The 57,671-nt window shown below is 73.3% G+C and carries 40 protein-coding genes, 1 tRNA gene, 1 other RNA gene and 1 riboswitch (2 of these 43 only partly in view); of the genes, 35 read left to right on the top strand and 7 right to left on the bottom strand.

The window, feature by feature from the left end; genetic code table 11:
• Both hpf and ACIOFR_RS20515 read left to right on the top strand, forming a co-directional pair.
• Window positions 1-206, top strand: partial view of a ribosome hibernation-promoting factor, HPF/YfiA family gene (hpf, locus tag ACIOFR_RS20520; protein WP_400999187.1) — the 3' end only. The gene continues 487 nt to the left of window position 1, outside the view; 206 of the gene's 693 nt are visible here — the last part of the coding sequence; its start codon lies off the left edge, out of view; the stop codon is at window positions 204-206.
• Window positions 207-411: 205 nt separating this feature from the next.
• Entirely contained in the window at window positions 412-1,164 is a 753-nt protein-coding gene (locus tag ACIOFR_RS20515) for a response regulator (protein WP_400999185.1), read from the top strand.
• Window positions 1,165-1,208: 44 nt separating this feature from the next.
• Here the strand turns inward: ACIOFR_RS20515 and ACIOFR_RS20510 are convergent, their stop codons facing one another.
• Window positions 1,209-2,363 (bottom strand): winged helix-turn-helix domain-containing protein, encoded by a 1,155-nt coding sequence (locus tag ACIOFR_RS20510; RefSeq protein WP_400999183.1) that lies wholly within the window; start codon window positions 2,361-2,363, stop codon window positions 1,209-1,211.
• A gap of 282 nt (window positions 2,364-2,645) precedes the next feature.
• On the opposite strand from ACIOFR_RS20510, the gene secA reads away from it, so the two are divergent.
• Entirely contained in the window at window positions 2,646-5,402 is a 2,757-nt protein-coding gene (gene secA / locus ACIOFR_RS20505; RefSeq protein WP_400999181.1) for a preprotein translocase subunit SecA, read from the top strand.
• Between the two features lie 109 nt (window positions 5,403-5,511).
• Here secA and ACIOFR_RS20500 read toward each other — a convergent pair whose 3' ends face one another.
• On the bottom strand, window positions 5,512-6,114 hold the full coding sequence (locus tag ACIOFR_RS20500; RefSeq protein WP_400999179.1) for an Rv3235 family protein: 603 nt from the start codon (window positions 6,112-6,114) through the stop codon (window positions 5,512-5,514).
• A gap of 300 nt (window positions 6,115-6,414) precedes the next feature.
• Here ACIOFR_RS20500 and ACIOFR_RS20495 point away from each other — a divergent pair, with 300 nt between their 5' ends.
• The 5 genes from ACIOFR_RS20495 to ACIOFR_RS20475 all read left to right on the top strand — a co-directional run bounded on the left by ACIOFR_RS20495 (window position 6,415) and on the right by ACIOFR_RS20475 (window position 15,948).
• A complete protein-coding gene (locus tag ACIOFR_RS20495) occupies window positions 6,415-7,500 on the top strand; it encodes a patatin-like phospholipase family protein (RefSeq protein WP_400999177.1) in 1,086 nt (361 codons plus the stop codon).
• Between the two features lie 105 nt (window positions 7,501-7,605).
• Window positions 7,606-8,115, top strand: a complete 510-nt coding sequence (locus ACIOFR_RS20490) for a DUF6912 family protein (RefSeq protein ID WP_400999175.1) — start codon at window positions 7,606-7,608, stop codon at window positions 8,113-8,115.
• A 50-nt stretch (window positions 8,116-8,165) separates the two neighbouring features.
• Window positions 8,166-8,822, top strand: a complete 657-nt coding sequence (locus ACIOFR_RS20485) for an HAD family hydrolase (protein ID WP_400999173.1) — start codon at window positions 8,166-8,168, stop codon at window positions 8,820-8,822.
• Window positions 8,823-8,957: 135 nt separating this feature from the next.
• Window positions 8,958-10,583, top strand: a complete 1,626-nt coding sequence (gene pruA, locus ACIOFR_RS20480) for an L-glutamate gamma-semialdehyde dehydrogenase (RefSeq protein WP_400999221.1) — start codon at window positions 8,958-8,960, stop codon at window positions 10,581-10,583.
• A 424-nt stretch (window positions 10,584-11,007) separates the two neighbouring features.
• Complete coding sequence (locus ACIOFR_RS20475; protein ID WP_400999171.1) at window positions 11,008-15,948, top strand: NAD-glutamate dehydrogenase; 4,941 nt, start codon at window positions 11,008-11,010, stop codon at window positions 15,946-15,948.
• A gap of 297 nt (window positions 15,949-16,245) precedes the next feature.
• Here the strand turns inward: ACIOFR_RS20475 and ACIOFR_RS20470 are convergent, their stop codons facing one another.
• Entirely contained in the window at window positions 16,246-19,008 is a 2,763-nt protein-coding gene (locus ACIOFR_RS20470) for an FtsK/SpoIIIE domain-containing protein (RefSeq protein ID WP_400999169.1), read from the bottom strand.
• A 343-nt stretch (window positions 19,009-19,351) separates the two neighbouring features.
• On the opposite strand from ACIOFR_RS20470, the gene ACIOFR_RS20465 reads away from it, so the two are divergent.
• From ACIOFR_RS20465 to prfB, 3 genes are all read left to right on the top strand, one after another.
• The gene (locus tag ACIOFR_RS20465) at window positions 19,352-21,145 is read left to right on the top strand and encodes a protein kinase (RefSeq protein ID WP_400999167.1); all 1,794 of its coding nucleotides are present in this window, start codon (window positions 19,352-19,354) and stop codon (window positions 21,143-21,145) included.
• A 155-nt stretch (window positions 21,146-21,300) separates the two neighbouring features.
• On the top strand, window positions 21,301-22,587 hold the full coding sequence (locus tag ACIOFR_RS20460) for a protein kinase (RefSeq protein WP_400999165.1): 1,287 nt from the start codon (window positions 21,301-21,303) through the stop codon (window positions 22,585-22,587).
• 35 nt (window positions 22,588-22,622) lie between these two features.
• Window positions 22,623-23,735: a peptide chain release factor 2 gene (prfB, locus tag ACIOFR_RS20455; RefSeq protein ID WP_400999163.1), complete on the top strand. Its 1,113-nt coding sequence runs from the start codon at window positions 22,623-22,625 to the stop codon at window positions 23,733-23,735.
• 86 nt (window positions 23,736-23,821) lie between these two features.
• On the opposite strand, the gene ACIOFR_RS20450 is transcribed toward prfB, so the two are convergent.
• Window positions 23,822-24,016, bottom strand: a complete 195-nt coding sequence (locus ACIOFR_RS20450) for a hypothetical protein (RefSeq protein WP_400999161.1) — start codon at window positions 24,014-24,016, stop codon at window positions 23,822-23,824.
• A gap of 385 nt (window positions 24,017-24,401) precedes the next feature.
• On the opposite strand from ACIOFR_RS20450, the gene ftsE reads away from it, so the two are divergent.
• The 10 genes from ftsE (at window position 24,402) to ACIOFR_RS20400 (ending at window position 36,408) form a co-directional block, all read left to right on the top strand.
• Window positions 24,402-25,091 (top strand): cell division ATP-binding protein FtsE, encoded by a 690-nt coding sequence (ftsE, locus tag ACIOFR_RS20445; protein WP_100889970.1) that lies wholly within the window; start codon window positions 24,402-24,404, stop codon window positions 25,089-25,091.
• Between the two features lie 71 nt (window positions 25,092-25,162).
• Window positions 25,163-26,071 (top strand): permease-like cell division protein FtsX, encoded by a 909-nt coding sequence (gene ftsX / locus ACIOFR_RS20440; protein ID WP_400999159.1) that lies wholly within the window; start codon window positions 25,163-25,165, stop codon window positions 26,069-26,071.
• Between the two features lie 120 nt (window positions 26,072-26,191).
• The gene (locus ACIOFR_RS20435) at window positions 26,192-27,283 is read left to right on the top strand and encodes a S41 family peptidase (protein ID WP_400999157.1); all 1,092 of its coding nucleotides are present in this window, start codon (window positions 26,192-26,194) and stop codon (window positions 27,281-27,283) included.
• A gap of 45 nt (window positions 27,284-27,328) precedes the next feature.
• Window positions 27,329-27,805 carry an SsrA-binding protein SmpB gene (gene smpB / locus ACIOFR_RS20430; protein ID WP_400999155.1) on the top strand — a complete coding sequence of 159 codons (477 nt, stop codon included), beginning with the start codon at window positions 27,329-27,331 and terminating at the stop codon, window positions 27,803-27,805.
• Window positions 27,806-27,894: 89 nt separating this feature from the next.
• Window positions 27,895-28,273: a transfer-messenger RNA gene (gene ssrA, locus ACIOFR_RS20425) on the top strand.
• A 184-nt stretch (window positions 28,274-28,457) separates the two neighbouring features.
• The gene (locus tag ACIOFR_RS20420; RefSeq protein ID WP_400999153.1) at window positions 28,458-29,831 is read left to right on the top strand and encodes a nitrate/nitrite transporter; all 1,374 of its coding nucleotides are present in this window, start codon (window positions 28,458-28,460) and stop codon (window positions 29,829-29,831) included.
• A 196-nt stretch (window positions 29,832-30,027) separates the two neighbouring features.
• A complete protein-coding gene (locus tag ACIOFR_RS20415; protein WP_400999151.1) occupies window positions 30,028-31,209 on the top strand; it encodes a uroporphyrinogen-III synthase in 1,182 nt (393 codons plus the stop codon).
• 232 nt (window positions 31,210-31,441) lie between these two features.
• The gene (locus ACIOFR_RS20410; RefSeq protein ID WP_400999149.1) at window positions 31,442-33,772 is read left to right on the top strand and encodes a HelD family protein; all 2,331 of its coding nucleotides are present in this window, start codon (window positions 31,442-31,444) and stop codon (window positions 33,770-33,772) included.
• Between the two features lie 400 nt (window positions 33,773-34,172).
• A complete protein-coding gene (locus ACIOFR_RS20405; protein ID WP_400999147.1) occupies window positions 34,173-35,648 on the top strand; it encodes an NAD-dependent malic enzyme in 1,476 nt (491 codons plus the stop codon).
• A 478-nt stretch (window positions 35,649-36,126) separates the two neighbouring features.
• Window positions 36,127-36,408, top strand: a complete 282-nt coding sequence (locus ACIOFR_RS20400) for an HU family DNA-binding protein (RefSeq protein ID WP_033823863.1) — start codon at window positions 36,127-36,129, stop codon at window positions 36,406-36,408.
• A gap of 160 nt (window positions 36,409-36,568) precedes the next feature.
• Here the strand turns inward: ACIOFR_RS20400 and murA are convergent, their stop codons facing one another.
• Window positions 36,569-37,912, bottom strand: a complete 1,344-nt coding sequence (gene murA, locus ACIOFR_RS20395) for a UDP-N-acetylglucosamine 1-carboxyvinyltransferase (protein ID WP_371497316.1) — start codon at window positions 37,910-37,912, stop codon at window positions 36,569-36,571.
• Window positions 37,913-38,168: 256 nt separating this feature from the next.
• Between murA and ACIOFR_RS20390 the strand changes: the two genes are divergently transcribed.
• The 10 genes from ACIOFR_RS20390 to ACIOFR_RS20345 all read left to right on the top strand — a co-directional run bounded on the left by ACIOFR_RS20390 (window position 38,169) and on the right by ACIOFR_RS20345 (window position 50,522).
• Entirely contained in the window at window positions 38,169-38,747 is a 579-nt protein-coding gene (locus ACIOFR_RS20390; protein ID WP_400999144.1) for a YqgE/AlgH family protein, read from the top strand.
• A 98-nt stretch (window positions 38,748-38,845) separates the two neighbouring features.
• Window positions 38,846-39,124, top strand: coding sequence for a DUF3039 domain-containing protein (locus ACIOFR_RS20385; protein ID WP_371497313.1), 279 nt, complete (start codon window positions 38,846-38,848; stop codon window positions 39,122-39,124).
• Window positions 39,125-39,175: 51 nt separating this feature from the next.
• The gene (locus tag ACIOFR_RS20380; RefSeq protein WP_400999142.1) at window positions 39,176-40,822 is read left to right on the top strand and encodes a beta-N-acetylhexosaminidase; all 1,647 of its coding nucleotides are present in this window, start codon (window positions 39,176-39,178) and stop codon (window positions 40,820-40,822) included.
• A gap of 489 nt (window positions 40,823-41,311) precedes the next feature.
• On the top strand, window positions 41,312-42,178 hold the full coding sequence (locus tag ACIOFR_RS20375; RefSeq protein ID WP_400999219.1) for an FAD binding domain-containing protein: 867 nt from the start codon (window positions 41,312-41,314) through the stop codon (window positions 42,176-42,178).
• Window positions 42,175-43,392 carry a 2Fe-2S iron-sulfur cluster-binding protein gene (locus tag ACIOFR_RS20370; protein ID WP_400999140.1) on the top strand — a complete coding sequence of 406 codons (1,218 nt, stop codon included), beginning with the start codon at window positions 42,175-42,177 and terminating at the stop codon, window positions 43,390-43,392. The genes ACIOFR_RS20375 and ACIOFR_RS20370 overlap by 4 nt, the downstream gene beginning before the upstream one ends.
• Window positions 43,389-45,725, top strand: coding sequence for a xanthine dehydrogenase family protein molybdopterin-binding subunit (locus ACIOFR_RS20365; RefSeq protein ID WP_400999138.1), 2,337 nt, complete (start codon window positions 43,389-43,391; stop codon window positions 45,723-45,725). Before ACIOFR_RS20370 ends, ACIOFR_RS20365 begins: the two co-directional genes overlap by 4 nt.
• A 98-nt stretch (window positions 45,726-45,823) precedes the next feature.
• Window positions 45,824-47,053: a S8 family serine peptidase gene (locus tag ACIOFR_RS20360; RefSeq protein WP_400999136.1), complete on the top strand. Its 1,230-nt coding sequence runs from the start codon at window positions 45,824-45,826 to the stop codon at window positions 47,051-47,053.
• Window positions 47,054-47,195: 142 nt separating this feature from the next.
• Window positions 47,196-48,581, top strand: coding sequence for a S8 family serine peptidase (locus ACIOFR_RS20355; RefSeq protein WP_400999134.1), 1,386 nt, complete (start codon window positions 47,196-47,198; stop codon window positions 48,579-48,581).
• Window positions 48,582-48,700: 119 nt separating this feature from the next.
• The gene (locus ACIOFR_RS20350) at window positions 48,701-49,021 is read left to right on the top strand and encodes a hypothetical protein (protein ID WP_400999132.1); all 321 of its coding nucleotides are present in this window, start codon (window positions 48,701-48,703) and stop codon (window positions 49,019-49,021) included.
• A 1-nt stretch (window position 49,022) separates the two neighbouring features.
• Window positions 49,023-50,522, top strand: coding sequence for a WXG100 family type VII secretion target (locus ACIOFR_RS20345; protein ID WP_400999130.1), 1,500 nt, complete (start codon window positions 49,023-49,025; stop codon window positions 50,520-50,522).
• 162 nt (window positions 50,523-50,684) lie between these two features.
• Here the strand turns inward: ACIOFR_RS20345 and ACIOFR_RS20340 are convergent.
• A tRNA-Cys gene (locus ACIOFR_RS20340) sits at window positions 50,685-50,759 on the bottom strand.
• A gap of 269 nt (window positions 50,760-51,028) precedes the next feature.
• Window positions 51,029-51,093: riboswitch (guanidine-III (ykkC-III) riboswitch) on the top strand.
• 54 nt (window positions 51,094-51,147) lie between these two features.
• On the opposite strand from ACIOFR_RS20340, the gene ACIOFR_RS20335 reads away from it, so the two are divergent.
• A complete protein-coding gene (locus tag ACIOFR_RS20335; protein ID WP_400999217.1) occupies window positions 51,148-51,462 on the top strand; it encodes a DMT family transporter in 315 nt (104 codons plus the stop codon).
• 112 nt (window positions 51,463-51,574) lie between these two features.
• Complete coding sequence (locus ACIOFR_RS20330; RefSeq protein WP_400999128.1) at window positions 51,575-53,068, top strand: MFS transporter; 1,494 nt, start codon at window positions 51,575-51,577, stop codon at window positions 53,066-53,068.
• Here ACIOFR_RS20330 and ACIOFR_RS20325 read toward each other — a convergent pair.
• A complete protein-coding gene (locus ACIOFR_RS20325; protein ID WP_400999126.1) occupies window positions 53,039-54,343 on the bottom strand; it encodes a hypothetical protein in 1,305 nt (434 codons plus the stop codon). The two genes, ACIOFR_RS20330 and ACIOFR_RS20325, sit on opposite strands and share 30 nt — an antisense overlap.
• A gap of 288 nt (window positions 54,344-54,631) precedes the next feature.
• Between ACIOFR_RS20325 and ACIOFR_RS20320 the strand changes: the two genes are divergently transcribed.
• Both ACIOFR_RS20320 and ACIOFR_RS20315 read left to right on the top strand, forming a co-directional pair.
• Window positions 54,632-57,169: a phosphatidylglycerol lysyltransferase domain-containing protein gene (locus tag ACIOFR_RS20320; protein ID WP_400999124.1), complete on the top strand. Its 2,538-nt coding sequence runs from the start codon at window positions 54,632-54,634 to the stop codon at window positions 57,167-57,169.
• 105 nt (window positions 57,170-57,274) lie between these two features.
• Window positions 57,275-57,671: the 5' portion of a class F sortase gene (locus tag ACIOFR_RS20315; RefSeq protein WP_400999122.1), read on the top strand. Its footprint extends 236 nt past the window's final position; the window shows 397 of its 633 coding nt (coding positions 1-397); the start codon lies at window positions 57,275-57,277; its stop codon lies off the right edge, out of view.

Below are 57,671 nucleotides of genomic sequence, written 5' to 3'. Positions count from 1 at the left end.
CGATGTCGCTGGACCAGGCGTTGTACGAGATGGAGCTCGTCGGCCACGACTTCTACCTGTTCGTGGAGAAGGACAGCGGCCTGCCGAGCGTGGTCTACCGCCGGCACGGCTACCACTACGGTGTGATCCACCTCAAGGAGGACCACAACGCCCGGGGTGACGCCGGCGGCGCAGGCGGCGCCATCGGTGGGCCGGACGAGGACTGACGGGCCGTCGACCGGCCCGGTGGACCCGGGGCCGCCACCCTGAGGCGCCCGGGACAACTCGCCAGACAGATCTGACCGGTGACCCCGGCGGCCGTGGCCGCCGGGGTAACCCAGCTGGGCCGTGCGACGGCGGAGGGTGATCGAGGGGTTCACCGCCGTGGAATGATTGAGCACGACATCGACCGGCGGCCGGGGGGAGGAGCGGATGGGCGAGCCATTCAGCCAGGGTGTGGGGGGCGGCCGGGGGGGCGGGCGCGGCGAGGGCGACGAGCCCGAGTACGCGCTGCGCCGTACCGAGCCGATCCGGGTCCTGGTGGTGGACGACCACGCACTGTTCCGCCGAGGCCTGGAGATCGTGCTGGCCGAGGAGGAGGACATCACGGTCATCGGGGAGGCCGGCGACGGCGCCGAGGCCGTGCTGAAGGCGGCCGACCTGCTGCCGGACATCATCCTCATGGACGTCAGGATGCCGCGTCGCAGCGGGATCGAGGCCTGTACCGCGATCAAGGACGTGGTCCCCAGCGCCAAGATCATCATGCTGACGATAAGCGACGAGGAGGCCGACCTCTACGAGGCGATCAAGGCGGGTGCCACCGGCTACCTGCTCAAGGAGATCTCCACCGACGAGGTCGCGACCGCGATCCGGGCCGTGGCGGACGGGCAGTCCCAGATCAGCCCCTCGATGGCCTCCAAGCTGCTCACCGAGTTCAAGTCGATGATCCAGCGCCGCTCGGACGACCGGGAGCTGGTCCCCGCGCCCCGGCTGACCGACCGGGAGCTGGAGGTGCTCAAGCTGGTGGCCACCGGGATGAACAACCGGGAGATCGCCAAGGAGCTGTTCATCAGCGAGAACACCGTGAAGAACCACGTCCGGAACATCCTGGAGAAGCTGCAGCTGCACTCCAGGATGGAGGCCGTGGTCTACGCGATGCGGGAGAAGATCCTCGAAATAGGCTGAGCCCGGCGGCCGTTGGGCCGCTCCCGCCCGACCGTCCCGTTCGCTCAGCCGTCCAGCAGGGCCCGCAGGGCGGGCCGCAGCCGCTCGTCGTCCAGCGCCTCCACCCGGACGGCGTCGCAGCCGACCCACTCGGCGGCCTCGCGCAGCGCGGCGGCCAGCGCGCCGAGGTGCTTGGGCGCGGCCAGCGAGACCTGACGGGCCACCAGGGTCCGTCCCTCGCGGGCCGGATCGACCCGGCCGACCAGTCGGCCCCCGGCCAGCAGCGGCATCGCGAAGTACCCGTGCACCCTCTTGTGTTTGGGGGTGTACGCCTCCAGGCGGTGCGTCATGCCGAAGATCCGCTCGGTGCGGGCGCGGTCCCAGACCAGGGAGTCGAACGGCGACAGCAGGGTGGTGCGGTGCCGGCCGCGCGGGGCGGACTCCAGCGCCGCCGGGTCGGCCCAGGCGGGCGCGGCCCAGCCGGCCACCTCGACCGGGACCAGGCCCGATTCGTCCACCACCCGGTCGAACTGCGCGGCCTTGAGCCGGTGGTAGTCCATCAGATCGGCCCGGGTGGCCACCCCGAGCGCGGCGCCGGCCTGGGCGACCAGCTGCCGCAGGCACTCCGCGTCGGTGGGCTCCTGCCCGAACAGCGCGTCCGGGACGGCCTGTTCGGCCAGCCGGTAGACCCGCTTCCAGCCGCGGCGCTCGGTGCAGACCACGTCGCCGAAGGAGAGCGCGCGCTCGACCGCGATCTTCGTGTCGGACCAGTCCCACCACTCGGCGGTCCGCTTGGCGCCGCCCAGCTCGGTCGAGGTCAGCGGGCCCTCGGCACGCAGTTGGTCGAGCACCTGCCGGTACGTCTCCGGCGAGACCTGGTGGCCCCAGAGGTTCCCCCGGGCGCGGTAGGCGCGGCGGCGGAACGCGAAGAGCGGCCACTCCTCCACCGGCAGGATGCAGGCGGCGTGCGACCAGTACTCGAACGTGGCGGCCGCCCCCCAGTAGGCGCTCTCCACGGCCGGGCGGCCGACCGCGCCCAGCCGCGCGTACGGGACCAGCTCGTGCGAGCGGGCCAGCACCGAGATGGTGTCCAACTGGACGGCGCCGAGGTGGCGCAGCACGCCGCGGACGCCCGCTCGGCGGTCCGGGGCGCCCAGCAGGCCCTGGGCGCGGAGGGCGATCAGTCGGGCCTGGTCGGCGGAGAGGCTCAGGGCGGTCATGCCGGGCAGGGTAGGGGCAGGCACTGACAGCCGGCGGCCGCGGGAGGAAGGAGGGGAACCCTTCGGGCCCGTCGACGGTTGAGCAGTGCACGGAGAACCGTGCGGCTGACCGTTTTGCCCCGGCGGTGACGCCAATAGGTGCTTTGCCCGCGTGGGTGACACGTGAATACCGTGCTGACGCACCTCCCGACGTCTTGTCGTCCTCGCATACGATGACCGTACGGTGGGGTAGGTCTCGCCGTGCTGTAGTCCAGAGCCGATCCAGGCAAGGAGCCCGCCCAAGTGTCCGTCTTCGACAAGATCCTGCGCGCCGGCGAGGGTAAGACCCTTCGCAAGCTGCAGCGGATTGCTGCCCAGGTCAATTCGATCGAAGAGGACTTCGTCAACCTCACCGACGACGAACTGCGGGCGCTGACCGACGAGTACAAGTCCCGACTGGCCGACGGCGAGACGCTGGACGACCTTCTTCCCGAGGCCTTCGCCACCGTCCGCGAGGCGTCCAAGCGCGTGCTCGGGCAGCGTCACTACGACGTCCAGCTGATGGGTGGCGCGGCCCTGCACTTCGGTCACGTCGCCGAGATGCGCACCGGTGAGGGCAAGACCCTGGTGGGCACCCTGCCGGCGTACCTGAACGCGCTGACCGGCGAGGGCGTGCACCTGATCACGGTCAACGACTACCTCGCCGAGCGCGACTCGGAGTGGATGGGCCGGGTGCACCGCTTCCTCGGCCTGGAGGTCGGCGTGATCCTCGCCAACATGTCGCCGGCCGAGCGCAAGCGCCAGTACGGCATGGACATCACCTACGGCACCAACAACGAGTTCGGCTTCGACTACCTCCGCGACAACATGGCGTGGTCGCAGGAGGAGCTGGTGCAGCGCGGCCACAACTTCGCGATCGTCGACGAGGTCGACTCGATCCTGATCGACGAGGCCCGTACCCCGCTGATCATCTCCGGTCCGGCGGACCAGGCCACCAAGTGGTACAGCGACTTCGCCAAGCTGGTGCAGCGCCTCAAGCGCGACCGCGACTACGAGGTCGACGAGAAGAAGCGCACCGTCGGCGTGCTGGAGGAGGGCGTCTCCCGGGTCGAGGACTACCTGGGCATCGACAACCTCTACGAGTCGGTGAACACCCCGCTCGTCGGGTTCCTGAACAACGCCATCAAGGCCAAGGAGCTCTACAAGAACGACAAGGACTACGTCGTCATGAACGGCGAAGTCATGATCGTCGACGAGCACACCGGGCGCATGCTGGCCGGCCGCCGGTACAACGAGGGCATGCACCAGGCGATCGAGGCCAAGGAGGGGGTGGAGGTCCAGAACGAGAACCAGACGCTGGCCACCATCACCCTGCAGAACTTCTTCCGCCTGTACTCCAAGCTGTCGGGCATGACCGGTACCGGCACCACCGAGGCCGCCGAGTTCCACCAGATCTACAAGCTCGGCGTGGTGCCGATCCCGACCAACAAGACCCCGCTGCGGATCGACCAGCCCGACCTGATCTACAAGTCGGAGCCGGCCAAGTTCGCCGCCGTGGTCGAGGACATCGCGGAGCGGCACCAGAAGGGCCAGCCGGTGCTGGTCGGCACGGTGTCGGTCGAGAAGTCCGAGTACCTGTCCCAGGAGCTGCGCAAGCGCGGCGTCCCGCACGAGGTGCTGAACGCCAAGCACCACGAGCGCGAGGCGCAGATCGTCGCGCAGGCCGGCCGCAAGGGCGCGGTCACCGTGGCCACCAACATGGCCGGCCGCGGTACCGACATCAAGCTCGGCGGCAACCCCGAGTACCTGGCCGCCGCGGACCTGGCCCAGCGCGGGCTCAACCCGGAGGACACCCCGGAGGACTACGAGGCCGCGTTCCCGAGCGCGCTGGAGAAGGCCAAGGAGGCCGTCAAGGTCGAGGAGGCCGAGGTCCAGGAGGCCGGCGGCCTGTACGTCCTCGGCACCGAGCGCCACGAGTCCCGCCGGATCGACAACCAGCTGCGCGGCCGCTCCGGCCGTCAGGGCGACCCGGGCGAGTCCCGCTTCTACCTCTCGCTCGGTGACGACCTGATGCGGCTGTTCAAGGCCGGCATGGTCGAGCGCGTGCTGTCGATGGCGAACGTCCCCGAGGACGTGCCGATCGAGTCGAAGATGGTGACCCGGGCGATCGCCTCCGCGCAGACCCAGGTCGAGCAGCAGAACTTCGAGATCCGCAAGAACGTCCTGAAGTACGACGAGGTGCTCAACCGCCAGCGCGAGGTCATCTACACCGAGCGCCGGCGCGTCCTGGAGGGCGAGGACCTCCAGGAGCAGATCGGCCACTTCATGGACGACACCGTCGCGGCCTACGTCGCCGCCGCGACCGGTGAGGGCTTCGAGGACGACTGGGACCTCGACAAGCTGTGGACCGCCCTCAAGCAGCTCTACCCGGTCACCCTCGACCTGGAGGAGCTGGAGGAGGAGGCCGGCGGCCCCGCCGCGCTCACCCCGGACTTCCTGACCAAGGTGCTCCAGGAGGACGTCCAGTCCCAGTACGGCGCCCGCGAGGACCAGCTCGGCGAGCAGATCATGCGCGAGCTGGAGCGCCGCGTGGTGCTGTCGGTGCTGGACCGCCGCTGGCGCGAGCACCTCTACGAGATGGACTACCTCCAGGAGGGCATCGCGCTGCGGGCCTACGCCCAGCGCGACCCGCTGGTCGAGTACCAGCGCGAGGGCTTCGACCTGTTCTCCGCGATGATGGAGGGCATCAAGGAGGAGTCGGTCGGCTACCTGTTCAACCTGGAGGTCCAGGTCGACCAGCAGGTCGAGGAGGTGCCGGTCTCCGACGCGGACGTGTCCCTGTCGCTGGAGAAGGAGGCCCGGCCGGAGATCAAGGCCAAGGGCCTGGAGGCGCCGCAGCGCAAGAAGCTGCACTACGTCGCCCCCTCCGACGAGATCGGCGGTGGCGTCGTCGAGGGCGACTTCGACGACCACGCGCCGGAGGACGGCGACGGGCTGACCCGCGCCGAGCGTCGCAAGGCGGCCAAGTCGGCCAAGGGCGGTCGGCGCCGCAAGGCCTGACCCGCCCCGCACAGGCGTCACCGGGGCGCCGCTCCCACCGTGGTGGGGGCGGCGCCCCGGCGTCGTTCCCGGCCCGGGTGTCCTGCGGGCCGTCCTCGTCGAGGGGCCGTCAGCGGGCCTCCACGGCCGCGCACTGCCACTGCCGGGTCTCGCGGTGCTGCTCCAGGCGGAACGCGACCATGTGGTGGCGCGGCCCGAACTCCACCCGTACGCAGACCTCCAGGGCGCCGGTGCCGGGCGCGGAGTCGTACACCCGGCCGAGCCTGGCCTGCGGGGCGCGGCCGCGCGGGCGCAGCGGGCCGCTGCGGACCAGCGCGACGATCTGCTGGTAGCCCCTGAGCGTGGTGTGCCGCTGCAACTGGCCGACCGGGCGGATCCCGGTCAGCACCTCGACCAGGCGGTGCGCGAAGCGGCTCGCGAGTTCGCCCTGGCCCGCCCCGCGCGCGGGGGCGCACGCTGTCCGGGGGTGGCGCGGGACGCGCACACCCTCCGCGCCGGTGCCCGGGGTGCCCGGGGTGCCCGGGGCGGGCATCGGATGCGGGTGCCGTACGGGACGGCGCGGGCGGTGCCGGCCGGTCGCGTGCACCAGCGGGTGGATGCTGGGTGCGGGCTGCGACCGCCCCGCCGTGCGTACGGGCCCGGGGTGCGGCGCGGTGGCGGTTGGTGCGGCGGTGTCCGGCGCGGCGGTGGTGACGGCGGTGGCTTCGAGCACTGCGGACCTCCCGTGGGTGTGGCGGGTGGGCCTCTTGGTACCGGGGGCGAGGAGAGCGCGGCAAGCCGTGCGCGCCCCGCCCCGGCGGGGGTCGCCGGTGTCACCTATCCGGGTGACGGGAGCGTGCTCCGCAGCCCGCGCCGGCGGGCCACGGCGGGCGCCGGTTGACGCCCGGAGCAGGGCCGGGTGGCCCGAAGGGGGACGGGCGAAGGGTGCGAACGGGGCGTTGCGCCGCCCGACCTACCTGCCGGTAGGGCGCAGTATCGGGGGAGCGGATTCCGAGGATGCGGAGGGCACGGCGTGACCCAGGTGTCGACGGGGGACGGCCGGCCGGCCGGTCAGCGCGCGTCCGCGGGCCGGGCCCACACCGGGGACGGGGTGCGGCGCGGCCTGGTGCTGGGCGGTGGCGGGATGCTCGGCGCGGCCTGGACGGTCGGTGCGCTGTGCGCGGTCGAGGAGGCCACCGGCTGGCGGCCGGGCAGTGCGGAGGTGCTGCTGGGCACCTCGGCCGGTGCCATCCTGGGCGCCCTGCTGACCGCGGGTGTCGAGCCCGGTCAGCTGCGCGATCACCAGCTGGGCCGACCGGTCACCGAAGGGCCGCTGGCCGCCGTCGACTTCGACTACGACACCGCCGTCGGCGGGGCGGCGCCGCCGCGTCCGCGGGCCGGCATCGGCTCACCGGGACTGTTGCGGGACGCCGTCCGGCACCCGCGGGACTACCCGTTCCTGACCATGGTCTCGGCCGCCGTGCCGCCCGGCCGGGGCTCGGTGGCACCGATCGGGGACCTGGTCCGCGGGCTGCTGGGGGACGGCGGCTGGCCGGCCGGCAGCGGTCTGCGGGTGGCGGCGGTGGACTACCGCACCGGCCGCCGGGTGGCGTTCGGCGACCCGGGCGCGCCGGCGGCCGAGGTGGCCGAGGCGGTGATGGCCTCCTGCGCGATCCCGGGGTGGTTCGCGCCGGTGGAGGTCGCGGGCGGCCGGTACGTGGACGGCGGCTGCTGGTCGGCGACCAACGCCGACCTGATGGCCGGCCGGGGGCTCGACGAGGTCTACGTGCTGGCCCCGATGGGCGTGCGGCTGCACCCGGCCGGGCGGGCCGAGCCGGCCAGGGGCACCGTCGCGGCCCTGCGCGAGTGGCGTGCCCGGGACCGGCCCCGCGGCGTACTGGCCCAGTTGCTCAGCCGCTACCGGCGGGCGGTCACCCGGCAGATGCTGCGCGAGGTGCGGGAGCTGCGGGCGGTGGGCACCCGGGTGCAGCTGCTGGCGCCGACCCAGGCGGACCTGGCGGTGATGGGCCCGAACATGATGGACCCGGCCCGGCGCGGCCCGGTGCTGGAGTCGGCGCTGCGCACCAGCCGGGCCGCCCTGGGCGCCGTCGCCGGCTGACGGCCGTGGCGGCGGCGGGCCGGATCGGCACCGGGGTGATCACGCGGGCCGTATTCTTGGGGGCGCGGTGAGCAGGCCGCGGACCGTTCGAGGAAGGTGCTCCCGATGCGCGTGTACGTGCCCACCACGTTGAAGGGTCTGGCGGCGGCGCACCCGGGGGGCGCGCTGGACGAGGCGGTCGCGTACGCGGTGACTCCCGCGCTGCGCGAGTGGTACGTCAGCGACGACCTGGAGGAGCTGGAGTACGCGGCGCTCAACCGGGCCGCCGAGTCCTCGCTGCGGCTGCTGGCCGGGGACGCCGAAGCGCCGCGCCGCCGGGTGGTGGTGGCCGTGGAGGTCGCCGACTCGGCGGTGTCGCCGTACCCGGGGGACGAGTACCAGGACCAGTCCTCGCTGGGACGGGTGGTGCTGAAGGGCCCGGTCCCGCTGGCGAAGGCGGCCGCGGTGCACGCCGACGTGGCCGACCAGGACGTGGCGGCGGACGTGGCGGCGGCCGCGCTGGCGATCGCCGCGGCGGACAAGGGCGACGCGGACGCGCAGTTCACGGTGGGCGGCGCCGAGGACCACGAGCTGCTGTGGTTCGCGACCCAGGAGATCCCCGGCCTGCTGGCCTGAGCAGGGCTCCTGCCCGCCGCACCGTCGGCGGTGGCCGGTACCGTTCCAGGGTGCGCACTCACATCGTCTGGGACTGGAACGGCACCCTCTTTCACGACATGGAAGCGGTGCTCGGCGCGAGCAACGCGGCCTTCGCGACGCTCGGCGTCGCGCCGCTGACCCTGGAGCGGTACCGGGAGATGTACGAGATCCCGATCCCGCGCTTCTACCGGCGCATCCTCGGCCGGGACCCGAGCCGGGCCGAGTGGGAGGCGCTGGACGACGTCTTCCACGACCGCTACGCCGAGCTCAGCACCGCCTGCGGGCTGACCGAGGGCGTGCCCGGGCTGCTCGGCGGCTGGCGGGCGGCGGGCCGCAGCCAGTCGCTGCTGTCGATGTACGAGCACGAGCGGCTGGTGCCGGTGGTGGAGGGCTTCGGGCTGCTCGGCGAGTTCCTGCGGGTGGACGGCCGTACCGGCGCCTCCGGCGGGCGCAAGGCCGGCCACCTGGCCCGGCACCTGGAGGCGCTCGGCCCGGACGTCTCGCTGCGGCACACGGTGCTGATCGGCGACGCGGCGGACGACGCGCAGGCCGCGCTGGAGTGGGGGCTGCACGCCGTGCTGTACAGCGGCGGGTCGCACACCAGGGCGAAGCTGGAGGAGGTCGGGGTCCCGGTGGTGGACAGTCTGGCGGAGGCGGTCGAGCTGGCGGCGGAGCTCGCGGCCTGACCGGACGGGCCGCGGCGGCTCCCGGGCGGATCGCCCGGCCGCGCGTGTCGCCCCGGACCGGGCGGCGGTGGATGGTCAGGCTGGAACGGCACCAACCATCGCCAGCCATCCGGATCCCGTGGAGCGACCGTGCCGATCGACGCAGTGACCCAGGTCCCGACCCCCGTCAACGAGCCGGTGCACGGCTACGCGCCCGGCAGCCCCGAGCGCGACCGGCTGGAACGGAAGCTGGACGAGCTGGCCGCCGAGCAGATCCCGCTGCCGATGACCATCGCCGGCGAGCTGCGGTTCGGCGGCGGGGACCGGATCGAGGTCGTCCAGCCGCACCACCACGCGGCCCGGCTCGGGGTGCTCGGCAACGCCACCCACCAGGACGCCCAGCTGGCCGTTGACGCCGCGCTCGCCGCCGGCGCCCGGTGGCGAGCGCTCTCCTTCGACGACCGGGCCGCGGTCTTCCTGCGCGCCGCGGACCTGCTGTCCGGCCCGTGGCGGGAGACGCTCGCGGCGGCGACCATGCTCGGCCAGTCCAAGACCGTCCAGCAGGCCGAGATCGACGCGCCGTGCGAGCTGGCCGACTTCTGGCGCTTCAACGTGCACTTCGCCCGGCAGCTGCTGGCCGACCAGCCGCAGTCCTCGCCCGGGGTGTGGAACCGGACCGACCACCGGCCGCTGGAGGGCTTCGTCTACGCGATCACCCCGTTCAACTTCACCGCCATCGCCGGCAACCTGCCCACCGCCCCGGCGCTGATGGGCAACACCGTGGTGTGGAAGCCGGCACCCACCCAGACGCTCTCCGCGCACTACCTGATGCGGCTGCTGGAGGCGGCCGGCCTGCCGCCCGGGGTGATCAACATGGTGACCGGCGACGGCCACGCGCTGTCCCAGGTCGCCCTGGCCAGCCCGGCGCTGGCGGGCCTGCACTTCACCGGCTCGACGGCGACCTTCCAGTCGCTGTGGCGCACCGTGGGCGCCGCGATCGGCTCCTACCGCAGCTACCCGCGGATCGTCGGCGAGACCGGGGGCAAGAACTTCCTGGTCGCGCACCCCTCCGCCGACCCCGCGGTCCTGCGGACGGCGCTGGTCCGGGGCGCGTTCGAGTACCAGGGCCAGAAGTGCTCGGCGCTCTCCCGGGCGTACCTGCCGCGCGGCCTCTGGCAGCGGATCAAGGACGAGTTCCTGGCCGAGGTCGACGCGCTGACCGTCGGCGACGTCACCGACCTGAGCAACTTCATGGGCGCGCTGATCGACGCCAGGGCGTACGAGAAGAACCGGACCGCGATCGAGCGGGCCCGGCGGGACCCGGGGGTGGAGCTGGTCGCCGGCGGGCAGTACGACGACGCCATCGGCTGGTTCGTCCGGCCGACCGTGCTGCTCTCCGCCGACCAGCGCAACGAGATCTTCCGGACCGAGTACTTCGGCCCGATCCTGTCCGTGCAGCTCTACGAGGACGCCCGGTGGCCGGACGTGCTGGACCGGGTGGACGCCGGGGCGCCGTACGGGCTGACCGGGGCGGTCGTCGCGCAGGACCGCTACGCGATCGCGCAGGCGGTGGAGCGGCTGCGGTTCACGGCGGGCAACTTCTACGTCAACGACAAGCCCACCGGTGCGGTGGTCGGCCAGCAGCCGTTCGGCGGCGGCCGGGCCTCCGGCACCAACGACAAGGCGGGCGCGGCGCAGAACCTGCTGCGCTGGACCTCGGCCCGGTCGATCAAGGAGACCTTCGTCCCGCCGACCGACCACCGCTACCCGCACATGGGCTGACGGCAGGCCCCGCCGGGCGTTCCGGTGGCCGTCCCGCCACGAATTCCGCACCACTCTTCTACGACACCTGGAAGAACTGACGACGGCCCGTTGAACACCTGACCCGCGGACGGGGGAGCCAATCCGGCAGTCGCTGACAGTCCGATCGCGCCGATTGGACACGGTGTCCAGGAAGGATCGATCTCCCTGCAGGATTGCTCCTCCGTGTCCCCTGACACCTTCGTTTCATCAGGTTAGGCTGGCTGGCGTCGCCGGGTCCTGACGATGCAGGCCAAACGTGCTTTCGTACCCAGATGAAGCCCCTTCCATGCGTGCCATGCAGGGATTTCATCCGGATCGTGCGGGAGGATTGCGGACAGACCCGGCGGTGTACACCCAGCCACCACCGAGTCACGCAACGGCGCGCGACAGGAGCCAAACAGTCATGCAGACCAAGCTGGACGCAGCCAAGGCCGAACTGCTCACCAAGGCAGCAGCAGCCGCTGAGAACAGCCAGGTGGGGGGAGCGGCGCCAGGGGAGGGTCTGAGCAACGGCGCTCTGGCCGCATACCTGCACCACTACTACCTCCACACCGCGCCGGAGGACCTGGTCGACCGCGACCCGGTCGACGTGTACGGCGCGGCGGCCTCCCACTACCGCCTCGGGCTCAAGCGCCCGCAGGGCACCGCGGAGGTCCGGGTCTACACCCCGACCGTCGAGGAGAACGGCTGGTCCTGCGGCCACACCGTGGTCGAGGTGGTCACCGACGACATGTCCTTCCTGGTCGACTCGGTCACCAACGAGCTGACCCGCGAGGACCGCGGCATCCACGTCGTCATCCACCCCCAGCTGGCCGTCCGCCGTGACATCACCGGCAAGCTGCTGGAGATCCTGGACATCGACGCCTGCTCGCGCAGCAAGGCCGCCGGCGCCGAGTGGCCCGCCGACGCGGTGGTCGAGTCCTGGATGCACATCGAGATCGACCGCGAGACCGACCGCGACGATCTCCGTGCCATCGAGACCAACCTGCGCCGGATCCTCGGCGACGTCCGCGAGGTCGTCGAGGACTGGACCAAGATGCGCGACTCCGCGCTCCGGCTGGCCGACGAGCTGGCCGAGGAGCCCCCGGCCCACCTGCCCGAGCAGGAGGTCGGCGAGGCCTGGGAGCTGATGCGCTGGCTGGCCGACGACCACTTCACCTTCCTCGGCTACCGCGAGTACGACCTGGCCGAGCACGGCGGCGAAGAGGTCCTGCGGGCCGTCCCCGGCACCGGCCTCGGCGTGCTGCGCTCCGACCCGGTCAGCCACGACCTCGACCACCACCCGGTCGCCGAGGCCTTCGGCCGGCTCAGCGCCCCGGTCCGCGCCAAGGCCCACGAGAAGAAGCTGCTGGTCCTCACCAAGGCCAACAGCCGCGCCACCGTGCACCGCCCCGCCTACCTCGACTACGTCGGCGTCAAGAAGTTCGACGCCAACGGCGAGGTGATCGGCGAGCGCCGCTTCCTCGGCCTGTTCTCCTCGGCCGCGTACACCGAGTCCGTCACCCGGATCCCGGTGGTCCGCCGCAAGGTCCAGGAGGTGCTGGCCGACTCCGGGTTCTCCGGCGACAGCCACGACGGCCGCGACCTGCTGCAGATCATGGAGACCTTCCCCCGGGACGAGATCTTCCAGACCGCCGCCGACGAGCTGCTCTCCATCGCCACCAGCGTGCTCTACCTCCAGGAGCGCCGCCGGCTGCGGCTGTTCCTGCGCCACGACGACTACGGCCGCTACTTCTCCGCCTTCGTCTACCTGCCGCGCGACCGCTACACCACGCGGATCCGGCTGCGCCTGATGGAGATCCTCAAGGAGGAGCTCAACGGCGAGACCATCGACTACACGGTGTACGCCACCGAGTCGGTGCTGACCCGCCTGCACTTCGTGGTCCGGGTCGCCGCCGGCACCGAGCTCCCCCAGCTCGGCGACGCGGAGATCGAGCGGATCGAGGCCAAGCTGGCCGACGCCGCCCGGTTCTGGATGGACAGCTTCCACGACCAGCTGCACACCGAGCTGGGCGAGGAGCGCGCCGCCGAACTCGGCCACCGCTACGCCAACGCCTTCCCCGACGGCTACCGCGCCGACTTCACCGCCCGCACCGCCGTCTCCGACCTCAAGCAGATCGAGGCCCTGCACGGCGAGGGCGACTTCCGGCTGAACCTCTACCAGCCGGTCGGCGCCGGCGACGAGGAGCGCCGCTTCAAGATCTACCGGGTCGGCGGCCCGATCTCGCTCACCGAGGTCCTGCCGGTGCTCCAGCGCCTGGGCGTCGAGGTGCTGGACGAGCACCCGTACGCGCTGCGCCGCTCGGACTCCACCACCGCGTGGGTCTACGACTTCGGCCTGCGGCTGCGCGAGGCCACCGAACTCACCGACGAGGCGCGCGAGCGCTTCCAGGAGGCCTTCTCCGCCACCTGGACCGGCAAGGCCGAGAACGACGGCTTCAACGAGCTCGTCCTGACCGCCGGGCTGACCTGGCGCCAGGCCGTCGTGCTGCGCGCCTACGCCAAGTACCTCCGCCAGGCCGGGAGCACCTTCTCCCAGGACTACATGGAGGACGCGCTCCGCAACAACACCCACACCACCCGGCTGCTGGTCAACCTCTTCGAGGCCCGCCTGAGCCCCAGTCACCGGCTGGGCGCGGACGAGCTGACCGACGCCATCGTCGAGGAGCTCAACGGCGCCCTGGACGAGGTCGTGTCGCTGGACGAGGACCGCATCCTGCGCTCCTTCCTGCACCTGATCAACGCCACCCTGCGGACCAACTTCTTCCAGCACGCGGCCGACGGCCAGTGGCACGGCTACGTGTCGATGAAGTTCGACCCCAAGGCCATCCCGGACCTGCCGGCCCCCCGCCCCGCCTTCGAGATCTGGGTCTACTCGCCCCGGGTCGAGGGCGTCCACCTGCGCTTCGGCAAGGTCGCCCGCGGCGGCCTGCGCTGGTCCGACCGGCGCGAGGACTTCCGGACCGAGATCCTCGGCCTGGTCAAGGCCCAGATGGTCAAGAACACCGTGATCGTCCCGGTCGGCGCCAAGGGCGGCTTCGTCGCCAAGCAGCTGCCGGACCCGGCGGCCGACCGCGACGCCTGGCTGGCCGAGGGCATCGCCTCGTACAAGACCTTCATCTCGGCGCTGCTCGACATCACCGACAACCTGAAGGCCGGCGAGGTCGTCCACCCGGCCGACGTGGTCCGCCACGACGAGGACGACACCTACCTGGTGGTCGCCGCCGACAAGGGCACCGCGACCTTCTCGGACATCGCCAACGGCGTCGCCGAGTCCTACGGCTTCTGGCTGGGCGACGCGTTCGCCTCCGGCGGCTCGGCCGGCTACGACCACAAGGGCATGGGCATCACCGCCCGCGGCGCCTGGGAGTCCGTCAAGCGCAACTTCCGCGAGCTGGGCCACGACACCCAGACCGAGGACTTCACCGTCGTCGGCATCGGCGACATGTCGGGCGACGTGTTCGGCAACGGCATGCTGCTCAGCGAGCACATCCGCCTGGTCGCCGCCTTCGACCACCGGCACATCTTCCTCGACCCCAACCCCGACGCCGCGGTCTCCTTCGCCGAGCGCCGCCGGCTGTTCGACCTGCCGCGCAGCTCCTGGGACGACTACGACAAGTCGCTGATCTCGGCCGGCGGCGGTGTCTTCCCGCGCTCCGCCAAGGCCATCCAGCTCTCGCCGCAGGTCCGCGAGGCGCTCGGCCTGGAGGCCGGCAAGCTCACCCCGGCCGACCTGATGAAGGCCATCCTCCAGGCGCCCGTCGACCTGTTCTGGAACGGCGGCATCGGCACCTACATCAAGGCCTTCACCGAGACCAATGCCGAGGTCGGCGACAAGGCCAACGACGCCATCCGGGTCAGCGGCGACCAGGTCCGGGCCCGGGTGGTCGGCGAGGGCGGCAACCTCGGCTGCACGCAGCTCGGCCGGATCGAGTACGCGGCGGTCGGCGGCCCCGAGTCGACCGGCGGCTGGATCAACACCGACGCGATCGACAACTCCGCCGGTGTGGACACCTCGGACCACGAGGTCAACATCAAGATCCTGCTCAACCAGGTCGTCGCCGACGGCGACATGACGGTCAAGCAGCGCAACTCGCTGCTCGCCGAGATGACCGACGAGGTCGGCCACCTGGTGCTGCGCAACAACTACGCGCAGAACGTCGTGCTGGCCAACGCCGTCGCCCAGGCCGTCTCGATGGTCAACGTGCACGCCCGCATGATCAACCGCCTGGAGTCCGGCGGCCAGCTCGACCGGGCCCTGGAGTTCCTGCCCGCCGAGAAGCAGATCCGGGACCGCCAGCAGGCCGGCCGCGGGCTCTCCCAGCCCGAGCTGTCCGTGCTGCTCGCCTACACGAAGATCACGCTGGCCGACGAGCTGCTCGCCACCGAGCTGCCCGACGACCCCTACTTCCGCACCGTGCTGCACGAGTACTTCCCGAGCGCCCTGCGGGCCAAGTTCGCCGACGCGATCGACAACCACCCGCTGCGCCGAGAGATCATCACCACCCTGATCGTCAACGACACGATCAACCGCGGCGGCTGCACCTTCGCCTTCCGGCTCCGCGAGGAGACCGGCGCGACGATGGAGGAGGTCGCCCGCACCCACGCGGCGGCCCGCGCGGTGTTCGGCCTGGAGCACATCTGGGACCAGATCGAGGCCCTGGACAACCAGGTCCCGGCCGAGATGCTGACCAAGATGCGGCTGCACTCCCGCCGCCTGGTCGAGCGCGCCACCCGGTGGATGCTCAACAACCGCCGCCAGCCGCTCGACATCGCCGGCACCATCGAGTTCTTCCACGACCGGGTCAACCAGGTCTGGGACAGCCTGCCCAAGCCGCTGCGCGGCGAGGACGCGACCTGGTTCGAGAAGATCTACCAGGAGCTGTCCGAGGCGGGCGTGCCCGAGGCCCTGGCCACCCGGGTGGCCGGGCTCTCCTCGGCCTTCCCGACCCTCGACATCGTGGGCGTGGCGGACCGCTCGGACGCGGACGTGATGGAGGTGGCCGAGCTCTACTACGACCTCGCCGACCGTCTGCAGATCACCCACCTGCTGGACCGGATCATCGAGCTCCCGCGGACCGACCGCTGGTCCTCGATGGCCCGCGCGGCCATCCGCGAGGACCTGTTCGCCGCGCACGCCGCGCTCAGCGCGGACATCCTGGCCTGCGGCCCCGAGGGTTCCTCCCCGGAGGAGCGCTACACCGCCTGGGCCGAGCTCAACAGCACGCTGATGACGCGGGCCAAGACCACCCTCGACGACATAAGGGGTTCGGACAACTACGAGCTGTCCAGCCTGTCCGTCGCGATGCGGGTGATCCGCACCCTGCTGCGCACCGGCCGCTGAGCCGCTGAACCGGAGGGCGGGACCGTGACCACGGTCCCGCCCTCCGGCGTTCCCGGGGGACGGAGGTCACAGCCTCCGCGTCGCCCGCCGGCACCGCGCCGCGGCCCCGGTCCCCGGCGTCACGCTGGTGCCGGACGTGGTCGACGCGACCGGCCGGACCTACCCCGGCCGGCACGGGTGCTCTTCACGGCCGTGACGGTGGAGACGGCCGTGGTGGACCGGGTCGAGCAGCCGCCCGCCCGGTGAGGCCGGCGGCGGGCGGGCCCCACGGGGCGGGGCACGCCCGCCGCCGGTGCGCTACGAGGCGGCGGCCCGTTGCAGGGCGCTGGCCAGCAGGGCCAGGTCCGTCGGTCCGTTGCCGAGCTCGCGGACCGGCCGCCGGGTCGGCGGGGCACCCTGCTGCGCCGGGTCGATCGCCACCACGGTGGGCCGCAGGGTCGCCGTCCGAGGGATCCGGCCGCTGACCCGCGCGGTCTGGAAGGCCGTCACCCCGCCGTCCGGCCGGCGCAGGTAGCCGCGGCCCGGGGTGTCCTCGGGCAGCGCCGCCGCGTCCGGCAGGTGGATCAGCAGGTCGGACTCGGCGGGCTGGTCGGTGCGCAGGGCGATCCGCAGCAGCGCCGCCTCGTCGACGTCCGTCCCGGCGGTGAGCTCGGGTGCGCCGGTGGCGGCCACCAGGTGCACGCCGAGCCGTCCGCCGCGCCGGGCGACCTCCGCCAGCGCCCTGGCCAGCGGCCTTCCGGCGGGGGAGGTCGGGGCGAGCAGGGCCTCGAAGTCGTCGACCACCACGACCAGCCGGGCGGGCGCGGGCCCGCTCTCGGGGGCCGGAGCGGTGCCGGGGGCGCGGCGCGGTTCGATCACCCGGGCTCCGCCGGCCTGCGTGGCGCCGCCGCTGGTGACCAGGGCCGGCGTCCGGGCGAACGGCCGTGCGGCGTGCCAGGCGGCGAAGCCCAGCTCGCCGAGCAGCTCCGCGCGGTGCGCCAGCTCGTCCAGCAGCGACTCGGCGGTCAGCAGGGCCCGGCGCGGGTCGGCCGCGGCGTTGACGTGGCCGACCACGTGCGGCAGGTCGGTGCAGCCGTCCAGACCGGCGGCCTCGCCGGAGCCCGCCGGCGCGCGGCCCTCGATGACCGTCAGCCGCAGCCGCTCCGGTCGCTCCGCCACGGACAGCGAGGCGATCAGGGCGCGCAGCAGCTCGGTCTTCCCGGCGCCGGGACCACCGCCGACCAGCAGGTGCGGTCCGCCGGCCGGGGCGGCCGCCAGCTCCGGGTCGGCCAGGTCGACGGTGCAGGGCTCGCCGCCGCGCGCGGTGCCGAGCAGGGCGCCGGCGGCCCCGGCCGACAGCGGCAGCTCGGACCAGCGGGCGGAGACCTTGGCGGGGGTGACGCTGTCCAGCCCGAGCAGGTCGAGCAGGCGCAGGGCGGCGGGCAGCGGCCCGCGGACGACCGGGGCGGCCTCCCGGAGCGGGGCGAGCACCCTGGCCAGCCGGTCCGCCCAGGCGGCCGACACGGCGTCCAGGGCGACGTCCTCGACCACCTCGCGGCCCTCGGGGGAGGGCCGGTCGACGGTGAGCAGGGTGCCGACCTCGCCGGTGACCACCGCGGTGGCGCCGAGCCCGGGCGGCAGCTGCTCGGCCCGTTCGGCCAGGCAGAGCGGGAACACGCCGACGGCGGGGCCCTGGCGCAGCAGCAGCTCCAGCGCGGCCCGGGCGGCCGGGGTGTCGGGGTCGCCGTCCACCAGGACGACGGTGGCGGGCGGGCCCGCGGTGGCGGCGGCCAGCTCGGCGAGGCGGGCCTCGGTCTGCTCGGGGCCGACGCCGACCAGCAGCCGGCAGGCCTGGCCGTGGGTCGGCCGCAGGTGCGGCAGCCACTGGACCCAGGACCACTCGGCGGCGGCCTCCTCGTCGGCGGCGACCACCACCAGGTTCAGCCCGGTCGGCGGGTGCAGGGCGGCCAGCTGCGCCAGCAGGGCGCGGGCCAGGCCGGTCGCCCGGGGACGGGGGCCGGCCAGCCCGAGGCTGCCGGCGGTCTGCAGGTCGACCGTGACCGGTATGGCCGGCAGCAGCGGGCCGGGCCCGCCGGCGCCGGCGGCCGGGGGCTGGGGGAGGTCGGCGGTGCCGAGCCGGAGGGTGAGCTCGTCGGGGTGGCCGGGGGCGCGCTCCCAGAGCCGGGGGCCGGGGCCGAGGGCGGCGAGCAGCAGGGTGGCCGGGTCGGGCCAGCGCTCGCGCTGGGCGGCAGCGAGCCGGCCGCGGGCGTCGGCGTGCCGCTGGGCGGCGTCGGCCCGGTCGGCGTCGGCGCCGGCGCGGCCCAGCCGGCGGGCGAGCAGGGCGCGGGCCCGGCCACCGGGGCTGGGGGCCTCGGCGGCCGGCGGGGGGACGGGGACGCCGGTGCCGGGCCGGGCCGGGGGCCGGGGCGCCAGGCCGAGGTGGCCCTCGCCGTCGGCGATCAGCGGGCGGGGCGGCCCGGCCTGCTCCGGCCGGCCCGGGCGGGCCAGCTGGACGGTCGACTCGCCCAGCCGGACGAGGCCGCCCTCGGCCAGCTCGGCGGACTCCCCGCGCAGGAAGCGGCCGTCCAGCCGGGTGCCGTTGGTGGAGCCGAGGTCGCGGACGGTGGCCCGGCCGTCGGCGGCCAGGTGCAGGGAGAGGTGCAGCCGGGAGACGTCCGGGTCGTCCAGCGGGACGTCGGCCTCGCTGGAGCGGCCGAGCCGGATCTCCTCGCCGTGCAGGCGGTGCACACCACCGGCGTCGGGGCCGCCGACCACGCGCAGCTCGGCGGCGGGGGACGGGGTGTCGTCCTCGGCGTCCGGGTCGGGTTCGTTCAGCGAGAGCACGGTGCCGTCGACCAGGGGCGGGTGGCCGAGCAGGGCCTGCTCCTCGATCCGGCGTGCGCCGGCGTACAGGTGCACATGGGTCGCGGAGCGCGGTCCTCTGACACCCACCGCGCCCGCCAGCGCGCCCGCGAGGGCGCCCAGCGTGGTCCCGGCCGGGGCCGTGACCAGCACATCGGTGGCGGCTCCGGCGCCTGCCGGGCCGCTGCGCGGTCGTAGGACGGTCAGCCGGATCTGCATCTCGCCCGTGGTCCCTTCTGCTCGTGCTGACGCGGTGAGTGGGCGCGGTGGTGGGGCGTGCCGGTCGGATGGACGGTGCGTTGGGCCACAAGTGTGGTGCTGTCATCCTGCCACCCGGGACTGACAGTCCGCGCACGGTACCGGATTTGACGATCTTGCGATGATCGCCATGGTGGGCTCGACGGTGCGTCAGGTCAAACCCGCCCCCGGACACCGGCCGACGACTCCGATCAGGACACCCGTCACCCACTCGGAAACCCGCACGGACACCGTTAGAGTTGCCGAAACCAGGGTCAGGCAACCCGTCGCGAGCCCGGGGCGAGTGACGACAACGGGAGCACAGGTGCGGCCAGTCGGCAGCAAGTATCTGCTTGAGGACACCCTCGGGCGCGGGGCCACCGGCACCGTGTGGCGGGGCCGGGTCCGGGAGGACGTCGCCGTCCCCGGGCTGCAGCCGGGCCAGGCCGTCGCGGTCAAGGTGCTCCGCGAGGAGCTGGCCGCCGACCCGGACATCGTGATGCGCTTCCTGCGGGAACGCTCCGCCCTGCTCCGGCTCAGCCACCCCAACATCGTGCAGGTCCGCGACCTCGTCGTCGAGGGCGAGCTGCTGGCGCTGGTGATGGACCTGGTCGACGGCCCCGACCTGTTCCACTACCTGCGCGGCAACGGCCCGCTCAGCCCGATCGCCGCCGCCCTGCTGATGGCGCAGGTCGCCGACGCCCTCGCGGTCAGCCACGCGGACGGCATCGTGCACCGCGACCTCAAGCCCGCCAACGTGCTGCTCGCCACGGTCCGCGTCGAGGGTGTCGAGCAGATGCACCCGATGCTCACCGACTTCGGCATCGCCCGGCTCGCCGACTCCCCGGGCATCACCCGGACCCACGAGTTCGTCGGCACGCCCGCGTACGTCGCCCCGGAGTCCGCCGAGGGCCGCCCGCAGACCTCGGCCGTCGACGTGTACGGCGCCGGGATCATGCTCTACGAGCTGGTCACCGGCCGCCCGCCGTTCCAGGGCGACGGCCCGCTGGCGGTGCTCCAGGCGCACCTCGCCCAGGAGCCGGAGCGCCCGCGCTCGGTGCCCGAGCCGCTCTGGACGGTGATCGAGCGCTGCCTGCGCAAGAGCCCCGCCGAGCGTCCGACGGCGGTCTCGCTGGCGCACGCCCTGCGGGTGGTCGCCGCCGGCGTCGGCGTGCACGCCTCGCCGGCCGCCGTCGACGCCGCGCTCGCGGTCGGCGGCCTGCTGGTGACCGACCCGCAGTTCGCGGCGCAGGCGGCCGCCTCCGTGCCCACCTCGCCGTACGGCTCCTCCGAGCCGACCCAGGTGCTGCCGTCCCACGGCTTCGACCCGGCCGCCGCGACCCAGATGATGGGCCAGCCGCCGGCCCCGGCCGGGGACCGCACCCGGGTGATGCCGCCGGTCCCGCAGAACGGTCCCGCCGCGCCGGTCGGTGCGGCGCCCGAGGCCCCGCACCCGTGGCAGACCCAGCTGCGTGCGGCCCGTGACCGCAACCAGCAGACCGAGGTGGGCTACCTCGACCCGGAGGAGCTCGGCCGCCCGCAGGTCGCGCCCCGGCCGTACCAGGCCGGGCCCGGCGGGTACGGCGGCCAGGCCCCGCAGCAGCCCCAGACCCCGGCCCGGCCGCCGCAGGCCCCGCGCCCGGGCCAGTACCAGCAGCCGGGCGGCTACGCGCAGCGCCCGCCGGTCGCCCCGCCGCCGTACCAGGCGGGCCGCCCGCCGCAGCAGCCGTCGCAGCAGCCCCAGGGCTACCAGGGGTACCCGCAGCAGGGCCAGCCCCAGGGCTACCCGCCGCCGGCCCCGCCCGCCGCGCCCCAGCGCCGCCAGGAGCCGCCGGCGCCGCAGCGCCGCGAGCCGCAGCCGCCGCAGCACCGGGAGCCGCAGCGGCCCCCGCAGCGCGAGCCCGAGCCGCCGCGCGAGCGCGAGCCGCGCCGCCGCAGCCGCAACCGGATGTACATCCCGGGCCTGGGCTGCCTGAAGGGCTGCCTGATGGTGCTGCTGATCCTCGCGCTGGCCGCCGTCGCGCTGTGGAACTTCACGCCGCTCCCGGAGTACTGGCACACCGTCCAGAACTGGTTCGCCAGTGCCCAGGACTGGTTCGGCAGGCTCGGGAAGAACTGACGCCCCCGCCGGGGGCGCCTTTGACGCTATATCGACAATTCACAAATATTTCCCGCCCGCCGGTGCGCGGCAGCGGGGCTTCAGCGGCCCCCCGAGGGCTCCGGGGCGCGTAGGTTGTTCGCTGAGCACCGACCTACCGAGCCCACGGAGCAGCATTGGCACGCAAGATCGGCAGCCGGTACACCGTCCACCAGGTGATCGGCCGCGGCTCCGCCGGGACGGTGTGGCTCGGCGAGGGCCCGGACGGCCCGGTGGCCGTCAAACTGCTGCGGGAGGACCTGGCGTCCGACCAGGTGCTGGTCGGCCGCTTCGTCCAGGAGCGGTCCGCCCTGACCGGCCTCGACCACGCCCGGGTGGTCGGCGTCCACGACATGGTGGTGGACGGCGACGACCTCGCCCTGGTGATGGAGCTGGTCCAGGGCACCGACCTGCGCACCCGGCTGGAGCGCGAGGGGGTCCTCTCCCCGGCCGCCGCCGCCTCGGTCATCGCCGACGTGGCCGACGGGCTGGCCGCCGCCCACGCGGCCGGCATCGTGCACCGCGACGTGAAACCGGAGAACGTCCTGCTCGACCTGGCGGCCCCGGCCGGCCCGGCCGGAGCGCCCCGCGCCAAGCTCACCGACTTCGGCATCGCCCGGCTCGTGGACGCCCCCCGCCGGACCAGGGCGACCCGGATCATCGGCACCCCCGACTACCTCGCCCCCGAGATCATCGAGGGCCTGGAGCCCCGGGCCGCGGTGGACATCTACGCCCTGGCCACCGTCCTCTACGAGCTGCTGGCCGGCACCACCCCGTTCGGCGGCGGCCACACCGGCGCCGTGCTGCGCCGCCACGTCACCGAGAACGTGCCGCCGGTGCCGGGGATGCCGGACGGCCTGTGGCGGATCATCTCCGAGTGCCTGGCCAAGGCGCCCGCCTCCCGGCTGCGCGCCGCCGAGCTGGCCGAGCGGCTGCGCGAGCAGCTGCCCGCGCTGGCCGGCCTGCCGCCGCTGACCGTCCCTTCGCAGGGCCGGCCACCGGCCGAGGAGGTGCCGACGCCGGGCGAGGCCGTGTACGCGGAGGCCGACACCGGCTCCGGCACCCACCGGCGCCGGCGCGGCCCGGCCGTCCCGCTGGTCCCGGCCCCGTCGCCCGACTCCACCCGGGACACCCACACCAGCCTGCGCCGCCCGAGCCCGCAGGAGCTGGCCTCGTACGCGGCGGAGTCCCGGGCCCAGCGCGGTACGGCCCCGGCCGGCGGCCACCGCAAGGGCCGCCAGGCGCTGCTGCGGCGGCGCCGGATGCTGGCCGTGCTGGTGGCCGTCGTGCTGCTGCTGGCGGGCGCCGCGGCCGCGTACTCGGCCTTCGCCGCCGAGCCCGCGCACCCGCCGGCGCACGCCGCCACGGAGGGCGTGCGGACCCCGCCGACGGAGCTCACCGGGGGTTGGCACCCCCCGCTGTAGTTGAGCGCCCCGCGCCAACCATTACGCTTGAGGGCGTGGCAGCCGTCGATCCTTCCGAAGAGCTCAAGAACCTCGAGTCGACCATGGGGTCGATCGAGGCCGTCCTCGACCTGGACAAGATCCGGGCCGACATCGCGACCCTGGAGGAGGAGGCAGCCGCCCCGAACCTGTGGGACGACCTGGCGAACGCCCAGAAGGTGACCAGCCGGCTCTCCTTCCTCCAGGGCGAACTGCGCAAGGTCCAGCACCTGCGCGGCCGGGTCGACGACCTCGCCGTCCTGTTCGAGCTGGCCGCCGACGAGAACGACGCGGACACCCTCGCCGAGGCCCTCACCGAGCTCGGCTCGGTGCAGAAGGCCGTCGAGGAGCTGGAGGTCCGCACCCTCCTGTCCGGCGAGTACGACGCCCGTGAGGCCCTGGTCAACATCCGCGCCGAGGCCGGTGGCGTGGACGCCGCCGACTTCGCCGAGCAGCTGATGCGCATGTACCTGCGCTGGGCCGAGCGGCACGGCTACCCGACCGAGGTCTACGACACCTCGTACGCGGAGGAGGCCGGCATCAAGTCCGCGACCTTCACCGTGAAGTCGCCGTACGCCTACGGCACCCTCTCCGTGGAGCAGGGCACCCACCGCCTGGTCCGCATCTCCCCGTTCGACAACCAGGGCCGCCGCCAGACCTCGTTCGCGGGCGTCGAGGTGCTGCCGGTCGTGGAGCAGAGCGACCACGTCGACATCGACGAGTCGGAGCTGCGGATCGACGTCTACCGCGCCTCCGGCCCGGGTGGCCAGGGCGTCAACACCACCGACTCGGCGGTCCGGATCACCCACCTGCCCACCGGCGTGGTGGTCTCCTGCCAGAACGAGCGCTCGCAGATCCAGAACAAGGCCTCGGCGATGAACGTCCTCCAGGCCAAGCTGCTGGAGCGGCGCCGCCAGGAGGAGCGGGCCCTGATGGACTCGCTCAAGGGCGAGGGCAGCTCCTGGGGCAACCAGATGCGCTCCTACGTGCTGCACCCGTACCAGATGGTCAAGGACCTGCGGACGGAGTTCGAGGTCGGCAACCCGCAGTCCGTGCTGGACGGCGACATCGACGGCTTCATCGAGGCGGGCATCCGCTGGCGCAAGCAGCGCGAGACCTCGAACGACTGACCAGGTGCTGTCCGGTCGCGCGGACGGACGCAAGCCGAAGGGCCCCGGAGCGAGTGCTCCGGGGCCCTTCGGGCCGTCGTGGGTGATCAGGCCAGCGCCTGCCGGGCGATGAGGGCCACCGCCAGCAGGGCGCCCAGCAACGCGAGCAGCGCCGCCGGGGACAGCGCCGCGAACGGGCCCTGCTGGTCCTGCAGTCGGGCGCGGTTGGCACGGCACACCGGGCAGCGGCCGTCACTCACGCGGCCGTTGCAGTTGGCGCACACCAGATGGTCGCACGTCATGCGATCTCCTCCTTGCTGCTACTGCCAACGCACCGGACGGGGCTGTGGTTCCGCGATTGCCCTGTGCGGGGCTGCGGCCCACCGGACCGCTCCCTCTCCACTGTGCCAGGTTCCCCTCCGTCCGGCCCCTGCTGCCCGGGGTGGGGAGGGCTGTGAGATCGCTCGCAGTTTTCCGGGCAAAAGAGATCAGAGCAGGGCAATTCCTATGCCGTTCCGGAATGCGGGCCTGCGCATGCCCGGCCGGGTCGCGTATGGTCCCAAGCCAGTACTGACCGAGGAACGGCGCTGCGGGCCGAGCCTTCGGGCCCTGACATAACGATCGGGTCACGGGGGCCCCGGCCGGGCCGGCTGCCCTTCCACCTAGGATGGCCCCCGTGATGCAGCCGTGATCAGATTCGACAACGTCTCCAAGACCTATCCCAAGCAGAACCGTCCGGCCCTGGACAACGTCTCGCTGGAGATCGAGAAGGGCGAGTTCGTCTTCCTGGTCGGCTCGTCCGGCTCGGGCAAGTCCACCTTCCTGCGCCTGTGCCTGCGCGAGGAACGGCCCAGCGTCGGCGCGGTGCACGTGCTCGGCAAGGACCTGGGCAAGCTGTCCAACTGGAAGGTGCCGCACATGCGCCGCCAGCTGGGCACGGTCTTCCAGGACTTCCGCCTGCTCCCCAACAAGACGGTGGCGCAGAACGTGGCCTTCGCCCTGGAGGTGATCGGCAAGCCCAAGAGCGCCATCGCCAAGGTGGTGCCCGAGGTGCTCGACCTGGTCGGCCTCGGCGGCAAGGAGGACCGGATGCCCGGTGAGCTCTCCGGCGGTGAGCAGCAGCGCGTGGCGATCGCCCGGGCCTTCGTCAACCGCCCGATGCTGCTGATCGCGGACGAGCCGACCGGAAACCTCGACCCGCAGAACTCCGTCGGCATCATGAAGCTGCTCGACCGGATCAACCGCACGGGCACCACGGTCCTGATGGCCACCCACGACCAGGCCATCGTCGACCAGATGCGCAAGCGCGTGATCGAGCTCGACAAGGGGCTGCTGGTCCGCGACCAGGCCCGCGGCGTCTACGGCTACCAGTCCTGAACCCCGGGACCGGCCCGAGGCACAGTCCGCCTGACTCGCCATACCTGCACTGACCCTGGATTGAGAGAAGCATGCGCGCCCAGTTCGTTTTGTCGGAGATCGGCGTCGGTCTCCGCCGCAACCTGACGATGACCATCGCCGTCGTCGTCAGTGTCGCGCTCTCGCTCGCCCTCGCAGGTGCCTCGCTCCTGGTCCGCGACCAGGTCAACTCGATGAAGGGCTACTGGTACGACAAGGTCGAGGTCAGCGTCTACTTCTGCACGAAGTCCGACGCCGCCTCCTCCGCCCAGTGCTCGGCCGGCGCCGCCACCCAGCAGCAGATCGACGACGTCCAGGCCAGCCTGTCGAAGATGCCGCTGGTGCAGAGCTCGACCTTCGAGAGCTCGGGCGAGGCCTACAAGCGCTGGAAGGAGACCAACCCGGACAACCCGCTGCTCGCCGCCGTGGGGGCGGAGGCGATGCCGCAGTCCTGGCGGATCAAGCTGGTCGACCCGACCAAGTACGACGTGATCCAGAGCGCCTTCGCCGGCAAGCCCGGCGTGAAGTCGGTCGAGGACCAGCGGAAGATCCTGGAGAACCTGTTCGGCCTGCTGAACGGTCTGCAGACCGCCGCCTTCGTGATCATGGTGCTGATGCTCTTCGTCGCCCTGCTGCTGATCGTCAACACCGTCCGGGTGTCGGCGTTCAGCAGGCGGCGCGAGACCGGCATCATGCGCCTGGTGGGTGCCTCGAACTTCTATGTCCAGATGCCGTTCATCGCCGAGGCCGCGTTCGCCGCGCTGCTCGGTGCCGCGATGGCGTCCGGACTGCTGCTCGCGGGTCACTTCTTCGTCCAGCACTGGCTGGCCCAGCGGGTGCTGTTCATCCACTTCATCGGCCTGTCCTCGGTGTTGACCGTGATCCCGCTGCTGGTCGTGGTGGGTATGGGGATGGCCGGCATCGCCGCCTTCTTCACCCTCCGCAAGTACCTGAAGGTCTGACCGCAGGTCAGCTCCGTCCCCAGCGGCCCCGGCCGGCGAGTGCGCCGTCCGGGGCCGCTGCGTACCCGACCCGTCGGCTTTCGGCCACTCGGATCCGCCGGGCGGCCTAGACTCCGGTGCATGGCACTGGCGCAGCGGGTACGACAGGGGGCCACGCTCAGCGCGGTCTTCGGCGTGGTCCTGCTGGTCGGGGCCGCCGCGGGGGCCTGGGGCGAGCCGCCGGCGGTGGCGCCGCGCACGGCCGTCTGGACGGGTGCCGAGGACCTCGCCGGGGCCGACCTCTCCCCGCTCCAGGCCGAGCAGCTGGTGGGCGCCAGCGGCGACCGCTGGGCCGCCCACCTCAGCCCGGAGGAGTACGCCGCCTTCACCGGCGGCCGTTACCGCGGCGTGGGCCTGTCGGTCGGCCGCACCGCGGACGGCGCGACGGCCGTCTCCGAGGTGCTGCCCGGCGGGCCGGCCGCCGCGGCCGGGATCGCGGTCGGCGACCGGCTGCTGCGCGTCGACGGCGCCGGGGCCGACCAGCTGCCCGTCACCGAGGTGGTGGCCCGGCTGCGCGGCCGGCAGGCCGGCTCCACCGTGGCGCTGGCCGTCCAGCGGGCCGGCGGCCCGGTCCGGGACCTGGTGCTCGGCCGGATCGAGCTGGCCACCCGCGAGGTGGCCGTCGACCGTCCGGCCCCCGGGGTGGTCAGGGTCGCGGTCCGGGCTTTCACCAGCGGCGTCTCCGGCCAGGTGCGGGAGGCGGTGCGCGGCGCCCACGCGGTGGTGCTGGACCTCCGGGGCAACTCCGGCGGGCTGGTCGAGGAGGCGGTGGCCACCGCCTCGCTGTTCCTGGACGGCGGGCCGGTGGTCGCGTACCAGGAGCGCGGCGAGCCGCGCGAGCTGTCCGCGTCGCCCGGCGGGGACACCGCGACGCCGCTGGTGGTCCTGGTGGACGGCGGCACCATGAGCGCCGCTGAACTGCTGGCCGGCGCCCTCCAGGACCGTTGCCGGGCCGTCCTGGTGGGTTCCCGGACCTTCGGCAAGGGCACCGTGCAGCAGCCCAGCCGGCTCGCCGACGGATCGGTCCTGGAGCTGACCGTCGGCCGCTACACCACCCCGTCCGGCCGCTCGCCCGACGGGGTCGGCCTGGTGCCGGACGTCCCGGCGCAGCCGGCCGAGGAACCGGGCGAGCTGGCCCTGCGGGTCCTGGCCGGTGTCGGGGCTCGCGGCTAAAGGGGCTGCCGCCCGCGCCGTCGGGATGCGAGAATGATCGGCGCTATGGCAAAAGAAAAGGGACACAAGCTGGTCGCGCAGAACAAGAAGGCGCGGCACGAGTACACCATCCTCGACACCTTCGAGTGCGGCATGGTGCTGACCGGTACCGAGGTGAAGTCGCTCCGCGAGGGGCGGGCCAACCTGGTCGACGGGTACGCCTACATCCAGGGCGGGGAGGCGTGGGTCGACAACCTCTTCATCCCGGAGTACACCCAGGGCACCTGGACCAACCACTCGGCACGGCGCAAACGCAAGCTGCTGCTGCACAAGATGGAGATCCGCAAGATCGAGTCCAAGGTCCGGGAGACCGGTCACACCCTGGTACCGCTCTCGCTCTACTTCAAGGACGGCCGGGCCAAGCTGGAGATCGCCCTGGCGGTCGGCAAGAAGCTGTACGACAAGCGGCAGACCCTGCGTGAGCAGCAGGACCGCCGTGAGTCCGACCGCGCGGTGGCCGCCGCCCGGCGGCGCCAGAAGTAATCTGCTGGACCCTCGCCGGTCACAGCGCGTACTATGGGCCGTGCATCACCGGAGGGCCCGCCCGCCGGAGCTGTTTTTCAAATCAACATGGGGATGATCGGTTTCGACAGTGTTGGTCGAAACAGGAGAAGCGAGCCGAGGAACGCGGCAATGATCTCGTAAACCATCTGTCGCAAAAAAATAATCGCCAACTCTAAGCGCGATTCCCAGCAGTTCGCTCTCGCAGCCTAGTCTGCCAGAGTGAATGGGTGTCAGCCCGGGGCGTTCCCGACCCGGATCCTGGCATAATCTAGGGAACTCAACCGTCCACCCGGGCTGCGAGGGTGGATGGGAAATCAAACAGCAGCTGGGCCTGTTGGCGGCTTGTCCGCGTGACTGCCAGGGCCGAGAAAATCACAGCGGACTGCGCTCGGAGAAGTCCTGAATCTGTCGCACTGGACCCGGGTTCGATTCCCGGCATCTCCACCGCCCCATGTGCATGTGAGCCGTCCTCCGTCCCGGAGGGCGGCTTTCGTGCGTTCCGGCGCCTCACACGGGCTCCGGTCGCCGGGTGAGTTGACGGTTCCTTGTCCTTCACAGTGCACAACGAGGCCGAAACCATGGCTACCTAGTGTCGACGACAGGAAGCCACCCGCAGGCGGAGGGACACAGGATGACCACGGCAACGGCACGGCAGGGCAGATCGGGCGGGCGCTGGATCCAGCAGTGGGACCCGGAGGACGTCGAATTCTGGGAACGCACCGGCAAGCGCGTCGCCCACCGGAACCTGCTGTTCTCCGTCCTCTCCGAGCACATCGGCTTCTCGATCTGGAGCCTGTGGTCGGTGATGGTGCTCTTCATGGGCAAGGCGTACCACGTCGACGCGGCGGGCAAGTTCTTCCTGGTCGCGATGCCGACGCTGATCGGTGCCTTCGTCCGGATCCCGTACACCGTCGCGGTGGCGCGGTTCGGCGGGCGGAACTGGACGGTCCTCTCGGCCCTCCTGCTGCTGCTGCCCACGCTGGCCGCGGCGTACGTGATGCACCCCGGCACCTCCTACACCACCTTCATGCTGGTGGCCGCGCTCACCGGCCTCGGCGGCGGCAACTTCGCCTCCTCGATGACCAACATCAACGCCTTCTTCCCGATGCGCCGCAAGGGCTGGGCGCTGGGCCTGAACGCCGGCGGCGGCAACATCGGCGTGCCGGTGATCCAGCTGGTCGCGCTGGCCGTCATCACCTGGGCCGGGGCCGGGCACCCCCGGCTGGTGCTGGGCATCTACCTGCCGCTGGTGATCGTGGCGGCGGCCTGTGCGGCGCTGTTCATGGACAACCTGGCGCCGATGAAGAACGACACCGGCGCGCTCGCCGGCGTCCTGCGCGAGAAGCACACCTGGCTGATGGCGGTGCTCTACATCGGCAGCTTCGGCTCCTTCATCGGTTTCTCCTTCGCCTTCGGTCTGGTCCTGCAGAGCCAGTTCGGCCGCACCCCGCTGCAGGCCGCCCAGCTCACCTTCATCGGCCCGCTGCTCGGCTCGCTGATCCGCCCGCTCGGCGGCCTGCTCGCCGACCGCTGGGGCGGCGCCCGGATCACCTTCTGGAACTTCGTCGCGATGGCCGCCGCCACCGGTCTGGTCACCTACGCCTCGGCCGAGCGTTCGCTGGCGCTCTTCCTGCCCGGCTTCATCGGCCTGTTCGTCTTCGCCGGGATCGGCAACGGCTCCACCTACAAGATGATCCCGGGCATCTTCGAGGCCAAGGCCCAGGACCGGATCGCCGGCGGGGAGGGCGCCGACCAGGCCGCCGCCTGGTCGCGCCGGATGTCCGGCGCCGCGATCGGTGTGATCGGGGCGGTCGGTGCGCTCGGCGGCCTCTTCATCAACCTCGCCTTCCGGCAGTCCTTCCTGACCGCCAAGACCGGCACCCCCGCCTTCGCCTCGTTCCTGGGCGCGTACGCGGTGTGCTTCGCCCTCACCTGGGCGGTCTACCTGCGCCGCCCCACCGGCGGCACGGTGACCGCCGGGGCCCCGGCCCTGGCGAAGGTCTGACCCCCACCCGCGACCACGGGCCCGCCGACCCCGGCGGGCCCGCCGCGGCGCCGCCGGCACCCGCTCCGAGCTGCGAAACAGCCCGGAAATCAGACCGACCCCGGGGCGTGACGGCAGCGCGCGAGGATGACCGTCCACCCACCCACCCTGCGGCCCGTCCACGGCTGCGGGGCGCACCACCAGAGGACCGTACGCCATGGCCGACCTGACCGACCGTCAGACCGCCGAGCCGGTACCCCCATTGGCCGGCTTCACCATCGGCATCACCGCGGCCCGCCGCGCCGACGAACTCACCGCCCTGCTCCAGCGTCGCGGCGCCGCCGTGCTGCGCGGTCCGGCCCTGCGGATCGTCCCGCTCTCGGACGACACCGAACTGCTGGCCGCCACCCGCACCCTGGTCGACGATCCGCCGGACATCGCGGTCGCCACCACCGGCATCGGCTTCCGCGGCTGGATCGAGGCCGCCGAGGGCTGGGGCCTGGGCGACGAGCTGACCGAACGGCTCGGCAGGGCCGTCGTCCTGGCCCGCGGCCCCAAGGCCAAGGGCGCGATCCGCGCGGCCGGGCTGCGGGAGGAGTGGTCGCCCGAGTCGGAGTCCTCCGTCGAGGTGCTGGAGCACCTGCTGGAGCAGGGCGTGGACGGCCGCCGGATCGCCGTCCAGCTGCACGGCGCCCCGCTGCGCGGCTTCATCGACTCGCTGACCGCGGCCGGCGCCGATGTGGTCGAGGTCCCGGTCTACCGCTGGCTGCCGCCGGTCGACCGGGCACCGCTGGACCGGTTGCTGGACGCCTGCTGCGCGGGCTCCCTGGACGCCGTCACCTTCACCAGCGCCCCCGCCGCCATCAGCCTGCTCGACCGCGCCGCCGAACGCGGCCGCACCGACGAACTGCTGCACGCCCTGCGCCGCGACGTGCTGCCGGTCTGCGTCGGCCCGGTCACCGCCGCGCCGCTGGAGGAGCAGGACGTTCCCACCGTGTGGCCCGAGCGGATGCGGCTCGGCGCCATGGTGCAGACCCTGACCGCCGAGCTGCCCCGCCGCGCCCGCCGCCTCGCGGTCGCCGGGCACCAGCTGGAGCTGCGCGGCCAGGCCGCCCTGGTCGACGGCGAGCTGCGGCCCGTCCCGCCGGCCGGGATGGCCCTGCTGCGGGCACTGGCCCGCCGCCCCGGCTGGGTGGTGCCCCGCGCCGAACTGCTGAGGGCCCTGCCGGGCAGCGGCGGGGACGAGCACGCGGTGGAGAGCGCGATGGCCCGGCTGAGGACGGCCCTCGGCACCCCGCGGCTGATCGCCACCGTGGTCAAGCGCGGCTACCGGCTCGCGGTCGACCCGGTCGCCGACCCGGGAGCCAAGTACGGGGACGAGCTGTCGGTCGCGCCGTAGGGCGAGGCTCACCGCTCCGGCCCGCCGCGCCCGCCCGCCCAGGGCCGTCCGCCGCTCCGGTCCGCCGTTCCCGCCCGCCGCCCCCGTCCGCCGCTCCCGCGGGCGGGCCGCGGCGCGCTGGCCCGGCCCTGGGTTCCCGGGGCCGGGTGGTGGAGGCGTAGGATCATCCGTCCGCCTTTTTCCTGGAGGGCGGTCACCCTCTCCACCCGCAGGACGTACCTCAGGGGGCTCCTTGGGCGCGCACGGCTCAGCCCAGCACGACACCGGCACCACCACCGGCACCACCCGCACCACCGAACCCGACACGGTCCGCGACCGTGAGATCGCGGAGGAGCAGCAGCACCTCGACACCGTCTACCACCGCCTGGAGGAGAAGCTCGCCGAGGCGGAGTACATCCTGGAGGACGCCGCCAAGCGCGTGCAGGTCGGCACCCCGGGCGCGCTCGCCGAACGCGACGCGCAGGTCTACCGGGCCGGCGCGCACCTGCACCGGCTCAACAGCGAGTTCGAGGACTTCCTGTTCGGCCGGATCGACCTGCAGCAGGCGGACGCGCCGGAGGAGCACGGCATCCCCTCGCAGACCCCGATGGACCCGGCCGACCCGGCCGTCGCCGAGACCCTGCACATCGGCCGGCTCGGCGTGCTCGACGCCGAGTTCGGCCCGCTGGTGATCGACTGGCGGGCGCCGGCCGCGGCGCCGTTCTACCGGGCCACCCCGCTGGAGCCGGGCCGGGTGGTCCGCCGCCGGGTGATCCGCTCCAAGGGCCGCAAGGTGATCGGGGTCGAGGACGACCTGCTGCGTCCCGACCTGACGCCCACCCTGGACGGCCGCGAGCTGGCGGTGGTCGGGGACGGCGCGCTGATGGCCTCGCTCGGCCGGGCCCGCAGCCACTCGATGCGCGACATCGTCTCCTCCATCCAGAAGGAGCAGGACGAGGTCATCCGGGCGCCCGCGGCCGGCGCCACCCTGGTCACCGGCGGCCCCGGCACCGGCAAGACGGCCGTGGCCCTGCACCGGGCCGCGTTCCTGCTCTACCAGGACCGCCGCCGGTACGCCGGGGGCATCCTGGTGGTCAGCCCGACCGCGCTGCTGGTCTCGTACACCGAGGGCGTGCTGCCCTCGCTCGGCGAGGAGGGCCAGGTCGCCATCCGGGCGGTCGGCAGCCTGGTCGACGGGATCGAGGCGGAGCGCTACGACACCCCCGAGGCGGCCCGGGTCAAGGGCTCGTCCCGGATGGTCCAGTTGCTGCGCCGGGCGGCCCGGGCGGCCCTGGAGCTGAACGAGCCGGCCGAGCTGCGGGTCTTCGCCCGCGGCCAGGCTCTGCGGCTGGACGCCGGCCGGCTGCGCGCGGTGCGCGGCAACGTGCTGGGCGGCGGCGGGACGCCGCTGAACCTGCTGCGCCCGCGGGCCCGCCGGCTGCTGCTGGACGCGCTCTGGTCGGTCGCCGTCCGGCACCTGCCGAAGGCGGTCAGCCACGCCGAGCGCGAGCAGCGCCAGGAGGAACGGGAGTCCTTCGACGACTACGTCAGCGACGAGGCGTCGTTCCAGACCTTCCTGGACGCCTGGTGGCCGGCCGTCACCCCGCGCGGGGTGCTGGCCTCGATGCGGCAGACCCGGCACGTGAACCGGATCGCCCGCCGGGCGGTCACCCCCGAGGAGGCCCGGCTGCTGACGGCCTCCTGGCGCCACCTGGACGACCGGGGCCGCGGGCCGCTGTCGGCGCACGACGTGGCGCTGGTGGACGAGCTGCAGCTGCTGCTCGGCGAGGCGGCCCGGCCCAAGGTCCGCGAGGTCGACGCGGTCGACCTGCTGAGCGGCCTGGACGAGGTCACCACGTACGCCGACCGGATGTCCCGGCAGCGGGTGGCGGCTCCGGCGGAGCGCCGCGACTACGCGCACATCATCGTGGACGAGGCCCAGGACCTCACCCCGATGCAGTGGCGGATGATCGGCCGCCGGGCCCGGATGGCGACCTGGACCATCGTGGGCGACCCGGCGCAGAGCTCCTGGCCGCACCCGCAGGAGGCCCAGGCCGCGCTGGACGAGGTGCTCTCCGGCAAGCCGCGCCGCCGGCACACCCTGACGGTGAACTACCGCAACCCGGCCGAGATCGCCGAGGTCGCGGCCAAGGTGCTCGCGCTCGCGGCGCCCGGCACGCCGTCCCCGAGCGCGGTGCGTTCGACCGGCGTCGAGCCGCGGTTCGCCGCGGTCACCGACCCGGCGCCGGAGGCCTTCGCGGCCGCCGCCCGGGCCGAGCTGGTCCGGCTGCTCGGCGAGGTGGACGGCACGGTGGCGGTGGTGGTCCCGATGGACCGCCGGGAGGAGGCGGCCGGCTGGACCGAGGGGCTGGGCGGCCGGGTGGTGGCACTGGGCAGCCTGGAGGCCAAGGGCCTTGAGTACGACGCGACGGTGGTCGCCGACCCGACCGGCATCGCCGGGGAGTCGGAGGCGGGCCTGCGGGTGCTGTACGTGGCGCTGACCCGCGCCACCCAGCGGCTGACCGTGCTCTCCGGCCCGGACGACCTCCCGGACGCGGCCGGGGTCCCGGCGCTCCTGCACTGAGCCCCGCACCCGCCGCCCACCGCGGCGGAGGAACGACGAAGGCCCCCACCGCGGTGGGGGCCTTCGTCCTGCGTTGATGACACCGACCCGCCATGCTCGCCTCGCGGCAAGTGGTCGCTCGTAGCGACGAAGGTTGGGCCCGGGGGCTTGGATCGAGCCGGTGTCCTGACCAATGTAACGCATCGACTCCCGGAACCAAGGTGCCCGCGGCAGGTTTTTCGGACGGGTGCCCAGGCGCCGCGAGGCCCTTTTGTGGACTGTGCACAGAGCCGGAACCTTATTTCTGGGTACCCGCTGGTAGGTGCGACGATCGAGGTCTAGCATGCGCAGGGCGCGGCATTCAACAGACTGTTGAAGGCGCAGCCCGACACCCCTGAACACGGACGGAAGAAGGACGTCGATGGCGACGGTGCCAAGTGTCTCGAACTCGATCACGGTCCGGCTGGAGGTTCCGGCCACGGGCAACGCGGTGAGCTCGATCACCACCGCCGTCGAGTCCTCCGGAGGCTCGGTCACCGGCCTCGACGTGACGGCCTCCGGCCTGGAGGCGCTGCGGATCGACGTCACGGTGGCGGCCTCCTCGGTCGCGCACGGCGAGGAGATCGTCGAGAAGCTGCGCGCGATCGACGGGGTCAGCATCGGCAAGGTCTCGGACCGCACCTTCCTGATGCACCTCGGCGGCAAGATCGAGATGTCCTCGAAGCTGCCGATCCGCAACCGTGACGACCTGAGCATGATCTACACCCCCGGCGTGGCCCGGGTCTGCATGGCGATCGCCGAGAACCCCGAGGACGCCCGCCGCCTCACCATCAAGCGCAACAGCGTCGCCGTGGTCACCGACGGCTCCGCGGTGCTGGGCCTGGGCAACATCGGCCCCAAGGCCGCACTGCCGGTGATGGAGGGCAAGGCGGCCCTGTTCAAGCGCTTCGCGGGCATCGACGCGTGGCCGATCTGCCTGGACACCCAGGACGCGGACGAGATCGTGGCCATCGTCAAGGCCATCGCGCCGGGCTTCGCCGGCATCAACCTGGAGGACATCTCGGCGCCGCGCTGCTTCGAGATCGAGGCCCGACTGCGCGAGGCGCTGGACATCCCGGTCTTCCACGACGACCAGCACGGCACCGCGATCGTGGTGCTGGCGGCGCTGACCAACGCGCTCAAGGTGGTCGGCAAGGAGATCTCCGAGATCCGCGTGGTGATGTCGGGCGCCGGCGCCGCCGGCACCGCCATCCTCAAGCTGCTGCTGGCCGCCGGCGTCGAGCACGCCACCGTGGCCGACGTGCGCGGGGTGGTCCACCAGGGCCGCGACGACCTCAACGACAGCCTGCGCTGGATCGCCGAGCACACCAACCGCTCCGGCCGCACCGGCAGCCTCAAGGAGGCCGTGGCCGGCGCCGACGTGTTCATCGGCGTCTCGGCGCCGAACCTGCTGGACGGCGACGACCTGGCCACCATGGCGGAGCGGGCGATCGTCTTCGCGCTGGCCAACCCGGACCCGGAGGTCGACCCGGCCGTCGCCCGGCAGACCGCCGCCGTGGTCGCCACCGGCCGCAGCGACTTCCCGAACCAGATCAACAACGTGCTGGTCTTCCCGGGCGTGTTCCGCGGCCTGCTGGACGCCCAGAGCCACACCGTGAACACCGAGATGATGCTGGCCGCCGCCTTCGCGCTGGCCACCACCGTCGCGGACGACCAGCTGAACCCGAACTACATCATCCCGAGCGTCTTCCACCCGGACGTCGCCAAGACCGTCGCCGCGGCCGTCCGGGACGCCGCGCTGGCAGCCCGGGGCGGCGAGGAGCCGACCCCGTCGCGGCCCACGCCCGGCATCGTCGGCACCCTCGACACGGCCACTTTCCCGACCGTCGGACTCTGACCGGGCCGGGCCTGCCGATCGGTCAAATGTCCGATTGGCGGCCCTGTCCGCCGCCGCACGCCCCGAGCCCTTGCGACACAAGGGCAGGGGCGTGTTTGGGCTTGTCGGTGCCAGGGCGTACGGTAGCCCTGCATGGGGCGGCGTGTCCGACAAGTACGGAACGTCCCCTCAGGCATCTCGGCGAGTCGTCCCGACCGCCGCCCGCACCGGGTCACCCGGAGCCGACGGAGCGTCACAACTCCGTGGGGCGGGCGCTGTTCGGGTCAACTCCGCCGGTGCCCGATTGGCTTTCTCAGTGCCGGTCGGGGCAGGATTCGTACCAAGGCGGGCAGTTTGCGGCGCTTTGGGGTGCGAGCCCGGCCCCTGACCACCTTTCGCCTGAATGAGCACAGTGTGCGGACCAACGGCCCTCCGGGTGCCCCAGCCGGGCACCGGTGGGCCCTTGCACGCAGCAGAGCAACAGACCACAGGAGTACACATGAACCGCAGTGAGCTGGTGGCCGCGCTGGCCGAGCGCGCCGAGGTGACCCGCAAGGACGCCGACGCCGTGCTGGCCGCCTTCGCCGAGATCACGGGCGAGGTCGTCGCCAAGGGCGACGAGAAGGTCACCATCCCCGGTTTCCTGACCTTCGAGCGCACCCTCCGCGCTGCCCGCACCGCCCGTAACCCGCAGACCGGCGACCCGATCCAGATCCCGGCCGGTTACAGCGTCAAGGTCAGCGCCGGCTCGAAGCTCAAGGAAGCCGCCAAGGGCAAGTGACGCCGGGCTCCTCGGAGCCGCGCCGTACGCCACAGTGGCCGGTCCCCCTCGGGGGGCCGGCCACTGTGCTGTTCCCGGGGCCCTGCGGGGCCCTGAGCCGCCGCCGCGCCGCCGGGAGACCCCTGGGGTCCCCGACGGCGCGGCGGCGGCGTACGGCCGGTCAGGCCGTCGTGACGAGCTCCTCGCTGGGCAGCTCGACGTGCGCACCGAGGTCCCGCAGCTTGGACATGAAGTTCTCGTAGCCGCGGTTGATCAGGTCGATGCCGTGCACGGTGGAGGTGCCCTCGGCGGCCAGCGCCGCGATCAGGTACGAGAAGCCGCCGCGCAGGTCGGGGATGACCAGCTCGCCGCCGAGCAGCTTGGACGGGCCGGAGACGACCGCCGAGTGCTTGAAGTTGCGGGCGCCGAAGCGGCACGGGGTGCTGCCCAGGCACTCGCGGTAGAGCTGGATGTGCGCGCCCATCTGGTTCAGCGCGCCGGTGAAGCCGAGCCGCGACTCGTACACCGTCTCGTGGACGATGGACAGGCCGTTGGCCTGGGTCAGCGCGACCACCAGCGGCTGCTGCCAGTCGGTCTGGAAGCCGGGGTGCACGTCGGTCTCCAGCGCGATCGCCTTGAGCTCGCCGCCCGGGTGCCAGAACCGGATGCCCTCGTCGTCCACCTCGAAGGCGCCGCCGACCTTCCGGAAGGTGTTCAGGAAGGTCATCATCTCCAGCTGGCGGGCGCCGCGGACGTAGATGTCGCCCCGGGTCGCCAGCGCGGCGCACGCCCAGGAGGCGGCCTCCAGACGGTCCGGCAGGGCGCGGTGGTTGTAGCCGCCGAGCTCGTCGACACCGGTGATCAGGATGGTGCGGTCGGTGCCCATCGAGATGATCGCGCCCATCTTCTGCAGCACGCAGATCAGGTCGACGATCTCCGGCTCGATGGCCGCGTTGCGCAGCTCGGTGACGCCCTCCGCGAGCACCGCGGTGAGCAGCACCTGCTCGGTCGCGCCGACCGAGGGGAAGGGCAGCTCGATCTTGGTGCCGCGCAGCCGCTGCGGGGCGACCAGGTAGGTGCCCTGCGGGTGCTTCTCGATCGAGGCACCGAACTGGCGGAGCACCTCGAAGTGGAAGTCGACCGGCCGGCCGCCGATGTCGCAGCCGCCCAGGCCCGGGATGAAGGCGTGGCCGAGGCGGTGCAGCAGCGGGCCGCAGAACAGGATCGGGATGCGGGAGGAGCCGGCGTGCGCGTCGATGTCGGCGACGTTGGCGCTCTCCACGTGCGAGGGGTCGAGGATGAGCTCGCCGTCCTCGTCACCGGTCCGCACGGTCACCCCGTGCAGCTGGAGCAGGCCGCGCACCACCTTGACGTCACGGATGTCCGGGACGTTGCGCAGCCTGCTGGGGCCCTGGCCGAGCAGCGCGGCGACCATGGCCTTGGGGACCAGGTTCTTCGCACCACGGATCTGGATCTCGCCTTCGAGCGGGTTACCGCCGTGAACCAGCAGGACGTCGTCGATCATCGTTCTCGCAATCCGGGTGCCAGGGGGAGGACAGGGCAGAGGCGGCGATGGACGGACAGCTGTGGGACGGAATCCACCGCGCAAGGCGCACCACCAAACGTAGATGGTAGTAGGAGGTCGATTGGTTCCCGTGTGTCCTATAAGTGATCATGCTCCGCCGGGGTGTCCCGGGCCTTCCGATTGGGCCGTACGGGTGGGGGACGCGGCTCGCGGAGGTTTCGTGTTGGGCGCCCCTCGCCGCCCCGGCTGCGGAATCATGTTGGGCATGACCCCGGCCCTCTCGCACACCGGCCGACTGCTCGTCGCGACGCCCGTCCTGACCGACCCCAACTTCGCGCGGGCGGTGGTGCTGCTGCTCGACCACGACGCGCAGGGCGCCCTCGGCGTGGTGCTGAACCGGCCCACCCCGGTCGAGGTGGCCAGCGTGCTCGACGCCTGGGCGGACCTCACGGGGCAGCCGCCGGTGATCTTCCAGGGCGGGCCGGTGGCCCTCGACTCGGCGCTCGCCATCGCGGTCGTCCCGGGTGAGGAGGGTCACGCCGAACCGCTCGGCTGGCGGCGGGTGCACGGCGCGATCGGGCTGGTCGACCTGGAGGCCCCGCCGGAGGTCCTGGTGGGCGAGCTCGGCGCGCTGCGGGTCTTCGCCGGGTACGCGGGCTGGTCGCCCGGCCAACTGGAGACGGAGATCGCCGAGGGGGCCTGGTACCTGGCCGACTGCGAGCCGGGTGACGTCTCCTGCCCGGACCCGGACCGGCTGTGGCGCTCGGTGCTGCGCCGCCAGCGCGGGCCGCTCGCGATGCTGGCGACCTATCCGGACGATCCGACCCTCAACTGAGACCGGGCGCGCCGACCCGGGGCGCCCGCGCCGGGCGGTCCGTGCCGCCGGGGCCGCTACTGGCCGGGTTCGCGACGGCGACCTTAGACTTGGCACCCATGAGCACTCTTGAGCCCGAGCGCGGCCTCGGCACCGGCACCCTGGTCGAGCCCGTCCCGCAGGTGTCGCACGGCGACGGCGACCACGAGCGCTTCGCGCACTACGTCCAGAAGGACAAGATCATGGAGAGCGCGCTCTCCGGCAGCCCGGTGGTCGCCCTCTGCGGCAAGGTCTGGGTCCCGGGCCGCGACCCCAAGAAGTACCCGGTGTGTCCGATGTGCAAGGAGATCTTCGAGGGTCTCGGCTCGGACAAGGGCGGCGACGACCAGCAGGGCTGAGTCGCGCATTGGTCTATGCCACTTGGGTGGCCGCGGGGCAGGATGAGGCGCATGGACCTCATTCCTGCCCCGACCCACCTGCGTGAGTGGGACCGCCACGCGTGGACGTTCGAGCTCACCGCGGCCAGCCTGATCGGCGCCGACGGCGGCGCCGTGGGCGTGTCCCGCTGGCTGCGCGGCGTCCTCTCGGCGGCCACCGGCTTCCCGCTCGACGCCTGCACGGCGGAACGGTCCGCGCAGACCGCCAACTCGATCACCCTCGCCTTCGACGAGCGGCTGCGCGCCGAGCACGGGCGTGAGGCCTACCGGATCGACGTCGACGTCTACGGGGCCCGGCTGACCGGCGGCGGACGCCCCGGACTCTTCTACGCCGCGCAGACCCTGCGCCAGCTGCTCGGGCCCCGGGCCTTCCGCCGGGCCCCCGTCCCGGGCGAGCCGTGGAAGGTCCAGAGCGTCACCGTCCAGGACGCGCCCCGGTTCGGCTGGCGCGGCGTGCTGCTGGACGTCTCCCGCCACTTCCTGCCCAAGGCGGACGTGCTGCGCTTCGTCGACCAGCTGGCCGCGCACAAGCTCAACGTGCTGCACCTGCACCTGACCGACGACCAGGGCTGGCGGATCGAGATCGAGCGCTACCCGGGGCTCACCGCGGTCGGCGCCTGGCGGGAGCGCTCGATGGTCGGCTTCCGGGCCGGCGGGCGCCGCGACGACCGCCCGCACGGCGGCTACTACACCAAGGACGACCTGCGCGAGATCGTCGCGTACGCCGCCGAGCGGCACATCACCGTCGTCCCCGAGATCGACCTGCCCGGTCACGCGCAGGCCGCCATCGCCGCCTACCCCGAGCTGGGCAACACCGACGTGGTGGACACCACCACGCTCGGCGTGTGGACGGACTGGGGGGTGAACCCGAACGTGCTGAACGTCTCGGAGCGGACCCTGCGCTTCTTCGAGGGCGTTCTGGAGGAGGTGCTGGAGGTCTTCCCGTCCGAGTTCGTCCACCTCGGCGGCGACGAGTGCCCCAAGGACCAGTGGCGGGCCAGCGCGGCCGCCCAGGCCCGGATCGAGGAGCTCGGGCTGGCCGACGAGGACGAGCTGCAGAGCTGGTTCATCCGGCACTTCGACGGCTGGCTGGCCGAGCGCGGGCGCCGGCTGATCGGCTGGGACGAGATCCTGGAGGGCGGGCTCGCCCCCGGCGCCGCGGTCTCGTCCTGGCGCGGGTACGCGGGCGGCGTCGCCGCGGCCGAGGCCGGGCACGACGTGGTGATGTGTCCCGAGCAGTACGTCTACCTGGACCACCGGCAGGCACCCGGCGAGGACGAGCCGGTCCCGGTCGGCTGGGTGCGCTCGCTGGAGGACGTCTACCGGTTCGAGCCGGTGCCGGCCGATCTGGCGCCCGCGGCCGCCGCCCGCGTACTGGGCGCCCAGGCCAACCTGTGGACCGAGTTCATGGACGACGCCCGGGACGTCGACTACCGGGCCTTCCCCCGGCTGGCGGCCTTCGCCGAGGTCGTCTGGTCGGCGCTGCCGGCCGACCCGGCGGCCCGGGACTTCGCGGACTTCGAGCGCCGGATGGCCGCCCACTACCCGCGGTTGGACGCGCTCGGGGTGGAGTACCGGCGGCCCGGCGGGCCGCTGCCCTGGCAGCGCCGGCCCGGCGTGCTCGGCCGCCCGGTCGACGGCCGGCCGCCGGAGCGCTGACCCCGGTCCGCGCGGGACGCGCGTGCGGGTGCCGGACCTCCGTGTGACCGGTCGGCGAGGGCTGCCGGCCGGTCACCACCCGGGCCGCGGAGAGGAAGTTGATCGTATCCATACCGAATCGTTGCGAGACCTTGAGGACGGCCCCGCCGGGCGGTGACCGGCAGGGCCGCCGGGCCCGGCAGCGGGGGCCTGCGGGGGAGTGACGGGAACTCCCCGGTGATCGCCGACGTCAAGATCAGGTGAACAGTCGAACGAGCGCGGGCGGGATCGGATCGACTTATGCCCGGACTTGTCCGAGATTTCGGCCGATGCCCCTCGACCCGGGAAATGATCACCAAACATTGTGTGCCAGAGTTGCCCAACCCGGCCCGATCGCCCGTACCCTACGGGCCAGGTCGCACCGCCCGCGGACGCCCCAGCCGAACGCCGGGGAGCCGGGCAGTTGATGAGCAAGTGGAGCACGGTGGAATCCTGGTGAACCGGACGATCATGCTGCCGGCCTCGGTCGACGAGGCCGTCGAGGCGCTGGCCGCCACCCCGGGCGCGGTGCCGGTGGCCGGCGCCACCGACCTGATGGAGGCCGTCAACGCCGGCCGGCTCCGCCCCGCCGCCCTGATCGGCCTCGGCCGGATCACCGAACTGCGCGGCTGGCGCTACGAGGACGGCGGCACCGCCGTCCTCGGCGCCGGGCTGACCCACGCCCGGATGGACCGGCCCGACTTCGCGGCGCTGATCCCCGCGCTCGCCGACGCCGCCCGCACCGCCGGCCCCCCGCAGGTCCGCAACGTCGGCACCCTCGGCGGCAACCTGGCCACCGCCGCCGCCACCGGCGACACCCTCCCCGTGCTCGCCGCCCTGGAGGCCACCGCCACCCTCGTCCGGGCCGGCGGCACCCGCGAAGTGCCCGTCAGCCACGTGCTCACCGGCCTCGACCCGATCCGCCCGGGCGAACTGCTCACCTGGGTCCGGGTCCCGCTGCTGAACGCCCCGCAGGTCTTCCTCAAGTCCACCGGCCGCAGCGGCCCCGCCCGCGCCACCGCCTCCGTCGCCCTGGTCCTCGACCCCGCCCGCCGCGCCGTGCGCTGCGCCGTCGGCGCCGTCGCGCCGGTGCCGCTGCGCCCGCTGGAGGCCGAGGCCTGGGTGGCCGGCTGCATCGACTGGGACGCCCGCAACGAGGAGGGCGCCACCTCCATCGACCCCGCCGCCCTGGCGGCCTTCGGCGAGTACGTCGCCGGGGCCTGCATCCCCGACGGCGCCCTGGAGGGCGTGGGCGAGGGGCCGAGCGCCGCCGCCGTCCGGCTGCGGCGTACCGTGGCGGTACTGGCCCGCCGGGCACTTGGAAGGGCGCTGAAGTGACGGACCACCCGACGACCGAGCAGCCGACCGGGCAGCCGACCGTACTCGGCGGCGACGTGCGCCCCTGCGCCTCCTACACGCTCCGCGTCAACGGCTTCGAACGGCCCGTCACCGACGCGTGGATCGGCGAGAGCCTGCTGTACGTGCTGCGCGAGCGGCTCGGCCTGGCCGGCGCCAAGGGCGGCTGCGAACAGGGCGAGTGCGGCGCCTGCTCGGTCCAGGTGGACGGCCAGCTGGTGGCCGGCTGCCTGGTGCCCGCGGCGCTCGCCGCCGACAGCGAGATCGCCACCGTCGAGGGCCTCTCCGAGGCCGGCGGCCCCAGCGACGTCCAGCGGGCGCTGGCCGAGTCCGGCGCCGTCCAGTGCGGCTACTGCACCCCCGGCCTCGCGATGGCCGTGCACGACCTGCTCCAGCGCAACCACCGGCCCAGCGACGTCGAGGCGCGCCAGGCGCTCTGCGGCAACCTCTGCCGCTGCACCGGCTACCGCGGCGTGCTGGCCGCCGTCCAGACCGTCGCCGACCGGCGCGAGGCGGAACTGGAGGCCGAGGCCGAGGCGGCCGCCGACCAGGCCGCCGCCGAGCCGGCGACCCCCGCCCACCAGGCGCCGCCCGCGCCGGCCGCCGCGCAGTCCGCCGCCGACCTCCCCCTGGCCGGCGAACTCCCGCTGTACGCCGACTCCGAACTGTGGGTGGAGGCCGACCAGTTCCAGGCCGAACGGCCCGCCGCCGCCGGCACCGGCGGGTACGGCACCCCGCACGGAGCCCTGCACGGCGGCTACGACACCGGCGGCCACCCGCAGGCGGCCGAGCAGGCCGACTACGCGACCGGCAGCTACCCCGTCGTACCGCCGCAGCCCACCGGGTACGACACCGGCTACTACCCGGCCCCCGGCCACGAGCCCACCCCGGCGCACGGCACCGCGCACGACGGCCCCGGCCGGGACACCACCCCCGCCCACGGCACCCCGTACCTGCCCACCCCCCCGCACGGCACCGGGCACCCCGCGGCCGGCTACCCCGCCGCCGGCTACCCCGCGGCCGGCTACCCGGAGCACCCGACGCCCGGCTTCGAGCCCGGCGGGTACGACCCGAACGCCTTCGAGGCCGGCAGCTACGAGGGCACGGTCTACGAGAACCCGGCCTACGACGCCTCCGGCTACGACGGCACCACCCCCGCCCACGGGATCCTCCTCCCTGAGGACAGGAACGCATGAGCTCGCCCACCGACCTCGCGCCCGCACCCGCACCCGCCCCCGCACCCACCGAGGACGGCCCGGCCCCCGAGCCCTTCGGCCTGGGCAGCTCACCCCTGCGCACCGACGCGCTCCCCAAGGCGCTCGGCATCTACCCGTACGCCGCCGACCTGTGGGCCGAGGGACTGCTCTGGGGCGCCGTGCTGCGCTCCCCGTACCCGCACGCCCGGATCGTCGCCGTCGACACCTCGGCCGCCCTGGCCGTCCCCGGCGTCCACGCCGTGGTCACCGCCGCCGACCTGCCGGCCGGCCCCGACGGCAGCGCCGACGGGGCCCCGCACGGCCCGATCGTCGCCGACCGGCCGATCCTCGCCGCCGGCGTCGTCCGCCACCACGGCGAACCGGTCGCCGCGGTCGCCGCCGACCACCCCGACACCGCCCGGCTGGCCGCCTCGCTCGTCCTGGTCGAGTACGAGCCGCTGGAGGCCGTCACCGACCCCGAAGCCGCCTTCAACGCCCCGCCGCTGCACCCCGACGGCAACCTCTTCCGCCACCTGCCGCTGCGCACCGGCGACCCGGAGGCCGTCGGCGAGGTCGTGGTCGAGGGGCTCTACCAGGTCGGCCGCCAGGACCCGGCCCCGATCGGCGCCGAGGCCGGCCTCGCCGTGCCCCGCCCGGACGGCGGCGTCGAGCTGCACCTGTCCACCACCGACCCGCACGGCGACCGTGACCGCACCGCCGCCTGCCTCGGCCTCGAACCGGACCGGGTCCGGCTGGTCGTCACCGGCGTGCCCGGCGCCACCGCCGACCGCGAGGACCTCTCCTTCCAGGTCACCCTCGCCCTGCTCGCGCTGCGCACCGGCCGCCCGGTGAAGATGACCCTCACCCGCGAGGAGTCCTTCCAGACCCACACCACCCGCCACCCCGCGCTGCTGCGCTACCGCCACCACGCCGACGCCGACGGCCGGCTGGTCAAGGTCGAGGCGCAGATCCTGCTGGACGGCGGCGCCTACGCCGACGTCTCCTCGGAGGCGCTGGCCGCCGCCACCGCCTTCTCGGTCGGGCCGTACGTCTGCCCCAACGTCTTCGTCGACGCCTGGGCCGTGCGCACCAACAACCCGCCGGCCGGCCGGATGCGCGGCGAGGGCGCCCTCCAGGCCTGCTTCGCCTACGAGTCCCAGCTCGACCAGCTGGCCGCCCGGATCGGCATCGACCCGCTGGAGATCCGCCGCCGCAACGCGATGACCACCGGCGACCCGCTGCCCACCGGACAGTCCGTCACCTGCCCCGCCCCGGTCACCGCCCTGCTGGAGGCGATCGCCGAGCAGCCGCTGCCGGCGCTCCCGGTCGACGACCCGGAGGCCGACTGGCTGCTGCCCGGCGGCCCCGGCGGCGCGGGCGACCCCGCGGCCGTCCGCCGCGGCATCGGCTACGCGGTCGGCCTGGTGCACATGCTCGGCGCCGAGGGCGAGGACGAGGTCTCCACCGCGACCGTGCGGGTCAGCGGCGACCACGCCACCGTGATCTGCGCCGCCGTCGACTCGGGCCAGGGCTTCGCCACCCTCGCCCGGCAGATCGTGCAGTCCGTGCTCGGGGTCAGCGAGGTCTACATCGCGCCCGTGGACAGCGACCAGTCCGGCGCCGGGCCCTCCGCCCGCGGCCGGCACACCTGGGTCTCCGGCGGCGCCGTCGAACGCGCCGCGCTGATGGTCCGGCACCAGATGCTGCAACCGATCGCCGCGAACTTCGGCATGTCGGTGGAACTGCTCACGATCTCCGACGGCAAGATCACCTCCTACGACGGCGTGCTCGGCATGCCGGTCGGCGAGGCGCTGGAGGGCCGAGAGCTGTGGGCCACCGCCCAGTGCCGCCCGCACCCGACCGAGCCGCTCGACGAAGCCGGCCAGGGCGACGCCTTCGTCTCGATCGCGTTCTGCGCGATGCGCGCGGTGGTCGACGTCGACATCGAGCTCGGCGCCGTCCGGGTGGTCGACGTGACGGTGGCCCAGGACGTCGGCCGGGCCCTCAACCCGCGCCAGATCGAGGACCGGATCGAGGCCGGCGTCGCCCAGGGCGTCGGCCTGGCCCTGCTGGAGGACCTGCGCACCGAGGGCGGCCGGCTGGTCAACCCCTCGCTCACCGGCTACCGGCTGCCCACCGCCCTCGACACCCCGGACATCCGGATCGCCGCCCTGCTGGAGGAGCGCGACGTGGTCGCCACCTTCGGCGCCAAGGCGGTCAGCGCCGCACCCGCCGTGGTCGCCCCGGCCGCCGTCGCCGCCGCCGTCCGGGCCGCCACCGGCCTGCCGGTCGGCCGACTGCCGATCCTGCCCGAGGACGCCATCGTCGGCTGACCCGCGCCACGCGCCCGGGGGCCGCCCGGCCGCGGCCGGTACCATCGCCCTTCCGGGGCGCGGGGCGCGGGTCAGGTGAGGGGGACGGGACGATGGGAATGTTCGGCAGAGCCCGGTGGTCGGGCCCCTGGCCGGGCCGGCGGTCGGCCGGTGCCGTGCTGCTGGCCGCGGTGGGGCTGCTCGCCGGCGCGCCGGCGGCCACCGCCGACGACCTGCGCGACGAGCAGTGGGCCAACGAGTACTTCCAGCTCGACCAGGTCTGGCGGGTGACCAGGGGCGAGGGCGTCACCGTCGCGGTCATCGACAGCGGCGTCGACGCGGACCACCCCGATCTCACCGGCCAGGTCCTCCCCGGCTACGACCCCGGCGGCAAGGGCCTCAACACCAAGCCGTCCGACCCCCACGGCACCAGCATGGCCAGCCTGATCGCCGGCCACGGCCACGGCGCCGGCGGCGGCGCGGGCGTGGTCGGACTCGCCCCCGGGGCGAAGATCCTCCCGATCTACAAGGACGACGCGCGCGGCTACGACGCCGTCCCCGACGGCATCCGCTGGGCCGTCGACCACGGCGCCAAGGTGATCAACATCTCGCTGGGCGGCAAGGACGGCGCCAGCCGCGCCCTCAGCCAGGCCGTCGCGTACGCGGCGAAGAAGGACGTCCTGATCGTCGCGGCCGCCGGCAACGAGGGCGAGGCCCGCGTCATGAGCCCCGCCGACAGCCCCGGCGTGCTCGCCGTCTCGGCCGTCGACCGGCGGCTCGACGTGTGGGCCGAGTCCAGCTTCGGCCCGCAGATCATGCTGTCCGCCCCCGGCGTCGGCATCGTCGCCGCCGGCTCCTGCGACGAGCAGCAGTACTGCGTCGGCGAGGGCACCTCCGACGCCACCGCCTACGTCTCCGGCGCGGCCGCCCTGGTCCGTGCCAAGTACCCCGACCTGACCGCCGGCCAGGTCGCCGCCCGCCTGGTCGCCTCCGCCCTCGTCACCCCCGGCCTCCGCGGCGCGCACCTGCCCGACCAGCGCTACGGCTACGGAGTCCTGCGCCCGTACGAGGCCCTCACCCAGACCATCCCGCCCGGCCCCGCCGAGGGCCCGCTCGCCCGGCCGGTCGCCGCCGACACCGCGGCCGCACCCGGCGACACGGCCGGCCGCCACCGCGCCGCCCCGGTCGGCGGGGCGTCCGCCTCCGGTGGCGGGCTGTCACTCGGCCTGCTGTACCTCGCGATTCCCGCCGCGATCGTCACTGCCCCCGCCCTCCTTCGCCGCCTCCGGACCCGCACCCCGGAACCCCTCGCCCCACCCCGGGAGCCCGCCGCCCCGCCCCGACCCTGAGCCCGCGTCAGCGACCCTCCGCACGCCCCCGATCGCCGGGGGTGCTGCACACCCGACGTGGTCGGGCGATACGATCGAACGGCCCGGCCTGATGGGGGCCATTGCGAGACACGGGTAGCGGTAGCCGACTGACGGGGTGCTGATGACGCTGACCAGAGCCATGCGAGTACTGGGCGCCACGGCGCTCACCGGTGCACTAGTCCTGTCCGCGGCCCCGACGGCGTCGGCGGACCAGGTGCGGGACGCCCAGTGGGTCAACCAGTACTTCAAGTTGGACAAGATCTGGCAGGTGACCAAGGGCGAGGGCGTCACCGTCGCCGTCATCGACAACGGCGTGGACGGCACGCATGCGGACCTGACCGGTCAGGTCCTGCCGGGCTTCGACCCGGGCAACCAGGGCCGCGAGTCCAAGCCGACGGACCCGCACGGCACCAAGATGGCCAGCCTGATCGCCGCCCACGGCCACGGCGCGGACGCGGGCGCTGTCGGCCTTGCTCCCGGGGTCAAGATCCTTCCCATCATGAGCACCTACGACAACGGCAAGGACGCGACACCCGAGGCGATCCGCTGGGCGGTGGACAAGGGCGCCAAGGTGATCAACCTCTCGATCGGCGGCACTCGTCCGCCGACGCAGAAGGAGGAGGACGCCGTCGCCTACGCCCTCCAGAAGGACGTCCTGGTCGTGGCAGCCGCCGGGAACGAGGCCACGAGTCCGGTGACCAGCCCGGGAAGTGTGCCGGGTGTGCTGACCGTCGGCGCCGTGGACAAGACCGGGACCATCTGGAAGAACTCCAACTACGGTCCTGAGGTCCTGATCGCGGCCCCGGGCGTCGATATCGTGAGCGCGGGCCCCTGCTCCGGTGGAACGTACTGCGTCGGCGACGGCACCTCGGACTCGACGGCGTTCGTCTCTGCCGCGGCCGCCCTCGTACGGGCCAAGTACCCGAAGTTGACCGCGGGCCAGGTCGCCAACCGACTGGTGAAGACGGCGCTGGCGCCGGCCGCCCTGGGCGGGGCGAAGCTCCCGGACCAGCACTACGGGTACGGCATCGTTCAGCCCTACGAGGCCCTGACGAAGGACATCCCGGCCGGTTCGGAACTGGGCCCGCTGGCGAAGCCGGCCGGCAGCGGCGCGGCCGGGTCGACCGCGCCGTCGTCCGCGGGGTCGACCGGAGCGCCCGCACCCGGAACGGGGACGCTTCCGCCGCTCGCCTCGACCGGCTCCGACTCCAAGTCCTCGGTCCTGGTGATCGGGCTGGTCGTCCTGGTCGGCCTGGTCCTGCTCGTGGTGGTGATCGTCGCCGTCTCTCGGCGCAACCGCCGCCAGCAGCCGGCCCCGCCGCTCCAGCAGCCCCACGCCGGGGCGCCGGGCTGGCCCGCCCAGCAGCCCTACGGCGGCCAGGCGCCGCCGCCCGGCTACCCGCAGCAGCCGCCGTACGGCGGACAGCCGCCCCACCAGGGGTACCCGCCGCACCAGCAGCAGCCGTACCAGAACAACCCGTATCAGGACGGTAACCAACAGCGTTGAGGGTGTGTCAGGGCGTCAGCCCGAAGCGCTACCATCGAACGCTCTAGCTAGTCAGTACCCGCCTGTGCAGACAGGCGGATTCACGGGGAAGAACGAGATTTCCAGGGGGAGAGGGTCGCGTGTCCGACGGATACCGCGTCAACACCGATGAGTTGGAGGCAGTCGTCAAGCGGCTGCGGACCCTCCAGCAGGGCATCAACGAGTGCGGGAACAAGGCCAAGTACAACACCGTGGTGACCCGCGAGGACTTCGGTGGCGACTTCCTTGAGGCCCAAGCGATGTATGCCGCGCACGGCAAGATGCAGCAGTTCCTGACCACCACGATCTCCAAGCTGGACGCGTTGATCAACGAGTTCGGCGACAAGACCCACACGGTCAACGAGGCCTACAAGGGTCGGGAGTACGACGGCGTGACGGTCATGAACGGAGGGGTGGCCTGAGATGGCGGACAACGGTCCCGAGACGAAGTTCGAGGGCTACGACCTGATCCCGCTCAAGGGGATGCTGTCGAATGCCAAGCCCGGACGGCTCCAGGAGGTCAGCCAGCACTGGATCAACGTGCACGCCGAGCTCCAGCAGGCGGCCGACGAGCTGCAGAAGGCCGTCGAGCACGCGAACGCCAACTGGGAGGGGGCGGCCGCCAACGGTTTCACCGGCAAGGCGGGTGAGATCCACACCAGCCTGACCAACACGGCGGCGCATGCCAAGAACACGTCCGCCGCTCTGGAGATTGCCGGGCAGGCGCTCCAGCAGGCCCAGAGCACCATGCGGCAGGTCCGGGTTCCGGGCAAGCTGGAGAGCGGCGCCAAGCTGCTGGGTGACGGTTTCGACCGCTCCGACGCCCAGTTCAAGGCGGACGTCGCGGGCGGGATGAACCGGATCGACGCCGTCAACAAGAACAAGGACGACCTGTCGGCGACGGAGGTCCAGCACCAGTACGCCATCGGGATCATGGAGTATCTCGGCCCGGAGTACAACAAGGCTGCTGCTTTCCTGGACGAGACCGACGGGAACACGAGCAAGGGCGGCGACAAGGTCTTTCCGCCCCCGCCCGCGAACCCCGTCCCGCCCGGTGTCGGGTCCTCCACCATGCCGACGCCGGCCTTCCCGGAGGCTCCGACCGGCGGTGGCACCACGCCCGGGCAGGTGCCCGGGTCGATGCCCGGGTCGATCGACCCGCACAGCCCGACGTTCCAGCCCCCGCCGGCGCAGACGCTGCCCGGCACGGTCGGGCCGCATCCGGGCGGCGTCGTCCAGCCCCCCTCCACCGGCATCGACAGCTGGACCCCGCCCACGGGCGGCGGCCAGCCGGGTGGCGGGATCGGCGGCGGTGGCGGCGGCATCGGTGGCGGTGGCGGTATCGGTGGCGGCGGTGGTGGCATCGGCGGTGGCGGTATCGGCGGCGGGGGTGGGTACATCCCCGGCGGTCTCGGTGGTGGCGGTCTCGGCGGTGGCCGGGCCGGTGGCGGCATCGCCGGCGGTGCCGGTGGCGTCAAGAGCGGCGGTGGTACGGCCGGTGGTGCCGCGCGTCCGGGTGCGGCCGGCGGTGCCGGTGGCGCGGCCGGTGGTGCGGCCCAGGGCAAGGCCGGTGGCGCCGGTGCCGGTGGCATGGGCGGCGGTATGGGCGGCGGCGCCGGTGCCGGCGGGGCCAAGGGTGGCGCCGGCGGCAAGAGCAGCGGCCTGGTGCGCAAGGCCGGCGGTACGGTCGGCGGTGCGAAGCCGGGCAGCGCGAGCGGCCGGGCGTTCACCGAGGGCGGTTCCGGGCTCGGCAAGGGCCGTGGCGCGCAGAACGGCGCGGCGGGCGCGGGCGGCATGCACGGTGCCGGCGCCGGCGGGGCCGGCAAGGGCAAGAAGAAGGACGGTGGCAACCGCCCGGACTACCTCGTCGAGGACGAGGACACCTGGCGCGGTGGCACGGCCCTGCCGCCCGTGATCGAGTAGCGGTCGCGGCGGCGGGTCGGCCGCGGGGGCGTTCCCGGTGACGGGGGCGCCCCCGCGGCGTTTCTTTTCGGCGTCCCGGTTCCGGTGCCGCCCCGCTCGAATATGAATTGATAGCATGCCGAATTCCCGGGCCGCATTTCTGCGGTCCGGGAATTCGGTGGGTGGAGGCCGTGGCGGGAATCGAACCCACGTAAACCGCTTTGCAGGCGGTTCCCTGAACCACTCGGGCACACGGCCGGGAGGGTGACGGGCGCTCGGGCCGCGTCGAATCGGGGGAGAGGCGCGCTCAGGCGCGACAGCTGGGGCGGCAACAGGGGGCGCAGGGGCGGACGGCCGCGTTGCGGGCCTCCGGGCTCCTGTTCATCGCCGTCTCCTGTCGTTGTCACCGCGAGGGGCGGCCGGGTTTTCCGGCCTGCCGTGCTGATGAATTCATCTTATGCGGCGCTACCCGGTGCGCGTCAATATCCGATTATGAATTCTGTGTGTCGTGGTGTGCTACGGTCGATCGGAGGCGGTGAAGTGATCGCCCCGGACGAGGTGCGTCGTACCCGGCAGGCCAAGACGACGCAGTACAGCAGTGGCAGCGCAGGGCTGCCGCTCACTGACTGCGGAGGAGTCTGTCGTGATCGCCTGGGTGGTTCTGGTCGTCGCCGGGGTGCTGGAGACGGTCTGGGCGGTGGCCCTGGAGGGTTCCAGGGGGTTCTCCCGGCCGGTGCCGAGCCTGGTGTTCGTAGTGGCGCTGGCGTTCTCGATGGGCGGGCTGGCGTACGCGATGCGCAGCATTCCGCTGGGGACGGGTTACGCGGTCTGGGTCGGCATCGGTGCGATCGGCACGGCGCTGTACGGGATGGTGGCGCTGGGGGACGCGGCGACGGCGGCCCGGGTGACCTGTCTGCTGCTGATTCTCTCGGGGGTGGTGGGTCTCAAGGTGCTGCACTGACACGGTGCTGCACTGACACGGTGCCCGGCCGGCCGGCCGATCGGTCGTAGGTCCGGGGGCGGAGCCGGAATCCGCCTCCCGTCAGGAGTCATCCAGAGCCACGGGTCTTACGATGGCTGGCATGACCACAGCCTCCACCACCTCGGTCGACAGCGCCCGGACCCCGCAGCCGCCCTCCTCCGAGGACGGCGTGCTGAGCGGTCCCTACCGGGCGCTGACCCTGGGCATCGTGTCGGTCGTGCTGCTGCTCGCGTTCGAGGCGACGGCCGTCAACACGGCGATGCCGGTGGCGGCCCGTCAGCTGGACGGCCTGGGCCTGTACGCGTTCGCGTTCTCCGGCTACTTCACCACCACGCTGTTCGCCCTGGTGCTCTCCGGGCAGTGGTGCGACCGGCGCGGCCCGCTGGCCCCGCTGTTCACCGGCATCGCGGTCTTCGGCGCGGGGCTGGTGATGGCCGGGACGGCGGTCGGCATGTGGCTCTTCGTCGCCGGCCGCGCGGTCCAGGGCCTCGGCGGCGGTCTGGTGATCGTGGCGCTGTACGTGGTGGTCGGCCGGGCGTTCCCGGAACGGCTGCGGCCGTCCGTGTTCGCGGCCTTCTCGGCGGCCTGGGTGCTGCCGTCGATCGTGGGGCCGCTGGTGTCGGGTGCGGTGACCCAGCACCTGGGCTGGCGCTGGGTGTTCCTGGCCGTGCCGGTGCTGATCCTGCTGCCGCTGGCGGTGATGGGCCCGGCGCTGCGCCGGGCCGAACGGGCCCAGCCGTCCTCGGTGGCGGTGCCGTACGACCGGCGCCGCACCGTGCTCGCGGCGATGGCGGCACTCGGCGCGGGGCTGCTCCAGTACGCGGGGCAGCGGCTCGACCCGGTCGGGCTGCTGCCGGCGGTGGCGGGGGCGGCGCTGCTGCTGCCGGCGGTGGTGCGGCTGCTGCCGCCGGGGACGCTGCTGGCGGCCCGGGGCCTGCCGACGGTGATCCTGCTGCGCGGGGTGGCGGCCGGGGCGTTCTTCGCGGCGGAGGCGTTCATCCCGCTGATGATGGTGACCCAGCGCGGCCTGTCGCCGACGCTGGCCGGTCTGACGCTGACCAGTGGCGGGCTGTCCTGGGCGCTGGGTTCGTTCCTGCAGGGCAGGCCGTGGGCCGAGCGGCACCGCGAGGCACTGATCCGGCTGGGCTTCGTGCTGACCGCGGTGGCGATCGCCGGGGCGGCCCTGGTGCTGGTCCCGGCGGTGCCGACGGTGGTGGCGGCGGTGGCCTGGGCGGTCGGCGGGATCGGCATGGGGCTGGCGGTGGCCAGCATCAGCGTGCTGATGATGAAGCTCTCGGCGGCCGAGGACACCGGCGCCAACTCGGCGGCGCTGCAGCTGAGCGACGCGCTGGGCAACGTGCTGCTGATCGGTCTGGCCGGGGTGCTGTTCGCGGCGCTCGGCGGTGGCGCGGTGGCCACCGCCGGGGACGGGCCGACACCGGCCGGCCCGTTCGCGGCGATCTTCCTGGTGATGACCGGGGTCGCGCTGGTGGGCGCGCTGGTCGCGGGGCGGACCGGAGTCCCGTCCCGGACCGCCGCCGGTGCGGCCGGTGCCTCAGGAGGGCTGGGGGACGACCTGGGCTGAGGCCGGCGGGTTGGAGGGCGAGGGCCCCGGCCCGCCGAGGTACTCCGCCCAGCCGCCGGTCGGGGCCTGGCCCATCGGCAGCGCCTGGAGCTTGCGCAGCACCGCCGGGTCCTGCACCTCCAGCCACTCGATCAGCTGGCGGAACGACACCAGCCGGACCTCCGGCCGTGACGCGATGGTCTTCAGGACCTCCTCGACGGCGTTCATGTAGATGCCGCCGTTCCACTCCTCGAAGTGGTTGCCGATGATCAGCGGCGCCCGGTTGGTGCTGTACGCGCGCTCGAAGCCGGCCAGGTAGGAGTCGCGGGCCTGGGTCTGCCAGGCGGCGCGGCGGGCGGGGTCGCCCTTGGTGTTGGAGCCGGACTGGTTGTACATGATGTTGTAGTCCATCGAGAGCACCTGGAAGGTGTGCCCGGGGAACGGGATGGACTGCAGCGGCATGTCCCACAGTGCGCCGCCCTGGATCTTCTGCGGCCAGACCTGGAGCCCGCCGACGCCACTGCTGTCGTACTTCCAGTTGCGCTTGACGGCGGTCGGCAGCAGGCCGCGCTGGCCCTCCAGGCAGGGGGTGCGGGAGCCGATCAGCTCCTTGCGGTAGTCGAAGGGGAGCGCGGGCAGGTCGAAACCGGTGTTGGTCTTCCAGTTCATGACGAAGGACATCGCCTGCTCGATCTCGCTGTCCCAGTCCTCGGGCGACCAGGCGGCGCCGCCGGTGGGGCCGCAGAAGTGCCCGTTGAAGTGGGTGCCGATCTCGTGGCCCTCCAGCCAGGCGGCGCCCAGCTGGGTGAGGGTCTCGTGGATGTGCTCGTCGGTGAGGTAGCCGATGTCGGATGCGCCGATCGGGTGCTGCGGCGGCCGGTAGAGGGTCTTCTTGCCCTCCGGGACGGCGTAGACCCCGCTGAAGAAGAAGGTCATCCCGGCGTTGTGTTCCTTGGCCAGCTGCCGGAACCGGCTGAACAGCTTGTTGTCGAGTTCGCCCGCGCCGTCCCAGGAGAAGACCACGAACTGCGGCGGGCGCTCGCCCAGCTTCAGCTGTTCGGCGGCGGGCTGGTTGGGCTGGGCGCCGGTGTCCGAGGTGGAGCCGTCGCCGATCAGGGTGACCACGGGCAGCGGCTTGGGGCCCTGGCCGGTGGCATCGGTGGCGCCGGTGGCGTGGTCGGGCCCGGGGCTCTGTTCGCCCCCGCTGCCGCCGCCCTTGCCTGAGCAGCCGGCCACCAGGGTGGCGGCGGTGGCGGCACCGGCGGCGAGCAGGGTTCGGCGGGGGAGGGCTTCCATGGTCACATCCGTTCGCGGGGGTGGGGTGTCCTGGCAGCGACACTGGCTGGTCGTACTGACGGACAGTCCGATAAGTCCAGTATTGGGACCTGGGCGGATCGGGGCCACAGCATGGCACGGCGGCGCGCGAGTCCCCGGTAGGCGTGGCGAGTGGCGCACTCGATCGCCCGCGCGCCGATCGCGCGCTCATCCGTTCGGCCGAGTGCCCGCGCCGCCGGGTGGCAGGGGGCTGCTGAACCGTCGTCAGATGGAGCCACGTCATGCGGCCCGCCGGAGGTGCGTCCAGCGATGTGGGAGTGGGTGACCGACGCCTACCGGGAGCGGATCGTGGACTCCGGCCGCGAGCCGCTCTTCCTGCTGCTGGTCGGACTGATCCTGTCGTTCCTCTTCATCCGCTTCAGCGTCCGGATGATCCGCCGCGGCACCAGGTGGTGGCCCGGCAACGTCACCCCCGGCGGCATGCACATCCACCACGTGGTCTTCGGGCAGGCCCTGATGCTGATCTGCGGCGTCTCGGCGTTCGCCATCCGCGGCGACGGCGGCCAGGCCTGGAACTGGCTCGGCTTCGGGTTCGGCATCGGCGCCGGCCTGGTCCTCGACGAGTTCGCGCTGGTCCTGCACCTGGAGGACGTCTACTGGAGCGAGCAGGGACGCAAGTCGGTGGACGCGGTGATCATGGCGGTGGCCGTGATCGGGCTGCTGCTCCTCGGCGAGCTGCCGTTCGGCGGCTTCACCCGCAGGCTGAACGTCAGCCAGGTCGTCGGGGCCGTCGTGCTGCTGGGACTGGTCGTCGTCAGCCTGTTCAAGGGCAAGCTGTGGACCGGGCTGCTCGGGGTGATGCTCTGGCCGATCGCCCTGGTCGGCGCCGTCCGGCTGGCCCGCCCGCAGAGCCCCTGGGCCCGCTGGCGCTACCTGGCCCGCCCCAAGCGGATGGCCCGCGCGGAGCGGCGGGAGGCCAGGATCCACGGCCGGATCGGGGCCTGGCGCAACGCCACGTACAACTTCGTGGCGGGCGCGCCCGACCCGTCCGTCGAACCCGTCGCCGTCCCGGTGATCCCGCCGCCCGAGTCCGAGTTCTGGGAGCCCGAGCCGGTCGCCCCCTGGCGTGAGCGCTGCGCGGGCGCCGCCGAGTGGTACGTCCGGATCGCCGCGCTGCTCTGCCTGCTGGCCGGCCTGATCACGCCCTTCCGCGACCAGGTCAGGCGGGCCAACACCGGCCAGTTCTTCACCCCCGTCCTGATGACGGCCGGCTTCACCTCGGCACTGTTCGCGGGCCTGCTCGCGGTCATGCTGCGACGCCGCAAGCGGGCCGCCTGGCTGGTCACCACCACGGTGGTGGCGCTCTACGCCGCGGTCTTCCTGCTGGCACTGGCCTACCACGAGTACCGCCAGCACCCCTTCAACTGGGTGTCGGCGGTGCTCACCTACGGCCTGCTGGCCGTCCTGGTGCTCGCCCGGCCGGCCTTCCAGGCCCGCGGCGACCGCCGCAACGTCCCGCTCGCGCTGGCCGTCCTGGTGGTCGGCGGCGCGGTGCTGTCGGTGCTCGGCGCCGCCGTGGTCCGGCTCACCTACGAGGGCACCCCGCCCGCCTGGGGCGACAGCATCCTGTACGTGCTGCTGCGCCTGATCACCCTGTCCGGCGTCGTCGAGTACGCCGACGTGGACCTGCCCGGCTGGGTCGACCTCGGCATCAACCTCTTCGGCGCCGCCCTGCTGCTGCTCGCCCTGCGGGCGCTCTTCCGCTCGCCGCGCGGACGGCGGCACCTGGAGCCCGAGGACGAGCAGCGGCTGCGCGCCCTGCTCGACCGGCACGGCGGCCGCGACTCGCTCGGCTACTTCGCGCTGCGCCGCGACAAGTCGGTCTGCTGGTCGCCGTCCGGCAAGGCCGCCGTGCTCTACCGGGTGGTCAACGGCGTCGCCCTGGCCTCCGGCGACCCGATCGGCGACCCCGAGGCCTGGCCGCAGGCGATCGAGAAGTGGTGGCAGGAGGTCCGCCGGCACGCCTGGGTCCCGGCGGTCACCGGCGCCGGCGAGCAGGCCGGTACGGCGTACCGGCGGGTGACCGGTCTGCGGGCGCTGGAGTTCGGCGACGAGGCGGTGGTCGAGACGGCCGGCTTCAGCCTGGAGGGGCGGTCGATGCGGACCCTGCGCCAGACGTCCAACCGGGTCCGCAAGGCCGGGTACCGGGTGGTGCTGCGCCGGCACCGGGAGATCCCGGTGGAGGAGCTGGCCGAGCTGGTGCGGCTCGCCGACGCCTGGCGGCACGGGCGCACCGAGCGCGGCTTCTCGATGGCGCTCGGCCGGCTCGGCGACCCGGCCGACGGCGACTGCCTGATGGCCGAGTGCCGGGACGAGAACGACCGCACCTGCGCGCTGCTCAGCTTCGTCCCCTGGGGCGCGCACGGCCTGTCGCTGGACCTGATGCGCCGTGACCGGGAGTCGGACAACGGCCTGGTCGAGTACCTGATCACCGAGCTGCTGCGGTGCTCCGCCGAGGGCGATCCGCAGGTCGCCCGGGTCTCGCTGAACTTCGCGATGTTCCGGGCGGTCTTCGAGGAGGGCGGCAAGCTGGGCGCCGGCCCGGTGCTCCGGCTGTGGCGCGGCGTCCTGCGCTTCTTCTCCCGGTGGTGGCAGCTGGAGTCCCTGTACCGGGCCAACGCCAAGTACCAGCCCGACTGGGAGCCCCGCTACCTGCTGTACGAGAAGTCCTCCGAGCTGCCGGCCGTCGCGATCGCCAACGCCACCGCGGAGGGCTTCCTCAGCCGGCCCCGGCTGCCGAGCGTCCGCTCGCTGCGGCGCGGCCGGGCGGCGGAGAGCGCGCGGTGAGGACCCGTCAGAGCGTCCCGCCCGTTCGGTGCGCTGCGGATGCCGCCGGGCCGGGCACCGGGTTTGACTGGGCTGGTCGGAGCGGGTCGGCAGCGGGGAGCGCAGGTGGGCGGAGAACAGGCCAGGAGCCCCTGGCCCGGGACGCTGGCGGCCGGCACCGCGCTGGTCCTCGGTGCCTGGCTGGTCCAGCACGGCGGCACCGGCCTGCCGCCCGGACCGGGCGCCGACCAGGCCTTCGACGGCCGTGCCGTGGCCGGCCCGGTGGTGCCGCCGCTGCCGCACTCGGTGCCCACCCGGCTGCGGATCCCGGTGATCGGCGTCGACGCCCCGTTCACCCCGCTGGCGCTGGACGGCGACGGCCGGCTCCAGGCGCCGCCGGAAGCCGACCGGAACCTGGCCGGCTGGTACCGGGACGGCTCCGCGCCGGGCCAGCGGGGCGCGGCGATCGTGGCCGGCCACGTCGACAACCTGAACGGCCCCGCCGTCTTCTACCGGCTCGGCA

Source organism: Kitasatospora sp. NPDC088346 (genome assembly GCF_044740765.1).
Classification (GTDB): domain Bacteria; phylum Actinomycetota; class Actinomycetes; order Streptomycetales; family Streptomycetaceae; genus Kitasatospora.
This window is presented reverse-complemented; position numbering and strand designations above follow the sequence as displayed.

What these genes read in the sequence shown, in the direction of transcription:
- ACIOFR_RS20355 (WP_400999134.1), top strand. Translation starts at nt 47,196, where the DNA reads ATGACGCTGACCAGAGCCATGCGAGTACTGGGCGCCACGGCGCTCACC.
- ACIOFR_RS20415 (WP_400999151.1), top strand. Translation starts at nt 30,028, where the DNA reads ATGGCCGACCTGACCGACCGTCAGACCGCCGAGCCGGTACCCCCATTG.
- ACIOFR_RS20330 (WP_400999128.1), top strand. Translation starts at nt 51,575, where the DNA reads ATGGCTGGCATGACCACAGCCTCCACCACCTCGGTCGACAGCGCCCGG.
- ACIOFR_RS20320 (WP_400999124.1), top strand. Translation starts at nt 54,632, where the DNA reads ATGTGGGAGTGGGTGACCGACGCCTACCGGGAGCGGATCGTGGACTCC.
- ACIOFR_RS20365 (WP_400999138.1), top strand. Translation starts at nt 43,389, where the DNA reads ATGAGCTCGCCCACCGACCTCGCGCCCGCACCCGCACCCGCCCCCGCA.
- murA (WP_371497316.1), bottom strand. Translation starts at nt 37,912, where the DNA reads ATGATCGACGACGTCCTGCTGGTTCACGGCGGTAACCCGCTCGAAGGC.
- ACIOFR_RS20490 (WP_400999175.1), top strand. Translation starts at nt 7,606, where the DNA reads ATGCGCGTGTACGTGCCCACCACGTTGAAGGGTCTGGCGGCGGCGCAC.
- ACIOFR_RS20515 (WP_400999185.1), top strand. Translation starts at nt 412, where the DNA reads ATGGGCGAGCCATTCAGCCAGGGTGTGGGGGGCGGCCGGGGGGGCGGG.
- ACIOFR_RS20450 (WP_400999161.1), bottom strand. Translation starts at nt 24,016, where the DNA reads ATGACGTGCGACCATCTGGTGTGCGCCAACTGCAACGGCCGCGTGAGT.
- ftsX (WP_400999159.1), top strand. Translation starts at nt 25,163, where the DNA reads ATGCGCGCCCAGTTCGTTTTGTCGGAGATCGGCGTCGGTCTCCGCCGC.
- ACIOFR_RS20510 (WP_400999183.1), bottom strand. Translation starts at nt 2,363, where the DNA reads ATGACCGCCCTGAGCCTCTCCGCCGACCAGGCCCGACTGATCGCCCTC.
- ACIOFR_RS20380 (WP_400999142.1), top strand. Translation starts at nt 39,176, where the DNA reads ATGGACCTCATTCCTGCCCCGACCCACCTGCGTGAGTGGGACCGCCAC.
- ACIOFR_RS20375 (WP_400999219.1), top strand. Translation starts at nt 41,312, where the DNA reads ATGCTGCCGGCCTCGGTCGACGAGGCCGTCGAGGCGCTGGCCGCCACC.
- ACIOFR_RS20435 (WP_400999157.1), top strand. Translation starts at nt 26,192, where the DNA reads ATGGCACTGGCGCAGCGGGTACGACAGGGGGCCACGCTCAGCGCGGTC.
- ACIOFR_RS20470 (WP_400999169.1), bottom strand. Translation starts at nt 19,008, where the DNA reads ATGCAGATCCGGCTGACCGTCCTACGACCGCGCAGCGGCCCGGCAGGC.
- ACIOFR_RS20345 (WP_400999130.1), top strand. Translation starts at nt 49,023, where the DNA reads ATGGCGGACAACGGTCCCGAGACGAAGTTCGAGGGCTACGACCTGATC.
- ACIOFR_RS20400 (WP_033823863.1), top strand. Translation starts at nt 36,127, where the DNA reads ATGAACCGCAGTGAGCTGGTGGCCGCGCTGGCCGAGCGCGCCGAGGTG.
- ACIOFR_RS20420 (WP_400999153.1), top strand. Translation starts at nt 28,458, where the DNA reads ATGACCACGGCAACGGCACGGCAGGGCAGATCGGGCGGGCGCTGGATC.
- ACIOFR_RS20360 (WP_400999136.1), top strand. Translation starts at nt 45,824, where the DNA reads ATGTTCGGCAGAGCCCGGTGGTCGGGCCCCTGGCCGGGCCGGCGGTCG.
- ACIOFR_RS20325 (WP_400999126.1), bottom strand. Translation starts at nt 54,343, where the DNA reads ATGGAAGCCCTCCCCCGCCGAACCCTGCTCGCCGCCGGTGCCGCCACC.
- ACIOFR_RS20475 (WP_400999171.1), top strand. Translation starts at nt 11,008, where the DNA reads ATGCAGACCAAGCTGGACGCAGCCAAGGCCGAACTGCTCACCAAGGCA.
- ACIOFR_RS20390 (WP_400999144.1), top strand. Translation starts at nt 38,169, where the DNA reads ATGTTGGGCATGACCCCGGCCCTCTCGCACACCGGCCGACTGCTCGTC.
- smpB (WP_400999155.1), top strand. Translation starts at nt 27,329, where the DNA reads ATGGCAAAAGAAAAGGGACACAAGCTGGTCGCGCAGAACAAGAAGGCG.
- ACIOFR_RS20385 (WP_371497313.1), top strand. Translation starts at nt 38,846, where the DNA reads ATGAGCACTCTTGAGCCCGAGCGCGGCCTCGGCACCGGCACCCTGGTC.
- ACIOFR_RS20405 (WP_400999147.1), top strand. Translation starts at nt 34,173, where the DNA reads ATGGCGACGGTGCCAAGTGTCTCGAACTCGATCACGGTCCGGCTGGAG.